We start from the raw sequence: 55739 nt of genomic DNA on the forward strand, positions 1-55739 counted from the left end.
TAAAGCCGTTTGTCTCCACCCGCGTAGCGGGTGGTTTAAAGCTGGCCGCTGCGCGGCCAGCAGACTAAAGTCTTGAATAAAAAGGGCGCCCTGGTTTCCCAGAGCGCCCTTCTTAGAACAAGATTGTTGCGTTGCAGCAAATGCTACTCGGCAGCAGCCTCAGTCTCGACCTCGGCGGTCTCGGCCTCGGCGACCTCAGCGGCCTCCTCGACCTCAGCCTCGGCAGCGAGCTCCTCGGCGGTAACGCCGACGAGAACGACAACCTCGGCCTTGATCTCGCGGTACAGCGAGATGGCAACGGTGTGGGCACCGGCAACCTTGATGGGCTTACCGAGCTCGACGCGCTTGCGGTCGATGTCCATACCGAGCTGAGCCTTGATGGCGTCAGCGATCATAGCGGCGGTAACGGAGCCAAAGAGGATGCCCTCGTCGCCGACCTTGACGTCAACGGTGACCGTCTTGCCCTCGAAGGCAGCCTTGGTCTCGTTGGCGGTAGCCAGACGGACGGCCTCGCGCTTGGCGATGTTGTTGCGACGCTCGTCAAGCTGCTTGAGGTTGCCCTTGGTGGCGGCAACAGCGAGCTTCTTGGGGAACAGGAAGTTCTCAGCGTAACCCTGAGCGACCTCTACGACGTCACCCTCGCCGCCCTTGCCCTTGATCTCATCGAGAAGAATAACCTTCATGATGCGTCTCCCTTCTTAGCCGCGGTCGCGGTTGCCACGAGAGGAAACCACGGGGACGGTGTACGGCAGGAGAGCCATCTCGCGGGCGCGCTTGATGGCGTTGGCGATGTCATGCTGATGCTGCGTGCAAGCGCCAGTGACGCGACGGGGCTTGATCTTGCCACGGTCGGTCATGTACTTACGGAGAAGCTGAGTGTCCTTATAGTCGATGAACTCAGTGTTCTCCTTGCAGAACTGGCAGTACTTACGACGCGGCTGACGTGCAGAAAAATCATTAGCCATGTCAAAATACCTTTCATTTGGCAACTTCGGCGAACCGAAGCCGCCTCTCACTCAAAAATAGGTGAACAACCCTTAGAACGGGATGTCCTCATCGTAGACGTCGACCGCGGGCGGCGTAGCCACCGGCGCGGCAGGACGTGCTGCGGGCGCGGAAGCTGCGGGGGCGTAACCGCCCTGGTCGTAGCCACCCTGGCCACCACGGGAGCTCATAAACTCGATCTCATCGACGATGACCTCAAGCTTGCTCCGGCGCTGGCCGTCGCGCTCCCAAGAGCTGTAGCGCAGCTTGCCCTCGATCGCGACCTTGTTTCCCTTTGCCAGGAAACGGCTCACGGCCTCGGCGCGGGTGCCGAACATGGTGCAGTCGACAAAGTTGGGATAGTCCTCCCACTCGCCAGTCTGCGCGTTGCGGCGACGATCGTTCACGGCGACGCCAAAGGACAGAACCTGGGTTCCGCCGGCGGTGGCGCGCAGCTCGGGATCGCGGGTGAGGTTACCGGTGATGTTCACTCGATTGATGCTCATAACTCACTACTTCCTCTTGGGGCACAAGCCCAGTCCAAAACGACAGTCTTACTCCTGGTCGTCGCGACGGACGATCATGTGGCGGACCACAGCGTCGGTGATGCGCAGGACGCGATCAAGCTCGGCGATCTGGGTAGGATCTGCGTGGAAGTTGATGAGGGTGTAGTCACCATCGGTGAGGTCGTTGATCTCGTAGGCGAGCTTGCGCTTGCCCCACTCGTCAACGGAGTCGACCTTGCCAGCGCCCTCAGCGATCGTGGTATCGATACGCTTCATAACAGCGAGACGAGTCTCGGGGTCGAGCGACGGGTCAACAAAGAACAGCAGTTCATAAGCCTTCATATTGTCACCTCCTCTGGGCAAATGTGGCTTCAGGTCGTGAAGGTGCGCCTGAAGCAGGAAAAGACTTGGTAATAATATCTTTCAACCTCCTAGGCTGCAAGAATATGCAGCTACAACCTCATGACCTCCACATATGCCCATACTCGCACGACGTTTCATGCGCATTCCAACCAAATGCTGACCAAAAGCTTGACGGATCTGTGGACAAGATACGGTGCCGTGAGGACAAGCTGAGCCAAGTCGCAGGTCAACGGGCGCATGGTTGTGGTCACAAAATGCATACCAGTGGCCCACAGCACCACCCAAAGATTTTTAAATTCATTGCCAAATCGCTTATAAATACCCCTTTTGAACAATTGAGTTGATCAACTACGCTGGTCGGAAGCCGTTTTTGGCATCTCAAACCCCGCTGCAACGCCAAACGCGGCCAAGCGTTTTAAAAAATGCCAACTTTTCTGTTTGCACTTTGCGATTCCTCGTGTATACTGACTTTCGCATTTAACGGAGAGTTGTCCGAGTGGCCGAAGGAGCACGATTGGAAATCGTGTAGGCGTCAAAAGCGTCTCCAGGGTTCAAATCCCTGACTCTCCGCCAGTTAATTCCAAAGCAGGCCTTCGAGCCTGCTTTGTTTTTACCCCACGCGGAGGGGTGGCAGAGTGGTTGAATGCGGCGGTCTCGAAAACCGTTTGGCCTGTATAAGGTCACGAGGGTTCGAATCCCTCCTCCTCCGCCATTTTGGTTGAGAAAGCTCCCGGGAATGGGAGCTTTTTTGTTTTGAGTCCCCAACAAGCAAACACGGCGGAGGAGGAGGGATTCGAACCCGCCAGGGCCCGGAGCGTAAAGAAAACGCGCCCGTGGCGCGTTTTTAGCGCAGCGCGGTCGGCGCAAGCCGACCGGATAAATTTTGAGCGGAGCTCAAAATTTGGACATCCCTCCTATTCGACCACGCCCCCATCGCGTTCAGCATCAACCCGGATCCCCAAACATGGAACCTATGACCGTACCCAGTCCCGACCGTTTGCCGAGCAATAGGGTCGCAATCGGCGCCGAACATGTACTATGTACGGGCATTGTCTAAACCCGTAACTCAAAGGACCCCATCTTGCCCGTTGCCGCCGCTATGATCGTTACCGCACACGCCTCGGATGCCATGGTTGCCATCCCGTTTTGGCTCGAGATGTTCGCCGTCGTCGCGGCATCGATCTCGGGCGTGTTGGTCGCACGCGAGCACAAACTCGACCTGGTGGGCGCCGTCGCGCTCGCCGTGGTCTGTGGACTGGGCGGCGGTCTTTTGCGCGATATGACGCTGCAGGTGGGCAACGTCTACATCCTCAACCAACCGATGGCGCTCCCGCTCTCCATCGCCACCGCGGCCATCATCTACATCTTCCCGGCAATCGTCGACAAGCCCGAAAAGCTCATTCCCCTGCTCGATATCATCTCGGTGGGTATTTATGCGGCAACCGGCGCAGACAAGGCGCTGGTCTACGGCTTTGCGCCGGCGGTGTGCATCATGATGGGCTTTTTTACCGCGGTGGGCGGCGGCATGCTGCGAGATGGTTTTATGGGTGTGGTGCCGGGTATCTTCCAGCGCACCAACTTCTATGCCATCGCGGCCATCGCCGGATCGGCAAGCTATGTTTGCCTTGTCATGAGCGGCTTGGTCAGCAATGTCGTCGCACTGGTCGTTTGCGTCGTGGTGACCATGGGACTACGCTGGCTGTCGCTGCGCTTTGATATCAAAAGCCCCACCGAGGATGACATCGCACGCTTTTTGCACCGCAAAAAGTAGGTGGCGCGGGCTCATCCTTCGAAATGCAACCGAGAGGTTCTTTTAGAGCGCCCACGCGTTGGGTACCCTGTTAGGTGCATGTCGAGCATCTGACGAAGGATTCACTATGCCCTGTAATCAATTCCCGTCGACCCAGCGCCGTAAAGCGTGGGGCCGCATCACGATCTTATTCGCGCTCATCGCTCTAGCGGTCACCGCGCTTCCCACGGCGTCGTTCGCCGGCACGGACACCGCAGGCAACGTACTTGCGACCGACAATGACGCCAATTCGTCCGGCGTCGAAGGTGACCTGTACTGGGCAGGTCAGGCCCTCAACTTGGACGATGCGTCCATCGGCCGCGACATAATTGCAGCAGGCGAGAGCCTCTCCATCCGCGACTGCACGGTGGGCGGCGCCGTCCGCTTGGCGGCACGCACTATCGATATCGCCAAGACCACGGTTGATGGCAGCGTCACGGTCGTCGGTCAGCACGTTGTGCTCAATTCCGACAGCACCGCCAACTGTTTTTACGCGATAGGCGAGACGGTTGCCCTGCGCGGCTCTACCAAGTCGGCAGCGCTTGCGGGCGACACGGTGACCATCGATGGCACCGTCGAGGGCGATGTCGAGGTTTGGGCCGACAAGCTCATCCTGGGCAAGAACGCCCACATCACCGGCACCGTGAACGCGCACGTCTCCGAGGACCCCGAGCGTGCCGCAGGAGCCGAGGTAGGCGCGCTCAAGATCGACCGCACCGAGAACGAGGATACTTCCACCGTTAACGATGTCATCGGCGGTATCGTCGCCGCGGCACTCTCGACCTGCTTTGTCGCTCTGCTGCTCGAGCTCGTCTTTCCGCGCGCGACCGCCAGCGCCGCCGGCATGCTCCACCAGCGCCCCATGCCCCTGTGGGTGAGCGGTCTTCTGGGCACGATTGCTATCGTCCCCGCCGTCCTACTGCTAATTATCTCTATCGCTGGTCTGTCGCTTGCCGGAGCCCTCTTGTGCGGCGTTATCGGCATCGCGTTGGTGTCGAGTGCCTTTGCGGGGTGCGCGATCTCCCGCATGGTCGGACACAACCAAAACCGCTACGCCATGGCAGCCGTGGGCGGCGTAATCGCAGGCGCCCTCACGGGGCTTCCCCTCGTAGGTGACTTCATCAGCGGCGTAGCCTTTGTCTTTATGCTCGGCTACGTTATCCAGATCATCTGGCGCAACGCCCACCTCAAGTCGCAGCAGCCGGCTAACATGCCAGGACTCCCCACCGCTTAGCCACCAACCACCACAAAGGTGCCAGGTTACTTTGCACCAACAAACGAAGCGGGGCACTCGGTCATGTCGACCGGGTGCCCCGCTTTTCTTGGAGGGTTCTCTAGTAACTTTTTCAAAACCAATGATCATCAGGTCGGTAGGCCTGTGCGTCACTCGCTACGGAGGCAGTACGCCATTGAGCAAGAAGGGCAATTATTTTTCACGGCGACCTCCTCCCCGCTTGATGACGAGCGCGACAACAATAGCCGCCACTCCGATGGCAGCCAAAACCGCCACCAGTACCAACGTTCTATCTCCCGTCGAGGGCATAAAGCCTCGACCTGCTTCTTTGCTTGGGGTGTTGAGCACCGACAGCTCAATCGAACCCGTCCTGGCATCGGCGGTATCAACCCGCAGAGGGTTTTCGGCCGATACGGTCACCTTGGGCTTCGCGGTCGCCACTTGTTTAACGTCCAGACCCTCAGCCGTAACCGTCACCGTACGCTTGCCCTCAAAGGCGGTGTAGCCCTTGGGTGCCGCGATTTCCTCGACGGTATAGACACCCGCGTCCACACCGCTCAATTCCACATGGCCATCCGCGTCCGTGGTGATGCACGCGTCGGCATCCGTCGACCACGAGCCGTCAGTCGTTAGGATGCGACCGCGGTCGTCGATGATGCGCAGTTTGGCGCCCGCGAGCGGTTTATCGTCCGAGCTTGAGCGCTTGATCAGACTGAGTCCCCAGGTGTAGGCGCACGCGTCATCGCTCGACGTGCGGGTGAATCCGGCGTCACCGGACTGGTCGGCGAGGGGAGAGCGCGGGTAGCGCAGGTAGACCTCGTTGGGGTTGCCCTTCGCGATGCCGTGGCTGCATGCGCTGTTGAGCGGCGCATTGTACACGGCGACCACGCGGGCGCCCGCGGTAAAGGCGTCGGCCCCGCCGAGCGCGGCGATGAGGTCGCCGGTGCGCACGGTGAAGGTCTTACCGTCGGCCGCTACCTTGGTTGCGCACTGGGCCGTGATGTCGGTCCAGCCCTTCGCGGGCTCGGAGCCGGCGCGCCCGTCCTTACCGGTCGAGACGGCGTCGAAACCGCCGTCCGCGCCCGCCGCCGCGTACACGCGCATGCTCGCGGCCACCTTGGAGGGGTCGAGCCCCGCGCCCATGGTGTCGACGAACCGCACCGTATAGGTGTCGTAGGCCGTTAGCCCTGCCGGAACCGTGGCCGAGAGGCGCCAGTACAGGTCGTCGGCGACCGTGGCGTCGGCGGCCTTCTGCCAGGCGGCGGTGCCGTCCTCCAGCACATGCTTGGCGACCTTGGGGGTCGCGGCCTTGGGCTTGACGGTGACGGCGCCGCCGCCCACCAGGGCCATGATCGGCACGGTGCCGGCCTCGCCCTGGTCGATGGCGTCGTCGTCGGCGACGATGAGCCAGTAGCCACAGGGCAGCTCGGCCGCCATACCCGCGTTGAGGGGAACAGAAGCGGCACCTGCATTGCAAATCGCACAGGCGAGCCTTGCCGCCAGAGCGGTCGACATATGTCCGTCGGCATTCAGCCACTCGGCAGCCTCTTGCGCCGTCGATGCCGAGCTATCAAACCCCGCATCATAAAGAACGGGAAGGACAGCCTGACGAGCTGCATCGCTCGCCCACGCCAAGTCCGTCGCGACCTTTTGATCGGAGCCGGCTTTATCGGTAACAGTTGCCGAAAAGAGCTGGTATGCATCGTATTGCGTCGCGACGTCGCCGCCAATCGTGATGGCTCCGGCATCGGCAGCACGGGCCGTCTCGGGCGACGCTGCAAAAGCGAGGATAGTCGTCATGGCCACCATCATGACGGTCAACAAGCGGCGGTGCAGTTTACTCACGGCGACCATCTCGATCAAGACCACGGTGGCGACGAGCATGCATCCACGTCGCGGCAAAACACAACAGCGAAGCGCCGGCAAGATATGTCATAGTCAAGTCAGCCCCGCCCGCCTCAGGTAGCGTAGTCGAGTACTTGTTGGTAAAGGTCGGCGGATTCTGAGAGCCATCGTTATAGGTAACTAGGGCGTCGAGCTGGTCCGTGCCATTAGTTACCTTAACCGTGACGTTGTACACGGTCCTGTCATAGGTGATGTGATCTTTAACATGGTCGACGGCGCCCTCGGGCTCGACCTCGGAGATGGTGTAGGTATAGGTTCCCGCCTTGTTGTACTTGACGTCAAAGGAGACATTTCCCTTGTCATTATTGGTCACCGTCTGGAGTACCTTGCCGTCGGCGTCCTTGAGCTCGAACGAGAACTGTCCCGCCTTGAAGGTGCCGCCTTCAAGCACTTTCTTAGCCTGGATTGTTGCGGATCCCTTTAGACGATTGTCATAGACCCAAATCTCGTCTTTTTTGTCATCGCCGATGATCTCCGCGCCGCCGACGATGGTCTTCGCCTGCTTAAGCGCAGTCTGGTAATGCTCGTTGTTCGCGTCGCCCTTGAGTAAGATCCAGACGGGCTGCTGCGCTACGACATAGCCATCAGGCGCCCCGGTCTCCACGAGCTGGTAGAGCACGCAACTGCTCATCGCGCTGCCGCTCGTGCCGAACGATATATTGCCGTTGGCGTCGGTCTTCTTAGCGGTACCGAACTCAGTCCTTGCCTTCTCGATACCCACCTTTGCGACCTGATCCATGTTCACACTATAGAGCGTGAACTCCGCGCCCTCGAGCGTCGCTCCGACCTGTTGGGCATCGTACTTGGTCATCGTGATGCTGTAGCCGTTGCCGCCCGCACTGGCGGACGCACTCTTGACGGTCCATGTTTGATCATCGGTTGCCGAACCATCCGTCACACCCGTAAGTTGCGCGGTATTGGAAAGAGGCACCCTATCATTGGGGTTTCCGGTCGGGATAACCTCGTACTCGACCTTGAGGTATTTCTCGTCGGGCACGGTGAGCGTCAACTTCGTACGCGAGCCAGCTTCATCCTTGACTTGCTCCATCTTCGACGAATAGTCCTTCTGGGACAACGCAACCCAGCCATCGTTCTCGCACTCATAGACCTTAAGCGTCGACGGCACCAGCGTGCACTTGGCATCCATGGTATCAACGAGCTCAAGGAAGTCGGTGCCATTTTTAAGGGCAACGGCAGACTCGTTAACAAGAATGGTGTACTTAATGCGGTTGCTACTACTGACCTGTTCGCCAGTCTTTTTGATAACGTTGTTCTTGATGGTGACGGTGCCACTGCCGGATTCGAACTTCTTGCTTCCCGACTCGGCGCTGGCCTTGTTGGTGAACTTCACCTCGTTTGTGGAGGTATCGAGCTCACCGCGCTTGACCGCCGTCTTGTACGTGAGCTTTGCGTAGCCGGCATAGCTTTCAAGCTCAGTCGTGGGGATGGAGAAGGTGACCGTATTGCCGTTGCGGCTGACGTTGTCGGCGGCGAGCGTCCGACCCGTAACGACCTCCTTGGCCTCGCCTCCGCGATGAAGCCCCGTATGTTTATCATAGGGGTTCTGCACGAGCGTATACTTTGCGGAATTCGCAACATAGCTCATACCATCCGGAAGGCTATCAACGATATTCAGCGGTTTCCCGCCCAGCTTTCCAGCTCCATAGTATTCGAACTCGCCATTTGCGCCCTTATTACCCTTTTGGCGGTTTGCATACACCGTCCAGTCGACGATCCAGGCGCCCTTCTCATCCGAGCCGTCAACGGTATGCCAATCGAAGTTCTCAACCCAAGACACCTTCGACTCCGTTTCCGGCTTCTCGACCGCGGGCGCCGTTTCTTGGTTGACAACGTACTTGACGGGTTCGGTGAACGGCCACTGTAGTCTCAGGCCCGGTGCTTCGACCGCTGCGAAGTTTGAGTACCAGCCCGACAGCGCTTCTGATGTGGTGTCGTAGGTGATAACGGCGTAGTCCTCGTTCTCGAGAGCGGCTTTCACGTTGTCGGTAACGATGATTTTGAGGTCGTAGTTTTCCTTTGTTTCATTACCCGGAAAGCTAGCCGTTGGATTCCAGTCGGTGCCCCGTTCCAGCACGGTATCGCCGATTTTAATGGTAATGGAGTTTTCGTCGACACCAAGTTTCTGCGACCATGCCGACTGAAACGTGTCCTTCACCGTCACCTCGCCTGGATGGACCGCATTGACGATCGCCTTCAGCGCGACGCGCGTCTCCCACGTCGCCCTGCCCGTCGTCGCCGCCTCATCGGATCTCACGAGCCTCTTGGTGATCGGCACAACACCCGTCAGCTGCGGCGTAAAACTGCCAGCATCGGTGCCAGATACGGAGCCTTCACGCTCGATGGTCGCACTGTTGCGCACGGTGTCGTACGAGCTCGTGTCGTTCATCTTTGTGTGATAAACGATGCAGTAGGTGGCGTACTTATCCTCAAGGTTATCCCGGAACTTATAGGAAAAGGAATTTTCCTTTGGGTCAAGGTTGCCTTTCCCAATCTCGACTCCGCTCGCCTCCGACTCGCCTTTGTAAACCGTAAAGTAGTTGCCCGTATACGTCTGTTTTCCGTCCAGATAATCGGTGAACACGTAGCCGCTCATGTCGACTTTGAGCTTGCCTTGGTTGAGTCTGACCGTCCACTTGATGTCCGACGGCGTGCCCGATCCGTTGGACTTGTCAATTATGTCGTAGCCGAATGTAACAGGCTCAGCCGTAGCTGTTTTGTTGTCGCCGTCGGTTGAGCCAGCCCAATTCCACGTTGCCGTATTGTCAGCTTTGATCAAATCGCCGTTGTTTGCCGAAACGCCGCTCTTCAGCACCGTTTCGTACGTGATCGTGTGATCGCCCCGGGAAAGATTGCCCAGGCTGTCGAGGGTCACGGTCTGGCCGTCGATCTTCGGCTGTGGATTGAGCTTCTCTCCGTCGAGCATAAAGCTGTCGTTCACAAATTCAAAGTTCTCGCCCAGCGCATCGGTTAACTTGACGTTCGTGGCATACGACTCGACAGTGAGTTTAACGGTCCAGGTCACCTTGGCCACACCGTCTGAACCCTGAGAGTAAACCCCCGTCTTCTCTCCCGTCACCTTGCCGTCCTTGGTGGGAATATCGATCGGGAATATCGATCGATCCCTTACCAGGAAACTCGACAGACACGTTGCTGCCGGATCCGGTATCCTTATTTGAAAGATGAAACGAGAAGTTTGCCGCAACATGGATGTCCGCAGGGCTATTCGCAAGCCACGCCTTGTCAAACGTAAAGAAGACCTTATTGTCCTTGATCTTCCACGTGCCAGCCCTGGCAGAGGTAGCCTCCGGACCTTCCATAAGGTCGCCACCGTCGTTATCGTCAACGGCGATGGTATCGGGAAACTTATAGACGGCGACGTTACTGCCAGTCGACGGCGCCTTACCAGTCCTGAAATACGCTGAGAAAGCTCCATAGAGCTTCGAAGTAGACGTTACGGCACCATTGAGCTCCTGAGTACGATACTCATCGGTATACAGCTTGACATCAACCGTCGCCGTATTCTCATCAATCACAATCGGCGTTGGTGTGCTCACATCCTCGGCGCGCACGGGGGCTGCGCCGTGAAACACTGCGGCGGTGAGGCTAATTAGAATGAAGATCAGGGCCGCCATACCCAGCGACCGTGAGCGGTGTGCGTCCATAGTTGTCCCTTAATTCCTACAACACAGTGTGGAATACGGCGAATCGTCGGATCGAACACAAGCCCCAACATCAACGAGAACCTACCTAGCGCATTGCAAGAACCCATTGGGGGAGCGTCTTCTAAGACGGTTCGTCTATGCCACATGCATAAAATATAATATAGATACCAATCATGTAAACCGCAGGTCAAGAAGTCTTTTAATTTAATACCAGTTGATATTTATCTGTTAACGGTTTTGCATTAAAGCAGTTATATTCTGTAGAGTTATGTATATGTTTAAACAACATAACTTTGACCAGAAAGCCGATCGGAGGGGATAACCTCCTTCACCGTGGTGCAAGCGAACCTGTCCCCTTGCACCAAAAAAGGGCGCCGACCATTGCGGTCGACGCCCTTTCTTATTGGCGGTTATAAGCCCCAGCGCTTATTTGTTGACCTGACCGGCGCGGACGGCGGCCTTCTTGCGGTCGGTGGCGTTGAGCAGACGCTTGCGCAGGCGAATGTTCTTGGGAGTGATCTCGACTAGCTCGTCGTCGGCGATGTACTCCAGCGCCTCCTCCAGCGAGAAGGTGCGCGGCGGCACCAGCTGGACGGAGATATCGGAGGTAGAGGAACGCTGGTTGCCCAGGTTCTTGGTACGGGCGATGTTGACGACCATGTCGCCAGCCTTGCTGCGCTCGCCCACGATCATGCCCTCGTAGCACTCGGTGCCCGGCTCAACAAACAGCTGGCCGCGCTCCTGCAGCGTACCCAGAGCGTAGGCAACGGCCTTCTCGGTGGTCATGGAGATCATGGCGCCGTTCTGACGGTTGCCGATCTCGCCGGCGTAGGGGCCGTACTCCAGGAAGGTGTGGTAGAACACGCCCTCGCCGTGAGTGACGTTCATGATGCGGTTCTTAAGACCCATGATGCCGCGGGTCGGGATCTTAAACTCGAGGTGCGTCACGATGCCCGAGGTATCCATGCTCGTCATGATGCCGCCGGAGGTACCGAAGACCTCAACGACCTTGCCCGAGTACTCGTCCGGGCACTCGACGACGGCCTGCTCGACGGGCTCCATCTTGTTGCCGTTCTCGTCCTTCTTAAACAGAACGCGGGGGCGGCCGACCTGGAACTCAAAGCCCTCGCGGCGCATGGACTCCATCAGAACGGACAGGTGCAGAATGCCGCGACCCGAGACCTCGACGCCGCTCTTGTCCTCGAGCTCCTCGATCTTCATGGTCACGTTGTTCTCGGCCTCGTTGAACAGGCGCTCCTTGAGCTGACGGGCGCCCACGATGTCGCCATCGCGACCGACGAGCGGGGAGGTCGAAGCCTCAAAGACGATGGACAGGGTCGGCGGGTCAATCTCGATGGGCTCGAGCTCGACGGGGTTCTCGGGATCGGTGTAGACATCGCCGATATCGGTGCGGTCGATGCCCACGACGGCGGCGATGTCACCGGCGCCGACTTCCTGGCACTCGGTGCGGCCCAGGTAGTCGAAGGTAAAGAGCTGCTTGACGGTAGCGGTGGCGCTGGAGCCGTCGTTCTTCACAACCAGAATCTGGTCGCCCTGATGGATGGCGCCGGAATACACGCGACCGATGCCGATACGGCCAACGAAGTTGGAATGGTCGATGGTCACGCACTGCATGGCCAGCGGGGCGTTCTCGTCGACCTCGGGCGCGGGCATGTCGTCGATGATCATATCGAGCAGCGGATACATGTCCATGTTGCCGTCGTTGGGGTCAAGGCGGGCAAAGCCATTCATGGCGCTAGCGTAGACCACATGCTCCATGGCGAACTCAAGCTGGTCGTCGGTGGCGCCCAGGTCGGCCATGAGGTCCAGGCAGTCGTTGTAGGCCTTCTCGGGGTTGGCGCCCGGACGATCGATCTTGTTGATGACGATCATGATCTTGAGGCCGGTGTCGATAGCGTGACGCAGGACGAAGCGGGTCTGGGGCATGGGGCCCTCAAAAGCGTCGACCAGCAGCAGGGCGCCGTCGGCCATACGCAGCACGCGCTCGACCTCGCCGCCAAAGTCGGCGTGGCCCGGGGTGTCGATGACGTTGATCTTAACGTCCTTGTACTCGATAGAGATGTTCTTGGCGAGAATCGTAATGCCGCGTTCGCGCTCCTGGTCGTTAGAGTCCAGGACGCGGTCCTCGACCTGCTGGTTGGCACGGAAAGCGTCCGTGGCACGCAGGAGCTTGTCGACCATCGTCGTCTTGCCGTGGTCGACGTGGGCGATGATGGCGATGTTCCTCAGATTGTCTACGCGCATGTAGTTCCCCTATCTTCTATCCATATACAAACGGCACGCGTATGCGGCCCGCCCAGCGATACAACGCTCAGCGGGAATATTGAGCCTTTTACCGAAAACTCGTTTATTTTAGCGATTTTAGATAAGAGGGGTTTCCTCACCTGCAGGTTCAGGGTCGCTCCACATAAAACCATCGCCGGCGCCCATGCCCTCATACAGCACATATGCCGAAAAACCACTCTCGAGCGTGGTTTCGAAGAAGCTCACGAGCAGAGCATCGTGATAGCCGCCGTCAATCTCGACGCAGCCAGTATAGCCGATGGCATAGCGGGCGATACGGCCCAGGCCCTCGTCCTTAAGACCCATCTTGTGCTCGGAGATAAAGTTGGTGGCCGCCTCGAGGCACGCCTCTTCGCCATCCTCGTCGAGCGCCGCCAGATAGCGGTTGGAAGCAGCGTCCTCGATCGCCACGACCACGCCCGGGTTCTCGCCCGCGGCCAGGTCGTCCAAGAAGGCGCCGATCAGATCGCACACCATGGCGTCGAGCTCGGCGGAGACGTTACCGGCGTCCTGCATATCCTGTGCCATCTTTAGACCTTCCCATCGAGTCTGGCGTCGTTACAGTTCTTGTGCCTCGGCGGCGATCTTGGCGGCAGCGTCGCGGGCGCGCATCATATCCATCGCGCGCTTATCGAGCACCTTGATCTGACTGGTCAGCATTACCGCATCGACCACGCCCCAGATCACGAGGCCCGTAGAGATCGAAAACCCAAGCGCACCAACTGTACCACGAAGGCGCGAACAGATTGCCGCGACAAGGGCGGAGATGACAACCATCTTGATAAACGAGCCGCGGCGCTCGCGAAGTGTGCGGGCCTGCGTCACATAGGCAATGCGAGCTGCCTCAGAAGTCTCCGAGCGCATCTGGGCCTCGCGCGCAATGGCAGCCGCCTCGGCAGAAACTCCGGCGTTCATCAGCGCATGCCCCGTCGCGTGTTTGTCGAGCATTTAGAAATCATCGGGTGAGAGCGCATGGACGAACTCATCGAACTTCTCGAACTCCTGCTCGTCGTCAACTTCCTCGGCATGGGCAGAAACGGTGCCCAGGCGATTCATGATGTCGTCCTCCACAAACATGGGGGCATTGCTGCGCACGGCGAGGGCAATGGCATCACTGGGACGGGCATCGATCTTGCGCTCGTCACCATCGGCCAGTACGACGATCGTCGCGTAGAACACCGGCGGCTCGGCGCGAACGATCTCGATGCGCTCGAGCTTGGCGCCCAGGGCGCCAACAGTATCGAGCAACAGGTCATGGGTAATCGGGCGCTCGGCGCGGCCGCTATCGATGCCACGGCTGATGGCCGCGGCCTCAAACGAACCAGTCTGAATGGAAAGGGAACGCAGCGGTGCGGGCGAGTCCGATTTGCTGCAGCGCTCGCGAAGCACGATAAGCGATGGCACGGGACCGGCGGCCATGACGATGGTCTCTATGTCGACACGAACCATGGAACACCTCCGGTACGTAGCGGTTAACACGCGGCAGGGTCGCCGCATTGAATAGCTATACTACCCAATCTTTCGCACAGCACACAAAACCAAAATGAGATTTATCGCAGACAAGAAAAAAGCCCCGAGGCAATGCCCCAGGGCTCTTCAAAGTTTTGATGGTGGACCTGACAAGATTCGAACTTGTGACCTCCCGGTTATCAGCCGGACGCTCTAACCAACTGAGCTACAGGTCCATCATGGTGGAGGTTAGGGGGATCGAACCCCTGACCTCAGGCTTGCAAAGCCCGCGCTCTCCCAGCTGAGCTAAACCCCCACGGAGACAGTAATAAACACCCCAGCGGCGACTCGGCTCTCGCTGGGGTGTTTATTGCGAAAGAAAGTGGTGGACCTGACAAGATTCGAACTTGTGACCTCCCGGTTATCAGCCGGACGCTCTAACCAACTGAGCTACAGGTCCATCGCGTAAGGGATATATTAGACGAGTCGTTACGCGCGCGTCAACAACTTTTTTGAAAATCTTTGGGAGGGGTTCGCCCCGGCCGCCCGGCGGCATATGAAGTCGCCTGCTCGGACAGTCCTGACTCGCACGAAGAGCACATTAAGTGCTCTCCGGCTCGTGCGGAACTCGCGATCGACTTCATATGCCGCCGGGCGGCCGGGGCGAACGCGGGTCCCAAGGTTTTCAAAAAAGCGGTCGGCGCGCAGGTGCGCCGACCGCCGATATATGGGGTCTGATGTTTTTGACCGGAGAGGACTACTTACTCGTCGAGGAGATCTTCTGGCATGTCGTTGCCGTCGCCTAGGTCGACTGGGGCCTCTTCGGTGTCGACTGCGGCCTCGGCGCCCTCGACTTCGGGTTTTTCCTTGGCTGCCGTCATGCGGGCTACGGCGCAGATGCGGTCGTTGTCGTCGACGGTCATCATCTTGACGCCCTGGGTGGCGCGGCCAGTCTGGCTGATCTCGTCGGTTTTGACGCGAATGACCGCCGCGCCCTCCGTCACGATGAACAGCTCGTGCTGCGGGCCTACCGTCTTCATGGCCGCGAGGTTACCCTTACGCTCGGTCATTTGGATGGTGTAGACGCCCTGGCCGCCGCGATTCTGCTCCGGGTAGTCCGCAACCGGCGTGCGCTTGCCGTAGCCGCGCTCGGTGATGACAAACAGATCACCGTTGCCGTTAGTGACTTCCATGCCCAGAACGCTCACGCCGTCCTTCATACCGATACCGCGAACGCCGCTGGTATCGCGGCCGGTGGCGCGCACCTGCTCCTCGGAGAACATGATCGCCTTGCCCGCGGTGGTGGCCAGGATAATCTTGTCGCCCTCGCGCACGCGGCGCACGTTCAACAGCGCGTCGTCGTCGCGCAGGTTGATAGCGATTAGGCCGTCGCGACGGCTGCGGTCATATGCGCTCATCACGGTCTTCTTGACCATACCGCTCTTGGTGGCAAACATCAGGTACTCGTCGGCCGGGAACTCGCGGCAGCTGATGACGCTCGCGATCTTCTCGCCCTCCTCGAAGGGGAGCAGGTTGACGATCGCGGTACCGCGCGCCTGGCGCGTACCCACCGGCAGCTCGTGCACCTTCAGGCGATAGACCTTGCCCTTGCTCGAGAAGAACAGCACGTACTCGTGCGTTGACGCGATGAACATCTCGTCGATGACATCGTCCTCTTTGAGGTTGACGCCCGACACGCCCTTGCCACCGCGCTTCTGGGCACGATAGGCGGCCACCGGAATGCGCTTGACATAGCCGGTGTGGGTGATGGTCACGACCATATCCTCGTCGGCGATGAGGTCCTCGACATCCAGGTCCTTCTCGACATGGCTGATCTCGGTGCGGCGCTTGTCGCCAAACTTCTTGGAGATCTCGCGCATCTCTTCCTTGATGACGCCCAGGATCTTCTCCTCGTGCGCCAGCAGGTCCTCGTAGTAGGCGATGGCGCGGCGCAGGCCGTCCAGCTCTTCCTGAATTTTGTCGCGCTCCAGGCCGGTCAGGCGGCGCAGCTTCATCTCGAGGATGGCCGTGGTCTGCTCGGGCGTAAAGCCAAAGCGCTCGATCAAGCGGCTGCTGGCCTCGGAGTCGGTCTGCGAGGAGCGGATGATGCTAATGACCTCGTCGATATGGTCGAGAGCCATCAGGTAGCCCTCGAGGATATGGGCACGCGCCTGGGCCTTCTTGAGGTCAAAGCGGGTGCGGCGGGTGACGACGTCGACCTGGTGGTCGATGTAGTGTTGCAGCATCTCGCGCAGGCTGAGGCATTTGGGCACGCCGTTGACAAGCGCCAGGTTGTTGGCACCAAAGGTCGTCTGCAGCGAGGTGTACTTGTACAGGTTGTTGAGCACGACCTGCGGAATGACGCCCTTCTTGAGCTCGATGACCAGACGGATGCCCTTCTGGTTGGACTCGTCGCGCATGTCCGAGATGCCCTCGATACGCTTGTCGTTCACGAGCTGGGCGATCTTCTCCTGCAGGGTGCCCTTGTTGACCATGTAGGGGATCTCGGTAAAGACCAGGCGGCTGCGACCGGTCTTGGTGGATTCCACGTGAGCCTTGGCGCGCACGGTGATGGAGCCGCGGCCGGTCTCGTAGCTCTGCTTAATGCCGGCACTGCCCATGATGATGGCGCCGGTGGGGAAGTCCGGACCGGGCATGATCTGCATGAGCTCGTCGACGGTGGCGTCGGGGTTGTCGATCAGGTAGCACGTGGCTTCGATCGCCTCGGTGAGGTTATGCGGGGCGATATTGGTGGCCATGCCGACGGCGATGCCCTGGCTGCCGTTGACCAGCAGGTTGGGGAAACGCGCGGGCAGCGCCTGGGGCTCGGCGAGCGACTCGTCGTAGTTGGGCTGCCAGTCAACGGTATCCTTTTGCAGGTCGCGTAGCAGTTCCATGGCGGGCTTTGCCAGGCGGCTCTCGGTGTAACGCATGGCGGCTGCGCCGTCGCCATCGATGTTGCCAAAGTTGCCGTGACCGTCGATGAGCGGCGTGCGCATGGAGAACCACTGTGCCAGGCGGACCATGGCCTCATAGACCGCGTAGTCGCCGTGCGGATGGTACTTACCGATAACTTCGCCGACCGTCCAGGCCGACTTCTTGTGCGGACGGTTGGGGTAGATGCCGCTCTCGTTCATTGCGTACAGGATGCGACGGTGCACCGGCTTTAAGCCATCGCGCACGTCCGGCAGGGCGCGCGCCGTGATGACCGACATCGAGTACTCGATGAACGACTGCTTCATCTCACGGCCGAACTCCGAAATCTGGAGCTGGCCACCGTTGATATCCTCTCCGGCCGAGGCACCACGGTCGACTTCGCCAAAGCTCTCCTCGAGCTCGCCGTCGTCGTCTTCTTCCTCATCATCATCGGCATCGGGGTTATAGGCGTCCGGGTCGCCGTCCTCGCCCTGCTCAGCACGGGCAAGTAGGCGCTTCAGATCGTCGGGCATGCCGGCATCGCCGGCCTCGTCCATACCCTCGTTATTGTTGATATCGTCTGCCACGTTACCTCCTCATGGTTTGCGTGGTCCATTAGTTCCCTACCACGGAGACGGATTACCGGGAATACCGGATAACCCTCCTAGGTTTTCCAGGTGCCCCAGGTTGCCCTGAAGGATGAGGGCGCACGCCTTGCGTGCGGCGCCCGAAATCCTGAAGGGCAAGATGGGGTGCCTGGGAAAGCTAGGCGTCCAAGAAGCGTGCGTCGTGGGCGTGCTTCTCAATGTACTCGCGGCGATAGCCGACCTCGGAACCCATGAGCTCGCGCACGGCGCGGTCCGCCACCACGGCGTCTTCGATCGACACGCGCTGAAGAATGCGGGTCTTGGGGTCCATCGTCGTCGAGGCAAGCTGCTTGGGGTCCATCTCGCCCAGGCCCTTATAGCGCTGGACGGTGTAGCCCTTGCGCTTCTTAGTGATCTTGCCGTCCTTGGCCTTGCCGTCCTCGTCGTTGTCGTCGGGGTTCAGTCCCAGGCTCTGGATGGTGTCGCGCAGGATCTCGTCTTCGGGCTGGCGGCCGTTGGGATACACGTAGTGAATCTTGTTGCGCACCTTGATGCCGAAGATGGGCGGGCACGCGACGTACACGTAGCCGGCGTCAATCAGCGGGCGCATGTACTTGTAGAAGAACGTCAGCAGCAGGATGCGGATGTGCGCGCCGTCGACGTCTGCATCGGTCATGATGATGATCTTGTGGTAGCGGGCCTTGGTGATATCGAAGTCACCGCCGTCGCCGGCGCTCGTCGTGACGCCGCAGCCGATCGCGGTGATGAGCGACTGGATGGTGTCGCTCGAGAACGCACGGTGGTCGCCCACGCGCTCGACGTTCAAAATCTTGCCGCGCAGGGGTAGGATCGCCTGGATGTCTCGGCGGCGGCCGTCCTTGGCCGAGCCGCCTGCCGAGTCGCCCTCTACGATAAAGAGCTCGGTCAACTCGGCGTCGCGCACCGAACAGTCGGCGAGCTTGCCGGGCAGCGACGCCGTCTCGAGCAGGCTCTTGCGGCGGGTCGCCTCGCGCGCCTTACGGGCGGCGTTGCGCGCCTTGCAGGCCTGCTGGGCTTTCTTGACGATCTCGCGAGCGGGCTTGGGATGCTCCTCGAGGTAATCGGCAAGCCCGTCGGTCACGATCTTGAGCGTCAGCGCGCGCATATAGGAGCTGCCGAGCTTGGCCTTGGTCTGGCCCTCAAACTGCGGATCGGGCAGTTTGACCGAGATAACGGCCGATAGGCCCTCGCGCACATCGTCGCCGGTCAGGTTGGCGTCTTTTTCCTTGAGCAGGTTCTGCTTGCGAGCGTAATCGTTAATCACGCGGGTGAGTGCGGTACGGAAGCCCTCGAGGTGCATGCCGCCCTCGGGGGTGTAGATGTCGTTGGCAAACGACATAACGTTCTCACCGTAGCCGCTATTCCACTGCAAGGACACCTCGACCTCGCCCATCTTGGTCACGGGCGCATCCGGATCCGATTTGCCCTCAATATAGATGGGCTCCTTAAAGGCCTCGGGGACATCCTTGCCCTCGTTGAGGAACTTGACGAAGTCGATGATGCCGCCGGCATAGCAAAACTCCTCCACATGGGGAGTCGCCTCGCGCTCGTCGGCCAGCACGATCTTGAGGTTCTTGTTGAGGAATGCCGTCTCCTGCAGACGGTTGTGCAGCGTGTCGAAATCGTAGATGCAGGTCTCGAAGATCTCGTCGTCGGGCCAGAAGCTGACAGTGGTGCCCGTCGTCTCCGAAGTGCCCACGACCTCCATCTTCTTGACAGTTTTGCCGCGCGAAAACTCCATCTCGTAGATGTTGCCATCGCGGCATACCTGTACGACCACACGCTTGGACAGGGCGTTGACGACGGAGATGCCCACGCCGTGCAGGCCGCCCGAGACCTTGTAGGCCGAGTTATCGAACTTACCGCCGGCGTGCAGGATCGTCATGACGACCTCAAGCGTCGGGATCTTTTTGATAGGATGCTCGTCGACGGGGATGCCGCGCCCGTTGTCGACGACCGTGATGGAGTTGTCGGCGTGGACCGTCACCTGAATCTCGGTGCAGAAACCGGCCATGGCCTCGTCGACGGAGTTGTCAACGATCTCCCACACCAGGTGATGAAGACCGCTGGCGCTCGTCGAGCCAATGTACATGCCCGGGCGCTTACGAACGGCCTCGAGACCTTCGAGAATCTTAATCTCGCCGCCATCGTAATCGTTTTCGTTTGCCACACGTCCTCCTTCAGTTAAGAAAATGTGTATAGCCTTACTAGTTTATCGTAAAAAAATACCCTCGGGAACGAGGGTATTTGGCTCTACAAGGCCACCAGATGCGATTTAAGGCTCTTTTTTGCTCTGCACGCCCTTGGCCCACTCGGCACTGGCTCTCATGGCGTTCTCGAGGGCCTCGCGCAGTTTTTGGTCCTCGATGGGTGCCACTTGGTGCTCGATCTCGGCACGCTCGGACTCGCTGAGGTCGGCATGCGGAGCCGACGGACGCTCGGCCACGGCCGGACGCAGGCGCTCTTTGGCAGCGGGCGGCGTGTGGCCGGGGGCGGTCGTCTTGAACACCAGGCCGTCGATGTGCGCGCCGGCGCGCTCCATGCGCGCGCGGATAATCTCGCGCAAAAGGGTCATCTCCTGCGTCCATGAGGGCGAATCGAGGTACACCAGCAGTTCGTTGGACTCGGGCAGGTAGCGCAGGCCCGTCACATGGCGTCCCTCGCGCGTGCCCGAGCACACCGCATTCCAGGCGCGATAGACCGCACGAGATTCCTCCGCAGCCTCCATCTGCGCACGGCGTTCAGGTGTCGCGGCCGCCAGGATGCGCTGGCGCTCTGCGTTCAAAAACCCACTGAAGGCGACCGTTTCGCTCTCGCGCTCGTAATTAGCACGTCTCACCCATGCTCACCACCTTGGCTCGATCAAGCAGATCATCGGTAAAGTACCCCAGGTTGGTCGTGGTTATGACCGTCTGGATATCATCGCCGATCAGCCGCAGGAAAGCGCCGCGGCGTTCGCCGTCGAGTTCGCTCATCACGTCGTCCAAAAGCAGCAATGGGGCGGTGCCCAGGACATCGCGAGCCACGGCCACCTCCGCCACCTTCCAGGCCAAAACCAACGTCCGCTGCTGACCTTGGCTGGCAAACGAACGAGCGGAACGACCCGCCACGGTGAACTCAATCTCATCGCGATGCGGTCCCACCAACGTCACGCCGCGGCGAATTTCCTCGTCGGCGTGCTCATCAAGGGCAGCCAGCATGCGCTCGTACGCCCAGCCCTTCAGCTCTTCGCGATCATCGACCTGGGGCAAATCCCCCAGCGTGGACGTATAGGTCACGTTGGCAGCCTCACCGGATGCCACTTGCCCGTAGGCAGTGTGCACATGGCCCGCCAGCCGGTCGAGCAGGGCCAACCGGTGCACGAGCAGGGCCGAGCCCGCGCGGGCAATCGAATCGTTCCACGCGCCGAGCATCTCGCGGCAGCACCAGGCCTCCTTGAGCAAGGCGTTACGCTGGGTCACGCAGCGCCCATAGGTGCTCGCAAGATCGGCATAGCGTGCGCTCAGTTGCATGCCAAAGTCATCGAGGGCAGCACGGCGCACACTGGCGCCTCGCTTAACCATGTCCAGATGGTCGGGGCAAAACAGCACGCTCGGCAGGACCCCGCGCACACCGGCGGCAGAGCATCTCTTGCCGTTGCGGCTAAACGAGCGCTTACCGTCCTCCGCGCTCAATCCCATATCAAGCACGCGGCCGTCGCCCTCGAGCCTCAGCTCGACCTTGCACGAGCCCACGCCGTCATGGACGAGCTCGGCGGCGGTCGAATGCCTAAACGAGGCGCCGCTCGTCAGCAGCTGCAGCGCCTCTATGAGATTGGTCTTTCCCGCCGCATTGGGTCCCGCAAGTATCGTCACGCCCTCGTCCAGGGCAAGGCGATAGCTATCGAAGCTGCGGTAGTGCGCGACGGAAAGATCGCGGGCGAACATGGTCATGGGGCGGTTGCTAGATGCGGACCGGCATGACCAGGTACAGGTAGTTGATCTTGTCGTAGGACTTGAAGATGCCCGCCTGCGAGTAGCTCTTGAGCTCCAGCGTGATCTCCTTCTCCTTGGACAGGGCATTGAGGCAGCCGAAGATGTAGTGGTAGTTGAAGGCGATGGTACCCGACTCGCCCTCGGCCTCGACATCGATCGTCTCCTGCGCAAGGTCCTGGTCATTGGAAATGGAGGACAGGCCCATCTGCCCGTTCTCGACATCGATCTCGAACTTGACGGCGGGGTTGGCGCTCGCGATAACGGCCACGCGCTTGAGGGCGGCGTTAAAGGCGGCGACGTCGATCTTGACGCTCGTCACGCACGAATCGGGGATGAGCTGCTTGTAGTTGGGGTACATGCCCTCGATACGGCGCGACACGTAGGTGGTGTTGCCGGCCTCGAAGACGACCTGGGTGTCGGTAGCCCCGATCATGATGGTCGCCTGGCTGGCCATGATGTTCAGCGCGTCGTTAAAGGCGTCGGCCGGAACGTTGAGCTCAAAGGAGCCCTCGAGGGTCGAGGTCTCGACCTGCGTATCGCACACGGCCAAGCGGAAGGAATCGGTCGCCACCAGGCGCACGGTGTTGTTCTCGACCTTCATGTGCACGCCGCCCAGGATGGGGCGGGCCTTGTCGGTCGAGGTGACGCGCCACACGCGGCCGACCATCTCGGACAAGATATCGGTCGGCAGCTCCACGGCACTCTCGATGGCATAGGCCGGAAACTCGGGGAAGTCATTGGCATCGAGCGTGTTCAGGCGGAAAGAGCTCTTCTCGCAACCAATCAGCACCTGGCGCTCGGACAGCTCAAAGGTGACCGGGGCATCGGGGAGGGTCTTGGTGATATTGGAGAGCATCTTACAGGGGATAACCATCTCGCCCTCTTCTTCGACATGCGCCGCGATGCGATGACGGATCGAGATGGTGTAGTTAGAGGTCTGGAATTCCAAGATGCCGTCTTGCGCCTTGACGAGCACGCCCGACAGGATGGGAAGGGTGGACGCCGAAGCGACACCCTTCATAACGACGCCGATGGCTTGTGTAAGCGAGCTCTGGCTGACGGTGAACTTCATCTTTAATACCTTTCTATAGATATAAATATCTTAATAATAGTAATAGCACTGACGAAACTGTTGATTACTCCCAAAGACGCAGGTCAGACCCAGAAAGAGAATCGACAGCAACCTGTGTGCAACAGGGGTGGTTTTCCACGTTCAAAACCTGCGCAAAACTTTTCATCACCGCGGATTGGGTTTTAGACACCTTATGCCCGTGGTTTCGACAAGTTTTCAACAGGTGTCTCTATTTCCCTACGAGCGCAGTGTAATTTTATCGCGCAGCGACTTGAGGTCTTCGGTGACGGTGCGGTCTTCCTGGATCATCTTCTGGACCTTTTTGTAACTCGTGCTGACGGTCGAGTGGTTGCGGTTGCCAAATTCGGCGCCTACCGCCGTGGTCGTCATCTCGCACATTTCGATGGCCAGGTAGATAGCGATATGGCGTGCTTTGGCGATATTGGCGTTGCGACGCGGGCCGATGAGCTCCTCGTGTGTCACGCCGTACTGCTCTTCGATGACGGACTGAACCGTTTGCACGTTGATCTTTTTGGCCGATGTGTCGAAGTACTGGCTGGCGATGGCGTCGATATCGTCAAAGGTGAGCTCCCCGCCCTCGCGCTCGCGGTCGCCCGCCTCGCCGGCGCAGCGCTCGCAGAAGCTCTCGAGTTCGCGGATGTTGGTGCCCGACACCTCTGCCATGTGCTTAAAGTGCTCATCGGTCAGGTGCCCGCCGTCGCCCCCGTAGGCCGCCAGCAGTGAGTCGTCGCCTGCCTCGGGAGCGGCGACGATGGTGTTCTCGTAATAGCGCTGCAAGATCTTGTATTTCATCTCGTAGCTGGGCTCTGCGACCAGGCAGAGCATGCCGGCGTTGAAGCGGCTGGTCAGACGCTCGTCCATGCTCAGGTCCTTGGGGGCGCGGTCTGCCGCGATGACGACCTTCTTGTTGTTGCGGATGAACTCGTCCATGAGCTGGAAAAAGTAGTCCACGCTCGCGCGCTTGCCGATGATGTTTTGGATGTCATCGATGATGAGCACGTCCACGCCGTGGTACGCCTGCATGATGGGGGCGTTGCTCTTCTTTTGGCGGTCGAACTCGGTCATCAGGTCGTCCAGATATGCCTGGGAGTTGGCATACTTGACCTTGATCTCGGGCGACTTCTCGGCGAGCTCGTTTTTGATGGCAAGTAGCAGGTGCGTCTTGCCCAGGCCCGATTTGCCGTAGATGAACAGTGATGTGCACGTGCCGCGCTCGTCCGCGAGGGCGGCAAACTTGAGTGCCGAGCGATAGGCATGGCTGTTCTCGGGGCCGTAGACAAAGTTCTCAAAGGTAAATTTTGAGTTCGCGGCGAGCGGGGCTCCATCCGTATTCTGCTCAGCCGGCACGGTCGGTGCTGGCATGGGTGAAGCGGGGGTCGCAGCTTGCGTGGATTTAGTCGGCGCTCCGCCCTTCATCTGGTTCATCATGCGACGAAAATCATCGGCCGAGAGCGTGTTCTTGATTGCAATACCCGAATCCGCGCCCGCCGCTGCGTCGTGAGCGATGGGCATGTGCGTGACGGGTACGTTCGTTGACGTCGCCGCCGCGGTCGGCAACGGTGCCATGGTTTCACGGGAAACATCACCGTGCTGGTGCTCGATTGTCGGCGCGTCGCCTGCGGAGGCCGGCACCGCCGGGGAAGCAGCGGGAGCCGTGGCGGGCGCCGTCGCGGCAGCGGATTCCGTCGCGGCGCCTTGCGGTGCCGCGATGTCGAGCGCAATCGGTGCAAAGGCGATTTCTTCCAGATAGGCCTCAATAGTCGGCTGATGCTTTTTGAGCTGCGCGATGGCAAAGCGCGAGGGCGCCTCGATCGTGAGCGTATCTTCGGTCAGGCTTATGGCGCGCGATTGCCCCAGCATGTTGATGAGGCGTGCATCTTGGCCGTCGCGCTGGCAAAAGGCGATGGCATCCCCCAGGATGATGCTTGCTTCCTCGTCCACTGTCTCTCCCGTTCTTTAGCTCTGAGCTCGCACGCGAGCGGCGCCGAGTTCGGTCAGATGGTATTTCTGGCCATGCTTGATGACCAAGCCGGCCTGCGCCAAGTCATTGAGCGTGCGTGACCAAGTGGGGGCCGAGTTTCCAAACGCCCTCGCCAGATCGGTTGCACCGCACGCTTGATTTTGCGCCAGATAACCCAACGCGGCGTTGCCGCGATCGCTTACGAACACGTCCGGTTGTGGCTGCGCATACTGATTTGCTGCATTAGGATACATCATTTGAGCTGCTGGTTGTTGAGAACTCTGCATCGACGGCATTTGCTGTTGAAAACTTTGAGGCCACTGTTGGTAAGGCTGCGGAGGCATCTGCTGGGCCCAGGGGTTGTACTGCTGCTGCGGCATCTGCTGGTACGGCTGCTGATATCCCTGCTGGTTCTGCTGCGGGAACTGCTGGCCATACCCCAGTGGCGGCATCTGCTGATATGGATATCCCTGTTGGTACGGCTGATAGCCCATTTGCTGGCCACCCGGTGCCCCCGTCGTCTGCTGCATTGCTGCTGCATCCTGATCCGTCAGCGGCATGGTCTCTGGCATGTTTGGCAGCATCGACATCGATGTCGTCTGGGGCTCTTGTGTAGGAAGCATTCCGGGCCGCTGCATCTGTCCCACGGGGGGCTGCATCTGCTGCGTTGCCATGGGCTGCTGCGCAAAAGCTCCCGGCAGGGGATATGTGGGGTGCTCCGTCTCGGGCCGCACGGCAGCACCGCGTCCGCCGGCACGCTCGATTTCCTGCACGCGTTTAGGGTTCAGGCTTACCGTAACCACGGTGCCGTTGCCCATGTTGTCCTCGATGGATACGGCACCGCCGGCGTTTTCCAAATACTCCTGCACCATGGGAAACCCTGCTCCGGTTCCACGGATATAACGCTTCATCTTGCTGTTTGCACTGGTAACGCCAAAGTCGAAAGCGCGCTCCTTGTCGTCGATGCCGGGTCCTTGATCGGCAAAGCGGATGGTGTCTCCGCCGTCCAGAATCGAGATGATGGGCTCGGCAAAGTGCGCGTGGATAAAGTTTTCGACAATCTCGCGGATGACCATGAGCGAGATATGGCCACCTTGTTCTTTCATGCACTGGTAGACGGTGTTGGTCGTCTCTTCCAAATATGTGCGGACATCTTGTGGATCAATGACGATCACACGCGGTGTCGACAGCATGTCGTCATAGACGGCGATGCGTGCGGCGTACATGGCTTTTGGCGCCTGCGTGGTCGTCTGCTCGCCTTCCTCACGCTCTTCGCGCACGCCGGTGATGTGCTCGTTGTCGGGTGCCGGGTCTCCGGAATCGACCATGGTGTAAAAGTCGTCAGACATGCCGCTCGCAATCTTCCAAAAGGTTTCGAACAAATAGTAGCTCACCGTGCAATGTTTCTCATCTTTCGACAACTTTTCAAAACCTGTTGAAAACTTTGGAAAACCGACGAAAAGTTCTCAACATTGCCAACATGACCTGTTGAAAACTCGATGAAATATCGTGAAAAGTTGCCATGCGCCGCTAAATCGAGCTTGGCTTATGGGGGAACCGTGTGAACTGCGCAACCTTTTACCTTTGATTTCTTGACATTTGAACATTGATTTCCCTACAATCTTCAAGCTCACGTGTCTATATCTGCGTCCGCGTCCCCGCGGACACTCGAAATGCAGCAGGAGGAACTTAAGATGAAGCGTACGTATCAGCCTAATAAGCGTAAGCGTGCCAAGACCCATGGCTTCCGTGCCCGTATGGCCACTAAGGGTGGTCGTGCCGTGCTCGCCCGTCGTCGCGCCAAGGGCCGCAAGCGTCTCACTGTCTAGCAGCGATACACACATCTCGCATGAAGACTATTAAGTCTCGGCAAGATTTCGAGCATGTGTTCAGTCAGGGGCGTCGTTTCAATCACCCTCTGATTCGAATGACCATATGTGAATCGGTTGGCGAAGGCGACTCCGGAAGGGTCGCCTTCGTTGGTGCTAAGCGACTCGGTTGTGCCGTCGTGCGCAACCGATCTAAGCGTGTGATGCGCGAGGCCGCCCGCAGCTGCGGATTTCCCGTTGCGGGTTATGACATCATCTTGTTTGGAACTCCCAAGACGAGGGTTTCCTCGCCGCAGGAGATGGACAAGGCGTTGCGTTCGCTTATGAAGCGCGCCGGCGTTGCCGGGGAGGAGCGATGAGCAATCACGTTTTGCGACGTGTTGCCATCGCTCCTATTCGCATATATCAACAGGTTATTTCGCCCTTATTGCCTGACGCCTGCATTTATTACCCAACGTGCTCGCAATACGCCATCCAGGCGATTGAGAAGCACGGTGTTTTGAGAGGCTGCTGGCTTGCCGTGAGGCGCATCGCTCGCTGCAATCCCCTGCACGTCGGCGGTTATGACCCTGTGCCCTAGCGGGCACTCGCTATCGGAGGAAAACTTACATGTGGGATTGGATCGTTAACATCCTTTTCGAGCTGCTCAAGCTCATCCAGACCTTTGCGGTCGACTGGGGCCTGTCCATCATCATCCTGGTGGTCATCATCCGTCTGCTGTTGACGCCGCTTATGCTTAAGTCGACCAAGTCGACGGCTCGCATGCAGGTGCTGCAGCCCAAGATGCTCGAGATTCAGGAGCGCTATGCCGACGATCCTCAGCGTCAGGCCGAGGAGATGCAGAAGTTCTACAGCGAGAACAAGTTCAATCCGCTGGCCGGCTGTCTGCCGCTTCTGATTCAGATGCCTATCCTGTTCGCCCTGTTTACGCTGCTGCGTAACCTGCCGCAGTACTTTAACGACGGCACGTTCTCGTTCTTCAACATCCTGCCTGACCTTACCACCACGCCGAGCGCTTCCTTTGCCGATGGCTTTATGGTTGCGCTGCCTGCGCTGGTTTGCCTGATTCTGTTTGCCGTTCTCACCTTGATTCCGCAGCTTTATATGTCGCGCAATCAAACTGGCCAGCAGGCCCAAAGCATGCGCATGATGGCCGTCGTCATGACCGTCATGATGCTTTGGATGGGTTGGAGCCTGCCCGTCGGCGTTCTGCTGTACTACGATGTGTCTTCTGCCTGGCAGGTTATCCAGCAGATTTTCGTGACGCAGAAGGTTATCGACAAGGCTAAGTCCGATGAGGAGGAGCGCCTCAAGAACGCTCCGCTGCAGGTTGAGGTCACTCGTCGCGAGAAGAAGCCGCGCCCGCACAAGAAGAAGTAGTGGGATATCAATCTTATTTAGGTACCTAACTTTTGGAGTACGTTATGTCTGAAGAGATCATCGAGGATATGCTTGAGGAGGTTGCCCCGCAGGTCGCGGGCGATTATCCCGAGATTGCACAGCGCTACAAGGCTGGTGAAGAGCTGACCGATGAGGAGCTCGACACCATTGCCGATGTTGCGATTTCCATCCTGCGTTCCATCCTTTCGCACTTCGATGCCGCCAACTCTCCTATCGATGAGTATGAGGGCGACGAGGGTGAGCTGATTTTGGATGTAACGGCTCCCGACCTTGCTGTTCTCATTGGCCGTCATGGTCGCACCCTTGATGCCCTTCAGGTTATGTTCTCTTTGCTGGTGAGCCGCAAACTTGGCTTTAGGTATCCGGTTGTAGTGGACGTCGAGGGATACAAGAGCCGCCGTCAGGACAAGGTTGCCTCCATGGCTCAGTCTGCTGCCGAGCGTGCCATCCGCACTCATAAGAGTGTTTCGCTTCCGCCCATGAATGCCTATGAGCGCCGACTGGTTCACATTGCACTTCGTGGCAATGATGCCGTCGATACTCATTCTGAGGGTTCTGACCCTGATCGCCATGTGGTGATTGTTGCTCGATAATCTACTCGAGCTTATGCTAAGGGGACGTGGTTTCCACGTCCCCTTTTTTTGTCAAAAGTTCTTGATACACTGATTTTTGTCAGAAAGGAGCTTTCGTTGTTAGTACTTACTGATCAGCAGGCTGACGAGATATTGAGTCGCCTAACTTCCTATTGCAAAGAGTATTCCTTGAGCGTAACTGATGTTGAGCTGAGGAAATGTATTAAGCATTTGGATTTGGTTTTGGAAACAAATAAGACAACCAATCTCACCCGTATTCTCAACGTAGAAGATGCTGCAGTACTTCATATCCTCGACTCACTTGTTTTACTCCCCTATATCAATAAGGCTCCTGAGGGAGCTTTGCTCGATATGGGTACAGGTGCGGGCTTCCCTGGTATTCCGTTAACCATAGCCACGCATCGTAAAGCTACTTATATTGACTCTGTTGGCAAGAAGGTTGATGCTGTCAATTCCTTTGTCCATGCTCTTGGATTGAAACATGCTCATGCGGTTCATGATCGTCTTGAAGAATATGCTCGAAGTCATAAGAAGCAGTTCTCTGTCGTAACCGCCCGCGCACTGGCCCCTCTACCGATTCTTGTTGAATATGCAGCTCCGTTCCTCAAGGACGGAGGGCTATTTGTTATCACCAAGGGCAATCCATCTGATGAGGAGCTTGCCTCTGGCATGTCAGCAGCTAAGATTTGCGGATTCTCTTCGCTTCTGAATAACGCAATCGATTTACCAGAGGGCCTGGGCCACAGGGAGTTCATTGTTCTTAAGAAGAGTCATCCAGCATCTGTTTCATTGCCTCGTGCAAATGGCATGGCAAAGAAGAATCCGCTTGCCTAGATGTTTCACGTGAAACATAATAGATATTAACAACATGCAGTGTTTCACGTGAAACATGGCGGTTGATATTGAATCGGAATGTTTCACGTGAAACATCCTCCGTTTGACAGCTTTAATACACACCAGGAGGGACCGTGGGATTTCGCGACGTTAAGCGTTCTAAGAGCGCAAAAGACACGCGTATCATTGCAATCATCAATCAAAAAGGCGGCGTCGGTAAGTCAACGACGGCTGTAAACCTAGCTGCAGCACTGGGCGAGCAGGGTCGTAAAACTCTGATTGTCGATTTTGATCCGCAGGGAAACAGCACCAGTGGATTTGGAATTGAAAAAGAAGACCTTGATCACTGCATCTATGATGCATTGCTGAATGATGTGTCGGCAGAATCGCTTGTTCTTGATACAAATTGCAAAAAGGTATTCGTAATTCCGGCTACAATTCAGCTTGCAGGCGCCGAAATTGAGCTCGTAAGCGCAATTGCTCGTGAAACCCGCCTCAAAGATTTGCTTGAGCCGATTCAGGACGAGTTCGATTTCATTTTCATTGACTGTCCTCCTTCGCTCGGCTTGCTTACCATCAACGCCTTGACAGCAGCAGACAGCGTTTTGATTCCAATCCAGTGCGAGTATTATGCACTCGAGGGCGTTACGAAGCTGCTTGAGTCAATGAAGATGGTCAAATCACGTCTGAATAAGGGCTTAGACACCTATGGCGTGCTTATGACTATGTATGACTCGCGTACTTCTCTGTCGAATCAGGTTGTTGAGGAGGTTCAATCGTACTTTGGTGCCAAGGCGTTTAAAACGCTGATCCCCCGTACGGTTAAAATCTCCGAAGCTCCGTCTTTTGGAGAACCGGTAATTACCTATGCACCTCAAAATAAGGGTGCAAAAGCGTATATGAACCTTGCAAAAGAGGTGATCAAGCGTGCCTAGTGCAAAGAAACGTGGCGGATTGGGACGTGGACTCAATGCTTTGGTCTCAGAGGCCGAGTATGAGACCGGTAGTTCGGCTACATCGGCTTCAAAGGCTGCATCTGAAACGAAACTACCCATTGAGGATATTGTTCCCAACCCTAACCAGCCGCGAATTCACTTTAACGAAACTGAACTTCGCGAGTTGAGCGAGTCAATCCAAGAACATGGCGTTTTGCAGCCGCTATTGGTTCGCAAGCATGGAAACGGCTATGAGATCATCGCTGGTGAGCGTCGTTACCAGGCGTCAAAGCTTGCTGGTCTTGAGGAGCTGCCTGTCATCATTAAAGATGTTAGTGATGAAGAGATGCTTGCTCTTGCTCTTATCGAAAACCTTCAGCGTTCTGATTTGAATCCCGTCGAAGAGGCTAAAGGCTATCGCCAGCTTATCGATGCCAGCGGTATGACCCAGGAAGCATTGTCGAGGGCAGTCAGCAAGTCACGCTCTGCAATTACAAACTCGCTACGCCTTCTCGATCTCCCCGAAGTTGTTCAGCAGATGATTTTTGAGGGCAAACTTACTGCTGGTCATGCACGTGCGATTCTTGCAGTTCCCTATGAGGATGCACGAATTCGACTAGCAGAGAAAGTTGTTGCGGAGGGCCTTTCCGTAAGAGCGACAGAAAATCTTGCTCCGTTGTTTTCTGCCAGAGAGACACCTAAAACGCCTAGACCTGCAACGCCTCAGTCTTTTAAAAAGGCTGCCCGTGTGCTTCGTCAGGTATTTAATACCAACGTGCGTGTGAAGAGCTCGCGAGGAAAGAATAAGATTGAGATTGAGTTTAAAGACGAGGAAGAGCTCTCTCGTATTCTTGGCGAAATGATTCAGTTTGATCAAGGAGGCCAAGATGAGGAATAAGATTTTAACAGCGATTGCATTGGCTACGACTGTCGCGGCTGGTGCCTTTGCTGGCTATAAGATCGCGACAGACGATGAACTGCGAGGTCGTTTGCTTCGTGGCGCGCAAGATATCGTCGATACTTCCAAAAAGAAAATGGATGTCATGACCGAAGATGTTGCCATGCGTACTGCTCAGGTAACGAAGAATCCCAAGATTAATCAAGGTTGGGTTAGCAACCAATGGGAAAATGTAGGCTATTAGGTACCTAACAATTATTCAGTATATTCTAAGGGGTCCTTGTCTGATTCATGAGACAAGGACCCCTTATTTTGGCCGTAAAAAAATGGGACAGGTAGCAGCTGATTCAAAATTAAGGTGAATAAATGAAACGACCCCGGTTGCATATTCTGCAACCGGGGTCGTTCGATGTTTCACATGAAACGTTTTGGGGTGCGACTCCCCTATGCGTTCTTCTGAACTTTGAAGCGCTGCTTCAGTTGTCCGCAAGCGGCGTCAATATCGTTACCACGGGAGTTACGAATCGTGGTCTCGATGCCACGGGACTCAAGACGACGCTGAAGATCCTCAACCTTATGAATCGGCGACGGCTTGAGTGGGCTGCCCTCGATGTCGTTAAGCTGAATGAGGTTAACGTGGCACAGCGTTCCCTCGCAGAAGTCGCAGAGCGCCTGCATCTCGGGATTCGTATCGTTGACGCCTTCGATCATGGCATACTCATAGGTCGGGCGGCGGCCAGTCTTCTCGGTGTAGAGCTGAAGCGCTTCGTGAAGGCGAAGCAGCGTGTACTTCTTAACACCGGGCATGAGCTTATTGCGCGTCGACTGGATGGCGGAATGCAGTGAAACAGCAAGCGTGAACTGCTCGGGGATGTCGGCAAATTTGCGAATACCGGGAATAACTCCACTGGTAGAGACGGTGAGGTGACGAGCACCGATACCGATGCCATCGGGGTCGTTGAGGATTCGCAACGCCTTGAGAACCTCGTCGTAGTTGGCAAACGGCTCGCCCTGGCCCATGAAGACGACGCTCGTGGCGCGCTCGCCAAAGTCGTTGGATACATGAAGTACCTGGTCGACGATCTCTTGAGCGGTCAGAGAGCGCTTGAGGCCGTTGAGACCGGTAGCGCAAAAGGCGCAGCCCATGCCACAGCCTGCCTGGGTGGAAACGCAGACGGAAAGCTTGTTGCGACGGGGCATGCCGACAGTCTCGACGGAAACGCCGTCGTGGTATTCGAGCAGATACTTGCGCGAGCCATCTTTGGAAACTTGCTTGGTGAGTTCAGTCGGCGTGTCAAAGGCAAAAGCCTCTTTAAGCTGCTCGCGGAAAGCCTTGGGAAGGTTGGTCATATCGTCAAACGAACAAACGTTCTTCTCAAAGACCCATTCAATTAGCTGCTTCGCGCGGAAGGCGGGCTGGCCAAGTTCGGCCACGAGCTCGCGAATATCGTTTTGGCTCAAGTCGCGAATGTCCTGAGATTTAGTCCTGGGATTCATGGAAGCCTTTCGATTTTGGGGAAACGTAGAGGGTATCGCTACAATATGGTATCAGCTGCAGAAATTATAGAGGAGGAGTCTGCCCATGCCGGGTAAAAGCCTAGAGAACATGCACGTAGCGGTCTTGGCGGGCGGTCATTCCGCTGAGCGCGAGATCTCGCTCAATTCGGGAAAGAACGTCGTGGTGGCACTGAAGGAAGCCGGCTACACCTCGGTGGAGCTGCTCGACACGGCCGCTGATGACTTTATGGTAACCATGGCGACCGGCGGCTTTGACGTGGCGTTTATCGCCATGCACGGTGCCGGCGGCGAGGATGGTGCCATGCAGGGCGCCATGGAGACCCTGGGTATCCCCTACACGGCCTCGGGCGTGCTTGCCAGCGCCTGCGGTGCCGACAAGGAGGTCTCTAAGCTCCTGTACGCCAAGGCGGGCATTCCCATTGCCCCCGGCCTTGCGCTCGAGGTGGGCGATGAAGTCGATATCGATCATATCGTCGAGGTTTGTGGCGAGCGCTGCTTTGTGAAGCCGGCCGTCAACGGTTCCAGCTATGGCATTTCCCTGGTCCATGAGCCCTCCGAGCTGCCCGCGGCAATCGCCAAGGCGTTTGAGTACGGCGACAAAGTGCTGGTCGAGAAGTGCATCGAGGGTACCGAGATCACCGTTGGCGTATACGGTGAAGATGACGTGCGCGCCCTGCCGATTGTCGAGATCCGTAAGCCCGAGGACTGCGAGTTCTACGATCTGGACGTGAAATATGTCGACCCTACGGACATCCATCGCATTCCGGCGCAGATTTCACCCGAGAACTATGCTCGTGCCCAGGAGCTTGCCTGTGCCGCTCACAAGGCCCTCGGTTGCCTGGGCATCTCGCGCAGCGATTTTATCGTGAGCGAGGACGGCCCCGTTATCCTCGAGACCAATACCATTCCCGGCATGACCGATACGTCGCTGTATCCGGATGAGATCCGCCACACCGACGACATGACGTTCCCGCAGGTCTGTGACAGCCTAATCCGTATGGGTCTTCGTCGAGCGGGCATTGCATGCTAATCGAGGACGCGGTTTCGTCAGGAACGCCGCAGTTTGTCACCGACTCCTATGCCACGCTTGCCGAGCGCGCCAAAACGCAGTCCTTCGGCCTTATCGAGGAAGATGTGATCGTCCTCGATACCGAGACCACGGGTCTTTCGGTGCAGGACAATGAGCTGATCGAGATCTCGGCGGCCCGCCTTTCGGGCCGCGAGGTCGTCGACCGCTTCGATACCTTCGTGCATCCCAAGCAACTGATTCCCGCCGAGATTACCGAGCTCACGAGCATTACAAATGCCGATGTGGTGGATGCCCCATCGGCCGTCGATGCCGTGGCTGCTCTCGCCGATTTTGTCGGCGGCTGCCCGGTGATTGCGCATAACGCCACCTTCGACCGTTCGTTTATCGAGTCGGTCAAGGGCGGTGTCAACGTCAGCGACATCTGGATTGATTCGCTGGCACTGTCGCGCATCGCACTTCCGCGCCTGGCCTCGCACAAGCTGTCTTTTATGGCCGACCTGTTTGGCTGCGACTCGGTGTCGCACCGCGCCAACGCCGATGTCGACGCCCTGTGTGGCGTATGGCGCGTGTTGCTCGTGGCGCTCACCGACTTGCCCCAGGGCTTAATGGCGCGCTTGGCCGACATGCACCCCGACGTACCCTGGTCCTACCGTCCCATCTTCTCGTTCTTGGCGGGACAGAATCCCGGTTCCATCTTCTCTCTCAGCGCCGCCCGCGCCGACGTACTCAAGGCCGATCGGGCCGATGATCGCGTTGATGCGGACGAGCTGCCGGTCCTTAAGATGCCGAGCCGCGAGGAAATCGAGGCGGACTATGCCCCGGGCGGCCTGGTCAATCGCATGTATCCCACGTATGAGCCGCGCGATGAGCAGATCGCGATGGCGCTCGAGGTCCGCGATGCGCTGGTCACGGGCACACATCGCGTAATTGAGGCGGGCACGGGCGTCGGCAAATCGATGGCCTATCTGGTGCCTTTTGCCGAGGCAGCACGCCGTAACAACATCACGGTTGGTATTGCGACCAAATCGAACAATCTTGCCGACCAGCTCATGTACCATGAGCTGCCAAAACTTGCCGAGCAACTGGACGGTGGCCTGTCATTTTGCGCTCTCAAGGGCTATGACCACTATCCGTGCCTGCGCAAGCTTGAGCGCATGAGCCGCAGCCAGGTCGAGATTACCACCAAGCGCGATCCGGCGGACACGCTCACGGCGGTCGCGGTCATTATGGCGTACGTCTGCCAATCAGCCGATGGCGACCTCGACTCGCTCGGCATTCGGTGGCGCAGCGTCAACCGCCCCGACTTTACGACGGCCTCGCGCGAGTGTGCTCGTCGCCTCTGCCCGTTTTTCCCTGATAAATGTTTGGTCCACGGCGCTCGCCGTCGTGCGGCGCATGCCGATGTGGTGGTCACCAACCATTCCCTGCTGTTCCGCAATGTCGCGGCCGAGGGCAGGATTTTACCTCCGATTCGTCATTGGGTAATCGACGAGGCCCATTCCATCGAGCGCGAGGCGCGCCGTCAGTGGGCGCGCGTGGTGTCGGCGGACGAATCACGCGTTCTGTTTGAGCGCCTGGGTGGCTCGAGCACCGGCGCGCTAAGCCAGGTTTCCCGTGATTTGGCAACCTCCGAGGGCTCTACGCTCTATCTGGGCCTTACTGCCAAGGCAACGTCGACGGTTGCGCGCGCGAGCATGACAATCGCCGACGTGTTCGATGGCGTTCGCGAGCTCGGTCGCCGTGCCCGTGGGGGTTATGACAATGCCAATCTATGGATTGGCCCCGAGTTGCGCGAATCTGACGACTGGCATGATTTCTTGCAGTCGGCCTACACTGCCATCGACGCATTGGAACAGGCTGACAAGAGCGTCGACGCGCTGGTGCAAGCCGTCGCCGCCGACAAGCCCGAGGTTGTTGTCGACCTGGGTGATATTTCGCGCCGCCTGCACGAGCTGGCCGAGAACCTCAAACTCATCATTGATGGCACCGATGAACACTACGTGTATTCGCTGCAGGTCAATCGCAGACTGCGTGCCGGCGGAGAGTCAATGACCGCAGAGCGCATCGACATTGGCGAGGCCTTGGCAACCGAGTGGCTGCCCGAGGTTCACACGGCTATCTTTGCCTCGGCGACCATGACGGTGTCCAAAAGCTTCGAACACTTTAACCACGCGGTCGGCCTCGATCGCATCGGTGCTTCAACATCCTCATCGCTGCACTTGGACTCGAGCTACGACTTCGATTCGAACATGGCTGTAGTCGTTGCGGGCGATATCCCCGATCCGCGCGATCGCGAGAGCTATCTTACGGCGCTCGAGCGCGTGCTGGTCGACGCCCATCTTGCCATGGGCGGATCGGTGCTCACACTGTTCACCAATCGGCGCGACATGGAAGACCTGTACGCCCGCGTTGAGCCCAAGATGGCCCGTGCGGGTCTGGAGCTCAACTGCCAGCAGCGCAACTCATCTCCTCGTCGCCTGCGCGATCGGTTTATCAACGAGCCGACCTCGTCGCTTTTTGCGCTTAAGGCCTTCTGGGAGGGGTTCGACGCCAGCGGCGAGACGCTGCGCTGCGTCATCATTCCCAAGCTGCCGTTCTCGAGTCCCACGGACCCGCTCTCGTGCGAGCGCAACCTGCGCGAAGACCGCGCTTGGGCGCGCTATTCGCTGCCCGAGGCAGTGCTCGAGGTCAAGCAGGCGGCCGGCCGCCTTATCCGCTCGTCGACCGATTGCGGCGTGCTGATTCTGGCCGACCCGCGCCTGGTGACGAAGGGCTACGGAAAGAAGTTCTTAACGTCGCTGCCCACGAGCTCCTACCAGCGCATCGAATCGGCGCAGATCGGTCACTATCTGCAACTGTGGCGCGCACGCCACGAGCGGCGGCGCTAAAGCGGACAGACGAGGGTTTTTGCCATATCGCACAGGCGCTTTGACAGGGCGGGGTCATCCAAGATGTGGATGGCTCCGCCCGCTGCGATTATCTGGCTCAGCAGCCAACGCTCGGAGCCGTAATGCACGGTTACCGTTGCCATGTCTGCCCCGCCGCGCTCGATTAGGGTGATGCCGGCCCAGTCCAGATGCTCCGCCATATCGAATGGCATCAAGAGCTTTGCGCTGCGCTGCGTCCGGGCAAGGGAATCGCGGAGGGATGCGACGTCCGGTGTGTGAGGCACGACGGAGTCTTCCGTCAAGGCGAGTTCCTCGATTTTATCCATGCGATAGGTGCGCTGCTCATCGACTGTGATGTCCCAGGCAATCAGGTATGTTTGGTCGCCGTTTACCGTAATGCGCAAAGGGTCGACCAGACGCTCGCGTGGCCGCGCATCGTCCATCGAGCGATACGAGATGCGGCAACGAACACCGTCCTGAATGGCGCAGCTCAGCTGCTGCCAGTGCGACCCGTGGTTGACGGTGTCAAAGACGCGCTGGTTATAGCCGAGCTCTTCGGGTAGAAGGGCATGTCGAATCCGAGCTGCCGTTTGCGGCTCGATCCCCAACGATTCAAGTTCATGGTTGAGCACAGCGCCCTCGGCGGTACTCAGGCGCAACGGTAGCACACGCCCGGCGTCACCAGTGAGGGCCACACGCTCGCCGCGGCATTCGCAGATGATGCGCGCGCCCGATTCTCGGTCTGCGAGCGTCGAGACAATCTCGAGAATCTCGTCGAGCGACACCCCCGTGATGTCAAAGCGGCTGCAAATCTCGGTTCGTGTCATGCCGTTCTCGCCGGCGGCGTAGAGGGCCTCCATGATGTCGATGGCGCGCGAGAGTCTCTGCTCGCTGGTGAGTTTACGCACGGGCATGCTCGTGCACCGTCCTTTCAATGAGGTGGTTCCACGCCTGCTTGAGCGATTCGGGGGCCATGGGCCTCATGCCGTCCATGGCGTGGGCCATGCAAAATGAGGCGGCGGCTTCAAGATCGCGCACGCCAACGGTCCAGGTCCATCCCGCATCGGTGTGTGCGAGCTCACCTCGCCCGCGCGTGAGGCCGTTGATCATATCGATCTGCGTCTGAGGGGCGAACGAGAACGTGGCTGCAACGGGCGGCCGGTCGGCAAAATCGAATTCAAAGAACAGATAGTCGTTGAGATTGAAGTCCGCAGGGATGGCGTAGGCCTTCGAAGGACGCCAAGCGCGAACGATACGGTCGCAGCGGAATGTCCTGATGCCGTCGGTAACATTGTCGAGGCCGCAGAAATACGCCACGCCCTCGCGCTCGAACATGCCGTAGATACAGACGGTACGTTCTTTCTGCTCGCCGCGTCCGTTCTGATATAAAAATCGCAGCGCGCATCGCTCGGCAAAGGCGCTCCAAACCGCATCGACGGTGGGAGAGCGGCGGATCGGTACTTCGTCCACCGCCGTCCTACTGGTGAGATAGGCAATCTTGGAGCGAATATCGGCAAGCGGCGCGGCAAAGGCGGAAGAGCCGGCCGCTAGCGTCTGGTCGATGGCGTTGAGCAGGATGTCGGCGTCGTCTGCGGTGATGAGGCCGCCTGCAGCAAACGTGTGCTCGCGGTCGATTGTCCACGAGCTTTCCTCGGTCTCCTGCGCACCGGCGGGGCGAACCTCCTTGATTAAGATGCCACGCTCGAGCAGTTTGTCACGATCGCGCCGAAACTTGCGCTTATCCGAGTCTATGTTGCCCGAGCCATATCCCAGGTCAGAATCCAAGACGATCTGCTCGGTCGTCAGCGGTTCGGGGGAGCTGTTGAGCACAAAGAAAAGATTGAGGATGCGCTGAGCCGTTTTATCGAAACCGGGCTCCGAATTTCCCTTTTTAATTGTCGCGGTCGCGTCGCTTGCCGTCATAGAGTCCTCGCATGAGAAGGTGGTTTGCTGCCATGATTTTAGTCCGATATGGAGATTAGGCTATATCCTTGTCCGCTCGGGGCGTTAAGATGGCCCGAATTCGGTCGTTTGCGCTCGCTCGGGGTATACTTTCGACTATATACGGTTCTAATGTGCATGCATTGGGCCTATTTGTCGGATTATGGATGTGGAGCGCACATGGCGAACACCCAGAACTATATTAACCACCTGCTGCAGAACACCGGCATTACGCCGGCATGCAGCGAAGAAGAGCGCTTGGCTGCCGAGGATATCGCTCAGATCTTCCGCAACCACGGCTTTGATCCCGAGGTTCAGGAGTTCAATGCCCCGGCGCCCAGTAGGCTGGCATTTGCCGTTACCGGTATTCTTGCGTTTGCCGGCGCCCTGCTGATGGGCATCGGCGGCGGTATCGGCTTGGTCGGCACCTTGCTGGCTATTGTCGGCGCCGTTCTTTACGTGCTCGAGCGCACGGGTCACCCCGTGGTTTCGCGTCTGGGCAAGACGGGCGTGAGCCAAAATGTCATCGCCTACCACAAGGCCTCGGGTCCGCTCGCGTCTCCGCGCAACCGCCCAGTGGTCGTTGTCGCACACTACGACTCTCCCCGTGCTGAGCTGCTCGCCCGCGAGCCCTATGCTTCGTATCGTGCGCTCATCGCCAAGCTGTTGCCCGTTGCCACGGTTGCCCCTGCTGCCGTTGCCATCCTGCGTATCCTGCCGCTCCCCGGCGCGCTAAAGGTTCTGCTGTGGATTGTCGCGATCCTCGCTTCCCTCGTTGCACTTGTCAACGCGGCAAACATCATCTCTAACCGCCACATTCTTCCCTATACGTCCGGCGCGGTGTGCAACAAGTCTTCTGTCGCCGCTATGCTCGGCGTTATGGACAACGTCGCTCCCTTCCAGGGCGAAAACGAGTTTCCCGACGATGTTCCGTTCGATACCTATTTCGGGGAGCAGAAACGTCGTGCCGAGGAAATGGCGCGCGCAGCGGCGGAGTATGCCGCGGCCCAGCAGCAAAACGACTACGGCAACACCATCGAGTATGAAGAGCCTACCTACGCCGAGGACGAGTTCGGTCAGCCGATTGCTCCCGACGCTCAAACCGAGCCCGAACAGGGCGAGGCTTTCGACGAGCAGATCGAGGGCTTTGAGGGTGCGTCTGCCGACGAGACGCTGATTGGCGCCATCGTGCCCGAGGACCAGAATCAGGCTGTCCAGGCCGAAGAGCCCAATGACGAGGTTCCCGCTGCCGAGCCGGCGGAGGAGCCTGCCGCGGCCGAGCCCAAGCTCTATCGCAATGCCGCCGGCAACATCCGCTTTGGTTCGGATGCCATCCGTGCGCTCGGAATGCTTCCCGAGTCCTGCACGCTCGATTACGAGGAGGGCGAGGAGCCGACGTTTGAGCCCGAGTCTGCCCCCGTCGTCACCGTGGATGATGAGTCTGCCGCGGTTACCGCTGCCGTTGCCGAGCCCGAGGCGGTGTCCGCGATCGATCCCGCGGCAGGACTGGACATTTTGGCTCCCGCCGCGCCGGCGCAAGACGTTGCGGACGAGTCTGACGACGATTACGTTGAACAGCCGAGGCGCGTGTCTTACGAGAGCGATACTGATTTCTCGGCCGAGATTCCCGCGGCAACGCCCCATGCCGACATTGCATCGGCGTTCTCGTCGATTGGCGCCAGCGCTTCCAACTTCTTTAAGGGTGCGCTTGCAAAGGGCAAGAAATTTGTCGACGATTTCGAGGAGAAACGCGCTGCCGCACGCGAGGCTGCCGAGCAGGAGGCTATCGCTCAGCAGCAGGCAGCCGAGGCGGCACGCGAGCTCGCAGCGCAAGAGTTCGAGCAGAACGAGGCTATGCAGTCCGTGCCCGTCGACGCCGCCGAAGCTACAACGTCCTTTGAGTCCCAGCAACCGACGTCCGCGGATGTTGTTGAGGCGACGACGTCTTTCGAGGCCCAGCAGCACGTCGATAGCACCATGTCGTTTGATGCCGCGCAGTTCGATTCCACGATAACGTTTGAAAAGCAAGGCACCGCGATTGCCGAGCCCCTTCCTGCTTCCGATGAGCAGGACGACGCGGCAGACGATGACGAGCCCATTGATGCTGCCGAAATTCAGGATGCTGCCGAGGACGAGCCCGTCGAGGCCAACTCTGACGAAGAGCAGTACGCGGCAGCCGAGCAAGATGATTCGACCGAGGTCGAGCAGGAGGAAGTGCCTGCGGTTTCCGAGACTCCCGAGACGGATGAGTCGAGGCCTTACTCCACGCAGATTTTCACCATGCCGACCCCGAGTGGTTCCGGTGCCACGGTTGCCGATGTTGCTCCCACCCAGGACGAAACAGTCGATTCCCTTATGGCCCAGATTTCCTCCCAGGCATCGCCGCGTCCGCAGGTGAATGTTCCCGATCCGGCGTCGGCACCGTCGCCTGCACCTTCCTCGTCTCCGCTGGCTTCGGTCCCCGATCCGTCGCTGCCGTCTATGAAGCAGGCAAACGTTGCGTCTCGCACGTCGCTGTTCGACCTTCCCGACCCCTCCGCACAGGTCAACGACCCCTTTGCTACCGCCCAGGGTCCCGAACCCACATCGGCACCCGTTGTGCCTCCCATGCCCGTTGCGTCGGGCGCGCAGCCGATCGAGACCATTTCGGCTCCCGCCCCGGCGGCACCCAAGTCTCGCAAACGCGGCCTGGGTGGCCTGTTCGGTCGTAAAAGGAAAAACGAGCAGGACAGCATGAGTGATTGGCTGGGCGTCGAAGACGATTACGATGCCAAGAAGTCCGGTCGCGGTATCGGTTCGTGGGATAACTTCGAGGACGATAACGATGGCTGGAAGGGCGGCGCTACGTCTTCCGATGGCGCTTCTTCCGAAGATATGCTCTCGGCTGTCGCCTCTATGGGCGATGATGAGCTGCTCGGTCACGATATCTGGTTTGTGGCAACGGGCGCCTCGGATTGTGATGGCGCCGGCATGAAGGCCTTCTTGGCTTCGCATCGCGATAAACTCCGCGGCGTATTCTTCATCAATCTTGAATCCGTCGGCGCCGGTAGGCTTTCGGTGGTGACGGTCGAGGGCGAACAGCAGCTGCTCAAGGGCGATCGCCGCATCATGAACCTGGTCAGCAAGGTGTGCAAGTCGTTCCATGTCGATTGTGGCGCGCTCGAGATGCCCTATGCCAAGACCGATGCCTATGCCGCGCTCGAGGCGAGCCGCCGAGCCCTCACCATCGCCGGCGTGGACGGCACGCGTCTGGCTTGCGCTCGTACCGAGGACGACCTGCCCCACAATGTCAACCCGACGAACATTGCCACGGTATCCGAGGTCGTGACCGAGGTTATCCGCCGTTCGTAGACGGAGCTCTAAGGAGTCAACGTGTTTTCGTATATTAAGCGCCATTGGCCTGTCTACGTGATTTTGACCTTGATTGCCATTGCGTTAGGATTTGGGGCTGCCTACATCGTGGGTGCAAAGGGCTCGACCCCCGCCTCCGCAATCAGCGAAGAGGTGGAGCAAGAACAGAGTACGGGTGCCGATGGGATTCCTGAGTCCGAGCAGGCAATCGTTGATGGTGGATCTTCGTCTGCAGAGTAGATACGGCGATTTACATGATTGAAAGCGGGCGAGCCAGGGGGACTGGCTCGCCCGCTTTTTCATCGCGCTAGCGCTTCTTTGGGGTCGACCTAAGGCGAGCGAACCATAGGGCTGCGGCACCCGAGGTCAGGAGCGCGGTGATGCAAGCGGCGATGGGAACTGATCCTGTTGCCGGTAGGTCCTGCGGTAGGGTACAGCGTTGAATGACACGGTCCTCGTCATGTGACTCAAGTTTATCGCCGCCGCCGTTGCGGCAAAGATCGACGCGTGCGCTGTTGGTGAGTGCGGTTTGGGGCGTATAAGCCGACGTCGCCTGCATGTGCACGATTGCGCCCCGAGCGTCTGTGCCAAGGATTGCTTTGGCATCGTCAAGGTCGTCGTGCTCATCTTTGAGATCATCGCGGGTCCAAGAATCCGCATCGCTTCGAGTCGTAAAGCCGGCGGCTACCGCACCGTATTCAATGCGAATGCCCGTTACGACGGTATTGGACGCAAGGTCGAGTTCTTTCGCCTCGAGTGTGGTGGATTCCGTGGTCGAGACATCCGCCTTCCAGAGGTGCCAGCCGTCGTAATCGACGAGGCGGCAATCCTCACCCAGACTTTCCCTTACTTCGTCGGACTCAAGCCAAGGATTTTCGTGCCCATCGTCAAGTGTCGCGTTTGCCGGCTCATCGACGTCTGTCGAGTCCAACGGCGTCGTGCGATACCACACGTTGCACAGACCATTGAGGTCGCCGATGGCGACGGGGGTTTCGATTGAGACGAATCTCGCCGTATCGTCCTCGGCACACTCAAGATCATCGGTAATTGTAAACTCATCAACCCAGGTAGTTGAATCGTTTCGAGCGTCGATGGTATAGGAGAAAAGCCCATCCGTATTGGTTTGCATCGCGGCACGGTTTTTACCATCGCCGTTAGCCAACAGGCCCTTTTCGATAGGTTGGACAAGTTCCTGACGCTTGTCGACCTGCCCCTTGATCTCGATGGGCGCATCCTTCATCGCGACGGATTGGACTTCTCCCGTATCCTTTATTTCAAACGTTATCTCCTCGGCAAGGTCATAGGTCCGCGGAGACATCATTTCGCGCAACGAGTAGGTGCCGGGTGCAAGATGTTCGACGCGGTGTGGCTTGTCGGATGAGGTCCAGGAGTCTATTTCGGTTTTATCGGGACCATATAAGGTGAGCCGTGCGCCTTCTACTTCCTGCTCACCGCTTGCATCGACCTTGGAGATATCAACCTTGGTGTAATCGTCGGATACGTTAAGCCGTGCTTCTACAACGGGTGTTTTCTGGTCGGCATAAGTAAGGTCGACAATATGGGTTGTCTGATCGAGCAAGAAGCCTGCCGGCGCTTGAGTCTCGACAACCTCGTAGCGTGCGGTGCCAGATCCCAGTGGGAGGTTGTCCGCGCGTGCTTCTCCAGTTTCATCCGTCGTGACGGTAGCGACAGTCTCACCGTCGAGTGCGGCAATGCTACCGTCGGGGCGCACGATATCACCCGAGGCACGGATCTCAAAGATGGCGCCCGCGAGGCTGCTGCCGTCTACGGCATCGGTTTTAACGATCCTGATATTTCCGGTCGCGGCGCGGTCATAATACGAGGCGATTGCAACGGGCGTTAGGTTCATGTCGGCGGGTATGTTTACCTCGATTTCTTCGCTGACAAGATAGGGCTCTTTGGCCGAGGTTTCGCGTACATAATAGGTGCCCGGCACGAGCGATTCGGGCAGTGTGACGGTCCCGGTCGCGTCAGTCGTAAAGGTGTCCATTACGTTATGTGCTGGATACCAGCAAGTTTGTGAGACAGGTTCGTGATTGCTGTCGAGGAGTTGGAAGGTGAATCCGGCTAGGGGAACAGAAGCGCCTGTTTGGGCATCGCGTTTTACAATCTGGAGATGCGTCGACAGAGCGTGGTTGTCCACGATATATTGAAGCTCGGCGCCGTCGGAAATCTGATTTGCCCCGACGGTCCATTCCCCTGCACGTTTAAAACCCTCGGGGACGGTTTCCGGAACCTCGCGAACCGTGTAGCCGGCACGGTCGTATGGGACGGCTCCGTGGACACCGGCGAGTCGCTTGCCTGTGCCGAACCATGCTTCGGGCTGATCTTCGGTGGAGGCAAAGCCATAGATGTTTGTGGTCAGTGTGCCAACAACCTGCTGAGAGCTGTTGCTGACAACCTCAAAGACAACACCACCCGCCGGCTGCTCCAGGCCGGATTGGTCGCTATTGCCGTAATCCTTGAATTTGGAAATCTCAAGGTTAAACGCAATGGGGATATCGGAAACGCGAGATTCGATCTCGACCACGCCTGAATCGCCGAGCTGGTCGGCTCCAACGGTATAGGTCCAGCTGTCGTTGGATGGCAGGTAGCCCTCGGGGGCTTTTGATTCGTAGATGGAAAAGGTTCCTAAGGGGACATCGGCGAGGGTGGCCCGACCGCTTTCGTCGGTCGTGAGGATTTGTGCCCATCCAGGGGTTGATTGCGACACACACGTGAACTCTGCTCCTGCGAGCGAAGCTCCCACCTGGGGGCCGGCATTCGTCGCGGCATCGAGTTTTACGATACGCAGGTTGATGGTGCCGGGCTGTTCATCAATGGCGACCCGCCCGCCGTCATTCCCCGTGGTAAAGGCAATACGATCGTGGCGGGGGACATAGCCGGCCGGCGCCTTCGTTTCAACTAGGTAGTATGCCGTGTTGGGCAGAAGTGTTGCTTGCGCTCGACCGTTGCTGTCCATCTTGATGGTGCCGACACGCGCGCCGCTGGCGCTCTCAAAAATATCGAATGTTGCCCCGGTAAACTGATAGGTATTGTTTCCGCTGGTAATAACGGTGTTAGCAGACTGCTTTTGGAAGGAAACAGACACCGCCGGCAGTACATAGAGCATGTCTTGACGTTTGCTGCCGCCCGATACGGCCCCTAGATAGCGTCGCGCGCGGTGCGGAGCGGCTTTGATGCTTCCTGATTTTGCGCTGTCGTGGAGCCACCGCGCAGCCGCCACGACTTCATTGTCGGCGGTAAAGTGTCCGCTCTTGGTTTTACCCTGAGCGGTCGTGTAGGAGTAGGTGCCGTCGACATGGGTAGTGCCGTTGAGCATCCATACGGCAAGCTGGGTGGCGGCGCGGGCGCGATCGGGTGAAAGATGGTAACCGCCAAACGACGTGGTGGTGGGATATCCGTGACAAACGATTGCCGCGAACTCGTCGTCGAGCCACACCCAGCCTTGATCAAAGTTGAGCCATGGGCCGCCCGGTTTGGTGGGGCCGGGGCGCTCCTGGTTCATGCAGTAGGCAATCGAGGTGTCTTGAGCTTCATACTTGCCGATGAAGAAGGGCCCACAATCATCGCTAATAGTGCGGAAGCCGAGCTGGTCGTAGCCATCGACGGCAAATGCGGCTCCTGGTGCCAGGTAGCCGAAAAGCAGGAAGAGGAGCAGGAGCAGCGGACCTGTTGCGATTGCGCTGTGGACAGAGTGCGTGGGTGCGTTGGACATGGCTGCTCCTTATCCCTCGTGCGCCGCATGGGGAGGTTGCGACGCGTAGGATGAGGCTACCCCCGAGGTTCATGCGGGTAAGTACCGGAGCCTGACCAAAAGCTTGCCCGATTTCTGACAAATCGAGCTCAAATACAACAATCAGATAAAAGTGCAGGTAGAAGATGGTAAGAAAAGAAAGACAAAGGTCCTCATCTCCACAATTGGCGCGATTTTCAAACGATTCTCCACAGCTAAAACAAGCATCGACACCCTTGTATCGAACAAGACAACCGCGTTATACTAGCCAACACACAAGCGGGCATCGCCAAGTGGTAAGGCATCAGCTTCCCAAGCTGACACTCGCGGGTTCGAGTCCCGTTGCCCGCTCCAGTTAAGAGCACAAGCACGGCACCATCACGGTGCCGTGCTTTTTTCAATAAAGTGCCGGGACTCGAACCCGACAGGGTGCGAGCGTTAAGCAAACGCGAAGCGTTTGTAGCGAGCAGGCGCAGGCGCCGACAGGCGCCTGAAGCCGGTGCGGATTTGCGAAGCAAATACGCGGACGTCCCGTTGCCCGCTCCATGGAGCAAGGAAGATTTCGGGAATGGTAGATTCGGCCTGCTTTGCCCCCGCACTTCCCCGGGTCTCGGTATGCCACCGCAGCCGGTGCGGATTTGCGAAGCAAATACGCGGGCGTCCCGTTGCCCGCTCCAATCCCAAAATGTTAGGTTAATGCCTGCTGCCCATACTTGCACCTGCGCACGGTACAATGGTTGGGTTACGACCAACGTGCCAATAACCAAAAAGGAGCCGCTATGATCGATCGCTATACCCGCCCGGAGATGGGACACATTTTCTCCCTCGAGAACAAGTACGCCATTTGGCAGGAAATCGAGGTTCTGGCCTGCGAGGCCCAGGCGGAGCTCGGCAAGATCGGTATTTCCAAAGACGAGGCCCAGTGGATCCGCGACCATGCCAACTTTGAGAAGGCGAAGGTCGATGAGATCGAGGAAGTCACGCGCCACGACGTCATTGCCTTCCTGACCAACATGAAGGAATACATCGATGCCGATGTTCCCGAGGGCGACCCCAAGCCCAGCCGCTGGGTTCACTATGGCATGACCAGCTCCGATCTGGGCGACACGGCCCTGTGCTACCAGCTCACCCAGGCCTGCGACCTGATCATCGAGGACGTCAAGAAACTCGGCGAGATCTGCAAGCGTCGTGCCTTCGAGGAGCGCAACACGCTCTGCGCCGGCCGTACTCATGGCATCCATGCCGAGCCGATGACCTTTGGCATGAAGTTTGGCTCTTGGGCCTGGGAGCTCAAGCGCGATCTGGACCGTCTTGAGGACGCCCGCAAGAATGTTGCCTTCGGTGCTATCTCGGGCGCTGTCGGCACGTACAGCTCCATCGAGCCGTTTGTCGAGGAATATGTCTGCGAGCACCTGGGCCTGGTTCACGACCCGCTGTCCACGCAGGTTATTAGCCGCGATCATCACGCCTACCTCGCCGGCGTTCTCGCCACCACCGCGGCCACCTGTGAGCGCATCGCTACCGAGGTTCGCAATCTGCAGAAGACCGATACACTCGAGGCCGAGGAACCGTTCCGTAAGGGTCAAAAGGGCAGCTCCGCCATGCCGCACAAGCGCAACCCCATCACCATGGAGAAGGTCTGCGGCCTGTCGCGCGTCGTGAAGGCCAACGCGCAGGTTGCCTTCGACAACGTCGCCCTGTGGCACGAGCGTGACATTTCGCACTCCTCTGCCGAGCGCGTCGCCCAGGCCGACAGCTTCATCGCCCTCGACCACATGTTCCAGTGCCTCATTCGCGTTATCGACGGCCTGCAGCTGTACCCTGCCCGCATGATGGCCAACCTCAATAAGACCCGCGGCCTCATCTTCTCCTCCAAGGTGCTGCTCGCCCTCGTCGATACGGGCATCACCCGCGAGGACGCGTACGCCATTGTGCAGGAGAACGCCATGGCAACCTGGCACGAGGTACAGGATTGTGTCTCCGGCCCCACCTTTAAGGAGCGTCTCGAGGCCGACCCGCGCTGCACCGTCAGCCAGGAGAAGCTCGACGAGATCTTTGATCCATGGGACTTCCTCACCCGTATCGACACGGTCTTTGATCGTCTGGAGCAGCTGAGCTTCGAGTAGGTTCGGGCATAACGTTAGCTTTTTAGGGCGCTTTGCTGGTAATGTGTGTTGCCGGCAAAGCGCCTCGTTGCATTTAGGGAAAGACGGGGATAATAGTCGTCTCGAATAACATTCTGAGAGGGGATCGCATGATTTCGTTTGATTACAAGCCTCAGGGCGTGTGTGCTCGCAATATTCACCTTGACCTTTCCGATGACGGCAACAAGGTGATAGGCGTTGAGTTTACCGGTGGCTGCGACGGCAATCTCAAGGCAATCTCCAAGCTGGTCGAGGGCGCTCCTGCCGATCGCGTAATCGAGGTTCTCGCCGGTAATACCTGCGGTATGAAAAAGACCTCCTGCGCCGACCAGCTTACGCGCGCCATCGAGGCCGCTCGCGCCGAGATCGCCTAATGGGTATCGCCGATCACATCAAGAACGGAATATCGCGTCGCGGCTTTGTACTCGGTGGGGCTGCCGCGGGCGCTGCCACGGTGCTTGCCGGATGCTCGAAAAAAACGGGCACCAGCGATGATGCCGCCGGCGAGCCGCAGGTTATCAAGGATGATTCCAAAATCATCTCGATTACGGATGAGTACGAGGCAGTCGACATCGATCTTGAGCCGGCGGCGTCATGGACGCTGCCTCTGGGTACGCTGCTGTACTACTGCGACGGCGATTACGCCGCGGCGATGATGGCGCCCGCATCGGCACTGCACGCCAACACACTCGGTGTGCTCAACCTGGGCGATGGCTCGCTAACCACATTAATCGAGGATCCTATCGAGGGCACGGGATACGCATTCTACGATGTCCGTGCCGGCGACGGCGTATTCGCGTGGGTTGAGATGAACTTTGCCAATTCATCGTGGAAGCTCTACGCTCAAAATCTGTCGGGCGCTTCGCTCTCTGGCGATGTGGTTGAGCTCGATCGAGGTGGCAAGGACTATGATCCGCCCCTGTTTACGGCGTTCGGGTCATCGGTTATCTGGTATAAAATGCCTTCGGCAGGCGGCAATAAAACGAGTAGTGATTCGTTTTGCTATCGTCGCTCGCTTGATGAATCCAAGGCCGAGATAATTTGGAAATCGACGGGTCGCTTTGCATCGGCCCCGCGCGCGAGCGACGGCATTTTGACCATCTCGCCGCGTGTCCGCAACGACGAGGGCGTCTACTACGGCATAACGGCAATCGATCTGACCGACGGCAACAACACCAAACGTGCCCAGCTAGTTCTTCCCTCGTCAGTCTCGCCTTTCGAGGCCGTATATATGGGCGATACCTTCGTGTTTTCTATCGAGGCGGCCTATAGTGGCGTGGGCAGCCTGGGCAACATGGGCACGTATATCGGTAATGAGGGAGGGCCGTATCTCTTCCTGTCCCGCGAGCCGCTTGCATGTGCGGCTGGCAAGAAGAATAAATACCTTGTTAAGGTACAGGCGTCGCATTTCCTGATCGACACCTCTGCCAAGACCTATGGCTCGCTGCTGTCGCCCGACCGCGCTTTGGAGTATGGCGATTATCCAGCTACGGCGGGAAAGTCGGACTCATTCCTTACGTACGCCACGGTGCGCAACAGCCAGGGTATACCAGAGACAGTCACTGCACGCCTATTCTCTCTTTAAGCTTAGAGGGGTTAAAAAGGCGCCAACAGGGGAATAAACGCGTTGTAATTGTGAGTACCGCCCGCCGAGCTGCCGCGTCATAGCGGCATCTGGCGGGCTCAGGTGCGTTAAAATGGGCTTGTTCTTAGCTAATTGAGACAGGGGGGCCGTGTTATGGCTTCAGATGCAAAAAAGATTCTGCTGGTCGAGGATGAGAAGGCAATCCGTGACGCCGTCGCTGCCTATCTCGAGCGCGAAGGCTACTGGGTTGTGGGCGTCGGCGACGGCCAGTCCGCGATCGAGGAGTTCGAGAAGCATCAGTTCGACCTGGTCGTGCTCGACCTTATGCTCCCCAAGATCCCCGGCGAGCGCGTTTGCCGCACCATTCGCGATACCTCGGATGTCCCCATCATCATGCTGACGGCTAAGGGCGAGATCGAGGACCGTATTATCGGTCTTGAGCTCGGCGCCGACGACTATCTGATTAAGCCGTTCTCGCCGCGCGAGCTCGTCGCCCGCGTTCGCGCTCTGTTCCGCCGTGCCCATCAGGCCGACGAGCCCGCCGTCGAGGTACTCGACTTCGGCGATCTGGTCATCGATATCTCGGGCCACAAGATCTTGGTCGAGGGCAAGGAAGTCGATCTGACGGCTTCCGAGTTCAAGCTGCTCACCACGCTTGCCCGCCATCCCGGCCGTGTGTATAACCGCATGGAGCTGGTCGAGAAAGTGCTCGGGTATGACTTTGAGGGCTATGAGCGCACCATCGATAGCCACGTGAAGAATCTTCGCGCCAAGCTGGGCGATGATCCCAAGAAGCCCAAGTGGCTCTACACCGTCCATGGTGTCGGCTATCGCTTCGAGGCTCCGGCCAAGACCGATAAGTCGGACGAGAAATAGGGAAATCACATATGACACCTGCGCGCTTTGAAATCGGACAAAAGCACAAGCAGGAGAGCGAGGCGGGTTCCAAGGCTAGTTGGAACACGCCTCGTTCCGATTCACGGCCAACGATGAGCTATCCCTCGCGCATGGCACTTGCTTTTGCTCTGACATCGCTCATGACAGTATTGGTGCTGGTGGGCGTTGTCTCTGTTGTGTGGGGCACAGTCTTTTCGGATTACACACGCTCCAATATCGTCGAAATCGCAAATTCCGCTGCCGAGAAGTTGGCGACCTCATATGAGGAAAACGGCTCTTGGACCGCGGGAGAACTGCGCACGGTCGCAACGTCGAGTTTGGTTTCCGACGATCTGGGCATGCAGGTCGTCAATAAAAAGGGCGTGATCGTTTATGACGATTCCTGGCCCTCGGCAAGCGCCACCGCCGATGTACGCGAAAACCAGGCTACGACCGACGACACGAGCGGCAAGAGGGCATCGCATAGCCCGGTCTCGTCTGCTCCAACCGACTCCGATAGCGTTGCTAACGTCGAGATTGTAACGTCTTCCGGCGAGCATGTCGGACAGGTAAAGCTGTGGGCCATCGGCTCCGACGCTCTGCTCACCAAGGCGGACTCTGCGTTTAGGGAGAAGACCTTTAACGCCATGGCCCTCGCCGCGGTTGTTGCAATCTGCATTTCGGTCGTTATCGGATCGCTCGTGTCGCGCATGCTCACCAAGCCGATTCATCGCATCACCAGTACCGCAAAGCAAATCCGTGACGGCGACCTGTCGGCTCGCACGGGACTGCGCGGTGATGACGAGATCGATCAGCTGGGTGAGACCTTCGATGAGATGGCCACTTCGCTCGAGAAGGATATGAAACACGAGAAGCGCCTGACCTCAGACGTTGCACATGAGCTTCGCACGCCGCTTATGGCCATGCTCGCAACGGTCGAGGCCATGCAGGATGGCGTGTATCCCACCGACGATGAGCATTTGGAGACCGTTGCTTCCGAGACGCGCCGCCTGGCTCGTCTGGTGCAGCAGATGCTCGACCTGTCGCGCATGGAAAACAGCACGGCTCCGCTCAACCTTGAGCCGGTGGACATGGTTCCTTTCGTGCGTTCCATCGTCAATGCCCAGGAGCGCCTGTTTGTCGACCGCGATCTGCGCCTGCGTTTTGCGGACGAGACCCAGGGTCACGACGATGTCGTCGAGGCCGATCCCGACATGATCACGCAATGTGTTATCAACCTCATGAGCAACGCCATGCGCTACACCCCCGAGGGCGGTTGGGTCGTGGTGTCGGTGCTCAGTGACCGCAAGCACGTCAGCATTGCCGTTTCTGATACCGGCATCGGTATTGCCAAGGACGATTTGTCGCGCATCTTCGGGCGGTTTTGGCGCGCCGATGCCAGCCGCGCCCGCGAAGCTGGCGGCCTGGGCGTTGGCCTCGCCGTGACCAAGCAGATCGTCGAGCGTCACCATGGCTACATATCCGTGGAGTCGGAGCTTGGAAAGGGTACGACTTTTACAATTCATCTGCCCCGCGAGCACACGGCAGACGCGGCATCTACTACAATGGAGCACTAGCTTTTCGCTATTCGGTGAAGGAGGGGCCGCGTCCCTGCCGCTCCGAGTTTGCGAAAACATGCGGGAAAGAACCCGCATTTCTGTCGTATTTAGGTAAGGAGTGACTCACGTGACAACGATGGAGCGTCGTCCGGATTCCCGTGGCAAGGTTCGTGATATTTACGATGCCGGTGACAACCTGCTGATGGTCGCCACCGACCGCATTTCTGCGTTCGACTTCATTCTTCCCGACGAGATTCCGTTTAAGGGAGAGGTACTCAATCGCATCTCGGCATTCTGGTTCGATAAGTTTGCCGACATCGTCCCCAACCATCTCGTTTCCATCGACCCGGCGGAGTTCCCCGAGGAGTTTGCTGAGTATCGTGACTACCTCGCTGGCCGCGCCATGCTGGTTAAGAAGGCCCAGACGATTCCTATCGAGTGCATCGTCCGCGGCTATCTGACCGGTTCGGGCAAGAAGACCTACGACGAGAACGGCACCGTCTGCGGCATCCAGCTGCCTGAGGGCCTGACCGAGGCTTCCAAGCTTCCTGAGCCGCTGTTCACGCCGTCCACGAAGGCCGAGATCGGTGACCACGACGAGAACATCTCGTTCGAGCGTTGCTGCGAGATCGTGGGCGAGGACATCGCCACGCAGATTCGTGACCTTTCCCTCAAGATCTACAAGGCTGCCGCCGAGTACGCCGCGACCCGTGGCATCATCATTGCCGACACCAAGTTCGAGTTTGGTGTTATTGATGGCAAGGTCACGCTGATCGACGAGTGTCTCACGCCCGACTCCAGCCGTTTCTGGCCTGCTGCCAGCTACGAGGAGGGCAAGATCCAGCCTAGCTACGACAAGCAATTCGTCCGCAATTGGCTCAAGGCCAACTGGGATATGACGGGGGAGACCCCGCACCTGCCCGCCGAGGTCATCGATGGCACGTCCGAGCGCTATCGCGAGGCCTTCCAGATCATCACGGGCTCCCAGTTCACAAGCATGAAGGAGAACGCATAAGTGAGTACCCGTAGCGCCACGAACAAGCGCACGCAATCCCACGAAGTTACCGGGGTTGCGCGCAAGTCTGCCGCATCTGCTAAGCCCGCCCGCCAAGCAGCGAGCTCCGTTCGCGTCGTGCCGGCTTCGTCTAAGGCACGCCGCAAAGAGCTCGAGAAGGGCGAGAACCTCGAGGGCCTCTCTAAAGAGGAGAAGCGCGCCCGCAAGGCTAAGCAGCGCGCCAAGGAGGACCGCATCTATACGGTGTCGAATATCCTCCTCAAGCAGGACGAGGACTACACCAAGCGCCGTCGCATCTGGTGGATTGTGCTCGCCATTGGCATGGTGCTCGTCGTGGCAATTTGGGCCTCGCTGTACTTCGCTCCCGCTGGCATGGTGTCCAGCCCTGTCCAGATGGTCGGCATTGTTTTGTCCTACGTCATCATTTTGGGCGACTTTATCTATGACTTCGCTCGTATTCGTCCCTTGCGCAACATGTACCGCGCGCAGGCCGAGGGCATGTCCGAGAACAAGCTCAACGCTCTTATTGAGCGCGCGGCTGCCGAGGAGGACAAGAAGGACTCCAAGAAGAAGTAGCGTTTGCATACATACTTATCGCTAAGATATAAGGCGCGTCGTTTTTGCGGCGCGCCTTTTTACTGTTCTATAGATAGATGGAGTGGCACATGATTCGAGCTGCCCTGACGGTCGAAGAGGCTCTGGAGGGCATGAAGGCCCTGGAGCCCAAGATTAAAAACTACGCGCGCCTGGTCGTCCGCAAGGGCGTAAACGTCAAGCCCGGCCAGGAGGTCGTCGTTCAGTCTCCGGTCGAGTGCGCGCCGTTTGCGCGCGTGGTGGTCGCGGAGGCCTATGCTGCCGGCGCCGGCCACGTGACGGTCATTTGGGCCGATGATGCCGTGACGAGGCTCACGTACGAGCATGTCGAGAAAAGCTATTTTGAGCAGACGCCCGAGTGGAAGCGCATGCAGCTGGATTCCTTGGCCCAGGATGGTGCCTGCTTTGTCTTTATCGAGGGTGCGGATCCTGCGGCCCTCAAGGGCATCGATCCAGCCAAGCCGGCCGCGGCATCAAAGGCGAGGAATACGCAGTGCAAAGTTTTCCGCCGTGGACTGGATTACAACATCAATCCGTGGTGCATCGCCGGCGCTCCGGTCGTGGCTTGGGCGCACGAGGTGTTCCCGGGAGACGCCGATGAGGTTGCAATCTATAAGCTGTGGAATGCGATTCTGCACACCGCGCGCGCCGATGGCCAGGACCCAGAGAGCGACTGGGAACTCCATGACGCCGCATTCGAAAAGAACCTGCGTTTCCTGAACGACAATCGTTTCGACTACCTGCATTACACCGCGGCAAATGGAACCGATCTGACGATTGGCATGACGAAAGGTCACGAGTGGGCCGGCGGCAAGGGCAAGACGCCCGATGGGCACCCCTTCTTCCCCAACATTCCCACCGAGGAAGTCTTCACCTCGCCCGATCGCATGCGTGCCGACGGTATCGTGTACTCGGCCATGCCGCTCATCCATCACGGCAATAAGGTCGAAGATTTTTGGATTAAGTTCGAGGGCGGCCGCGTGGTGGACTACGACGCCCGCGTGGGCAAGGCAACGCTCGCAAGTATCATCGATACTGACGAGGGCGCTGCTCACCTGGGAGAGGTCGCGCTCATTTCCAAGAACACGCCGATCCGCGAAAGTGGTGTTCTGTTCTACGATACGCTCTATGACGAGAACGCTAGCTGCCATCTCGCGCTAGGTGTCGGTTTCCCCGAATGCATCGAGGGTGGGTATGACATGTCCAAGGAGGAGCTTCTGGAGCATGGCGTTAACGTCTCGAGCACGCACGTCGATTTTATGATCGGCACGGACGACATCGATATTGTGGGCATTACGCCTGATGGACGTGAAGTTGTGATTTTCCAGAACGGCCAATGGAGTTGGGAATAGTCCCAGACCGTGGTACAATGCCACCCGCGGGCCGTTAGCTCAGCTGGCAGAGCAGGGGACTTTTAATCCCAAGGTCCAGGGTTCGAACCCCTGACGGCCCACCCAAAGATTGTTGAGACGGTCAACTTCGGTTGGCCGTCTTTTTTGTCGCCCTTTCATGGGTTCGAACCCGTCGGGGCGCGGAGCTGAGTAAACGCGTGAGCGTTTGCCAGCGCAGCGCGCAAGGCGCGAAAGCGCCGCAGCGGCCGCCTGCGAAGCAGGCTGAACCCCTGACGGCCCACCCAAAGATTGTTGAGACGGTCAACTTCGGTTGGCCGTCTTTTTTGTCGCCCTTTCATGGGTTCGAACCCGTCGGGGCGCGGAGCTGAGTAAACGCGTGAGCGTTTGCCAGCGCAGCGCGCAAGGCGCGAAAGCGCCGCAGCGGCCGCCTGCGAAGCAGGCTGAACCCCTGACGGCCCACCCAAAGATTGTTGAGACGGTCAACTCCGGTTGATCGCTTTTTTGTTGCCGGTGCATGGGTTCGAACCCGAACTTCTCTATATATAAGAACGCTTGGCGAACAAAACCAGCCTTTTACCGATGGGAAACAAATAGCTGATGCCTTTGGAGTAAAGTAGCGCTCCAGAGATGACCGATGTCTCAATACTCATAAAACAGCTGGTCATCGCCAATATCAGAAGCCAATGCTTCAGTTTTAACCCCAGTGATGCGACTGAGGGACCTATTCATTTGTGAACAAAATATGGAGTGCGCGATTCCCGCCCACGGGGCCCCTCCGGTCTGGCAATATATCTCCTTGCCGCGCGGCCCGGTCGGACCGGATCAGCCGCGGGGCGTGCACCTTGAGAACCGG

Annotated in this window: 45 protein-coding genes and 7 tRNA genes; 27 read left to right on the forward strand and 25 right to left on the reverse strand. The window is 58.4% G+C overall.

Features of this window, described 5'->3' with window-relative positions:
• Positions 1 to 143 precede the first annotated feature (143 nt).
• The 4 genes from rplI to rpsF all read right to left on the reverse strand — a co-directional run bounded on the left by rplI (position 144) and on the right by rpsF (position 1832).
• Complete coding sequence (rplI, locus tag FGQ67_RS07335) at positions 144 to 683, reverse strand: 50S ribosomal protein L9 (protein WP_022094073.1); 540 nt, start codon at positions 681 to 683, stop codon at positions 144 to 146.
• Between the two features lie 15 nt (positions 684 to 698).
• Entirely contained in the window at positions 699 to 965 is a 267-nt protein-coding gene (rpsR, locus tag FGQ67_RS07340; RefSeq protein WP_006235829.1) for a 30S ribosomal protein S18, read from the reverse strand.
• A 72-nt stretch (positions 966 to 1037) separates the two neighbouring features.
• Positions 1038 to 1490, reverse strand: coding sequence for a single-stranded DNA-binding protein (locus FGQ67_RS07345; RefSeq protein WP_138341029.1), 453 nt, complete (start codon positions 1488 to 1490; stop codon positions 1038 to 1040).
• A 48-nt stretch (positions 1491 to 1538) separates the two neighbouring features.
• Positions 1539 to 1832 carry a 30S ribosomal protein S6 gene (gene rpsF, locus FGQ67_RS07350; protein ID WP_006235831.1) on the reverse strand — a complete coding sequence of 98 codons (294 nt, stop codon included), beginning with the start codon at positions 1830 to 1832 and terminating at the stop codon, positions 1539 to 1541.
• Positions 1833 to 2335: 503 nt separating this feature from the next.
• On the opposite strand from rpsF, the gene FGQ67_RS07355 reads away from it, so the two are divergent.
• The 4 genes from FGQ67_RS07355 to FGQ67_RS07370 all read left to right on the forward strand — a co-directional run bounded on the left by FGQ67_RS07355 (position 2336) and on the right by FGQ67_RS07370 (position 4876).
• Positions 2336 to 2426 (forward strand) — tRNA-Ser (locus FGQ67_RS07355).
• Between the two features lie 48 nt (positions 2427 to 2474).
• Positions 2475 to 2565 (forward strand) — tRNA-Ser (locus tag FGQ67_RS07360).
• Between the two features lie 369 nt (positions 2566 to 2934).
• Positions 2935 to 3624: a trimeric intracellular cation channel family protein gene (locus FGQ67_RS07365; RefSeq protein WP_229065363.1), complete on the forward strand. Its 690-nt coding sequence runs from the start codon at positions 2935 to 2937 to the stop codon at positions 3622 to 3624.
• A gap of 106 nt (positions 3625 to 3730) precedes the next feature.
• Positions 3731 to 4876: a DUF8173 domain-containing protein gene (locus tag FGQ67_RS07370; protein WP_138341031.1), complete on the forward strand. Its 1146-nt coding sequence runs from the start codon at positions 3731 to 3733 to the stop codon at positions 4874 to 4876.
• A gap of 192 nt (positions 4877 to 5068) precedes the next feature.
• Here FGQ67_RS07370 and FGQ67_RS07375 read toward each other — a convergent pair whose 3' ends face one another.
• The 17 genes from FGQ67_RS07375 to FGQ67_RS07450 all read right to left on the reverse strand — a co-directional run bounded on the left by FGQ67_RS07375 (position 5069) and on the right by FGQ67_RS07450 (position 26135).
• Entirely contained in the window at positions 5069 to 6760 is a 1692-nt protein-coding gene (locus FGQ67_RS07375; RefSeq protein WP_138341033.1) for a SpaA isopeptide-forming pilin-related protein, read from the reverse strand.
• Entirely contained in the window at positions 6714 to 9833 is a 3120-nt protein-coding gene (locus FGQ67_RS07380) for a Spy0128 family protein (RefSeq protein ID WP_171025248.1), read from the reverse strand. Before FGQ67_RS07380 ends, FGQ67_RS07375 begins: the two co-directional genes overlap by 47 nt.
• A complete protein-coding gene (locus FGQ67_RS10110; RefSeq protein WP_171025249.1) occupies positions 9808 to 10464 on the reverse strand; it encodes a hypothetical protein in 657 nt (218 codons plus the stop codon). The genes FGQ67_RS07380 and FGQ67_RS10110 overlap by 26 nt, the downstream gene beginning before the upstream one ends.
• Positions 10465 to 10890: 426 nt before the next feature.
• Complete coding sequence (gene typA, locus FGQ67_RS07385; protein ID WP_055287536.1) at positions 10891 to 12729, reverse strand: translational GTPase TypA; 1839 nt, start codon at positions 12727 to 12729, stop codon at positions 10891 to 10893.
• A gap of 117 nt (positions 12730 to 12846) precedes the next feature.
• Positions 12847 to 13296, reverse strand: coding sequence for a hypothetical protein (locus FGQ67_RS07390; protein ID WP_089572580.1), 450 nt, complete (start codon positions 13294 to 13296; stop codon positions 12847 to 12849).
• Positions 13297 to 13326: 30 nt separating this feature from the next.
• Positions 13327 to 13716, reverse strand: coding sequence for a hypothetical protein (locus FGQ67_RS07395; RefSeq protein WP_138341037.1), 390 nt, complete (start codon positions 13714 to 13716; stop codon positions 13327 to 13329).
• Positions 13717 to 14217 (reverse strand): bifunctional nuclease family protein, encoded by a 501-nt coding sequence (locus FGQ67_RS07400; protein WP_138341039.1) that lies wholly within the window; start codon positions 14215 to 14217, stop codon positions 13717 to 13719. It lies immediately after the preceding gene.
• Positions 14218 to 14376: 159 nt separating this feature from the next.
• Positions 14377 to 14453, reverse strand: a tRNA-Ile gene (locus FGQ67_RS07405).
• A 4-nt stretch (positions 14454 to 14457) separates the two neighbouring features.
• Positions 14458 to 14533: transfer RNA gene (locus FGQ67_RS07410), tRNA-Ala, on the reverse strand.
• 67 nt (positions 14534 to 14600) lie between these two features.
• A tRNA-Ile gene (locus FGQ67_RS07415) sits at positions 14601 to 14677 on the reverse strand.
• A gap of 301 nt (positions 14678 to 14978) precedes the next feature.
• Positions 14979 to 17690, reverse strand: a complete 2712-nt coding sequence (gene gyrA, locus FGQ67_RS07420) for a DNA gyrase subunit A (protein ID WP_138341074.1) — start codon at positions 17688 to 17690, stop codon at positions 14979 to 14981.
• A 208-nt stretch (positions 17691 to 17898) separates the two neighbouring features.
• Entirely contained in the window at positions 17899 to 19929 is a 2031-nt protein-coding gene (gyrB, locus tag FGQ67_RS07425; protein WP_138341041.1) for a DNA topoisomerase (ATP-hydrolyzing) subunit B, read from the reverse strand.
• Between the two features lie 105 nt (positions 19930 to 20034).
• Positions 20035 to 20598: a DciA family protein gene (locus FGQ67_RS07430; protein ID WP_138341043.1), complete on the reverse strand. Its 564-nt coding sequence runs from the start codon at positions 20596 to 20598 to the stop codon at positions 20035 to 20037.
• Positions 20585 to 21691 (reverse strand): DNA replication/repair protein RecF, encoded by a 1107-nt coding sequence (recF, locus tag FGQ67_RS07435; protein ID WP_138341045.1) that lies wholly within the window; start codon positions 21689 to 21691, stop codon positions 20585 to 20587. The genes FGQ67_RS07430 and recF overlap by 14 nt, the downstream gene beginning before the upstream one ends.
• Before the next feature lie 10 nt (positions 21692 to 21701).
• Positions 21702 to 22805, reverse strand: coding sequence for a DNA polymerase III subunit beta (gene dnaN, locus FGQ67_RS07440; RefSeq protein WP_138341047.1), 1104 nt, complete (start codon positions 22803 to 22805; stop codon positions 21702 to 21704).
• Between the two features lie 237 nt (positions 22806 to 23042).
• Positions 23043 to 24767 carry a DnaA ATPase domain-containing protein gene (locus FGQ67_RS07445; RefSeq protein WP_138341049.1) on the reverse strand — a complete coding sequence of 575 codons (1725 nt, stop codon included), beginning with the start codon at positions 24765 to 24767 and terminating at the stop codon, positions 23043 to 23045.
• A 15-nt stretch (positions 24768 to 24782) separates the two neighbouring features.
• On the reverse strand, positions 24783 to 26135 hold the full coding sequence (locus tag FGQ67_RS07450) for an ATP-binding protein (RefSeq protein ID WP_138341051.1): 1353 nt from the start codon (positions 26133 to 26135) through the stop codon (positions 24783 to 24785).
• Positions 26136 to 26480: 345 nt separating this feature from the next.
• Here FGQ67_RS07450 and rpmH point away from each other — a divergent pair, with 345 nt between their 5' ends.
• The 9 genes from rpmH to FGQ67_RS07495 all read left to right on the forward strand — a co-directional run bounded on the left by rpmH (position 26481) and on the right by FGQ67_RS07495 (position 31520).
• A complete protein-coding gene (gene rpmH / locus FGQ67_RS07455; protein WP_019127408.1) occupies positions 26481 to 26615 on the forward strand; it encodes a 50S ribosomal protein L34 in 135 nt (44 codons plus the stop codon).
• A gap of 20 nt (positions 26616 to 26635) precedes the next feature.
• Positions 26636 to 26974, forward strand: a complete 339-nt coding sequence (rnpA, locus tag FGQ67_RS07460) for a ribonuclease P protein component (RefSeq protein ID WP_138341053.1) — start codon at positions 26636 to 26638, stop codon at positions 26972 to 26974.
• Positions 26971 to 27195 carry a membrane protein insertion efficiency factor YidD gene (gene yidD / locus FGQ67_RS07465; RefSeq protein ID WP_082222962.1) on the forward strand — a complete coding sequence of 75 codons (225 nt, stop codon included), beginning with the start codon at positions 26971 to 26973 and terminating at the stop codon, positions 27193 to 27195. Before rnpA ends, yidD begins: the two co-directional genes overlap by 4 nt.
• Before the next feature lie 29 nt (positions 27196 to 27224).
• A complete protein-coding gene (locus FGQ67_RS07470; RefSeq protein ID WP_138341055.1) occupies positions 27225 to 27995 on the forward strand; it encodes a YidC/Oxa1 family membrane protein insertase in 771 nt (256 codons plus the stop codon).
• A gap of 44 nt (positions 27996 to 28039) precedes the next feature.
• Positions 28040 to 28609, forward strand: coding sequence for a Jag family protein (locus FGQ67_RS07475; RefSeq protein WP_022093802.1), 570 nt, complete (start codon positions 28040 to 28042; stop codon positions 28607 to 28609).
• Positions 28610 to 28777: 168 nt separating this feature from the next.
• Positions 28778 to 29443: a 16S rRNA (guanine(527)-N(7))-methyltransferase RsmG gene (gene rsmG, locus FGQ67_RS07480; protein ID WP_249934423.1), complete on the forward strand. Its 666-nt coding sequence runs from the start codon at positions 28778 to 28780 to the stop codon at positions 29441 to 29443.
• 134 nt (positions 29444 to 29577) lie between these two features.
• Positions 29578 to 30378 carry a ParA family protein gene (locus FGQ67_RS07485; RefSeq protein WP_138341059.1) on the forward strand — a complete coding sequence of 267 codons (801 nt, stop codon included), beginning with the start codon at positions 29578 to 29580 and terminating at the stop codon, positions 30376 to 30378.
• Entirely contained in the window at positions 30371 to 31276 is a 906-nt protein-coding gene (locus FGQ67_RS07490) for a ParB/RepB/Spo0J family partition protein (RefSeq protein ID WP_171025250.1), read from the forward strand. Before FGQ67_RS07485 ends, FGQ67_RS07490 begins: the two co-directional genes overlap by 8 nt.
• Positions 31266 to 31520: a hypothetical protein gene (locus tag FGQ67_RS07495; protein ID WP_022093798.1), complete on the forward strand. Its 255-nt coding sequence runs from the start codon at positions 31266 to 31268 to the stop codon at positions 31518 to 31520. Before FGQ67_RS07490 ends, FGQ67_RS07495 begins: the two co-directional genes overlap by 11 nt.
• A 200-nt stretch (positions 31521 to 31720) precedes the next feature.
• On the opposite strand, the gene rlmN is transcribed toward FGQ67_RS07495, so the two are convergent.
• The gene (rlmN, locus tag FGQ67_RS07500) at positions 31721 to 32773 is read right to left on the reverse strand and encodes a dual-specificity RNA methyltransferase RlmN (protein ID WP_055287295.1); all 1053 of its coding nucleotides are present in this window, start codon (positions 32771 to 32773) and stop codon (positions 31721 to 31723) included.
• An 85-nt stretch (positions 32774 to 32858) separates the two neighbouring features.
• Here rlmN and FGQ67_RS07505 point away from each other — a divergent pair, with 85 nt between their 5' ends.
• Both FGQ67_RS07505 and FGQ67_RS07510 read left to right on the forward strand, forming a co-directional pair.
• On the forward strand, positions 32859 to 33824 hold the full coding sequence (locus tag FGQ67_RS07505) for a D-alanine--D-alanine ligase family protein (protein ID WP_035136496.1): 966 nt from the start codon (positions 32859 to 32861) through the stop codon (positions 33822 to 33824).
• Complete coding sequence (locus FGQ67_RS07510) at positions 33818 to 36712, forward strand: helicase C-terminal domain-containing protein (RefSeq protein ID WP_138341061.1); 2895 nt, start codon at positions 33818 to 33820, stop codon at positions 36710 to 36712. Before FGQ67_RS07505 ends, FGQ67_RS07510 begins: the two co-directional genes overlap by 7 nt.
• Here FGQ67_RS07510 and FGQ67_RS07515 read toward each other — a convergent pair.
• Together FGQ67_RS07515 and FGQ67_RS07520 are read right to left on the reverse strand one after the other, a co-directional pair.
• Entirely contained in the window at positions 36709 to 37626 is a 918-nt protein-coding gene (locus tag FGQ67_RS07515) for a helix-turn-helix transcriptional regulator (RefSeq protein WP_138341063.1), read from the reverse strand. The genes FGQ67_RS07510 and FGQ67_RS07515 overlap by 4 nt on opposite strands.
• Positions 37613 to 38635 carry a helix-turn-helix transcriptional regulator gene (locus FGQ67_RS07520; RefSeq protein ID WP_138341065.1) on the reverse strand — a complete coding sequence of 341 codons (1023 nt, stop codon included), beginning with the start codon at positions 38633 to 38635 and terminating at the stop codon, positions 37613 to 37615. Before FGQ67_RS07520 ends, FGQ67_RS07515 begins: the two co-directional genes overlap by 14 nt.
• A 198-nt stretch (positions 38636 to 38833) precedes the next feature.
• Between FGQ67_RS07520 and FGQ67_RS07525 the strand changes: the two genes are divergently transcribed.
• Both FGQ67_RS07525 and FGQ67_RS07530 read left to right on the forward strand, forming a co-directional pair.
• On the forward strand, positions 38834 to 42004 hold the full coding sequence (locus tag FGQ67_RS07525) for a hypothetical protein (protein ID WP_138341067.1): 3171 nt from the start codon (positions 38834 to 38836) through the stop codon (positions 42002 to 42004).
• Between the two features lie 21 nt (positions 42005 to 42025).
• A complete protein-coding gene (locus tag FGQ67_RS07530; RefSeq protein WP_022094153.1) occupies positions 42026 to 42244 on the forward strand; it encodes a hypothetical protein in 219 nt (72 codons plus the stop codon).
• 67 nt (positions 42245 to 42311) lie between these two features.
• Here FGQ67_RS07530 and FGQ67_RS07535 read toward each other — a convergent pair whose 3' ends face one another.
• Entirely contained in the window at positions 42312 to 45743 is a 3432-nt protein-coding gene (locus FGQ67_RS07535) for a SpaA isopeptide-forming pilin-related protein (protein WP_138341069.1), read from the reverse strand.
• A 297-nt stretch (positions 45744 to 46040) separates the two neighbouring features.
• Here FGQ67_RS07535 and FGQ67_RS07540 point away from each other — a divergent pair.
• From FGQ67_RS07540 to FGQ67_RS07585, 10 genes are all read left to right on the forward strand, one after another.
• Positions 46041 to 46115: transfer RNA gene (locus tag FGQ67_RS07540), tRNA-Gly, on the forward strand.
• A 425-nt stretch (positions 46116 to 46540) separates the two neighbouring features.
• Positions 46541 to 47887, forward strand: coding sequence for an adenylosuccinate lyase (gene purB / locus FGQ67_RS07545; protein ID WP_022093797.1), 1347 nt, complete (start codon positions 46541 to 46543; stop codon positions 47885 to 47887).
• A gap of 128 nt (positions 47888 to 48015) precedes the next feature.
• Positions 48016 to 48279, forward strand: a complete 264-nt coding sequence (locus tag FGQ67_RS07550) for a TIGR03905 family TSCPD domain-containing protein (RefSeq protein WP_022093796.1) — start codon at positions 48016 to 48018, stop codon at positions 48277 to 48279.
• On the forward strand, positions 48279 to 49490 hold the full coding sequence (locus tag FGQ67_RS07555) for a twin-arginine translocation signal domain-containing protein (RefSeq protein ID WP_138341070.1): 1212 nt from the start codon (positions 48279 to 48281) through the stop codon (positions 49488 to 49490). Before FGQ67_RS07550 ends, FGQ67_RS07555 begins: the two co-directional genes overlap by 1 nt.
• A gap of 153 nt (positions 49491 to 49643) precedes the next feature.
• Complete coding sequence (locus FGQ67_RS07560) at positions 49644 to 50366, forward strand: response regulator transcription factor (protein ID WP_006236208.1); 723 nt, start codon at positions 49644 to 49646, stop codon at positions 50364 to 50366.
• An 11-nt stretch (positions 50367 to 50377) separates the two neighbouring features.
• Positions 50378 to 51943 (forward strand): sensor histidine kinase, encoded by a 1566-nt coding sequence (locus tag FGQ67_RS07565; RefSeq protein WP_040360026.1) that lies wholly within the window; start codon positions 50378 to 50380, stop codon positions 51941 to 51943.
• A gap of 118 nt (positions 51944 to 52061) precedes the next feature.
• Positions 52062 to 52940 carry a phosphoribosylaminoimidazolesuccinocarboxamide synthase gene (locus tag FGQ67_RS07570; protein ID WP_138341079.1) on the forward strand — a complete coding sequence of 293 codons (879 nt, stop codon included), beginning with the start codon at positions 52062 to 52064 and terminating at the stop codon, positions 52938 to 52940.
• Positions 52941 to 53516, forward strand: a complete 576-nt coding sequence (locus FGQ67_RS07575) for an ABC-2 transporter permease (RefSeq protein WP_022093792.1) — start codon at positions 52941 to 52943, stop codon at positions 53514 to 53516.
• Positions 53517 to 53605: 89 nt separating this feature from the next.
• Positions 53606 to 54886 carry an aminopeptidase gene (locus tag FGQ67_RS07580; protein ID WP_138341072.1) on the forward strand — a complete coding sequence of 427 codons (1281 nt, stop codon included), beginning with the start codon at positions 53606 to 53608 and terminating at the stop codon, positions 54884 to 54886.
• A 28-nt stretch (positions 54887 to 54914) separates the two neighbouring features.
• Positions 54915 to 54987: transfer RNA gene (locus FGQ67_RS07585), tRNA-Lys, on the forward strand.
• The last annotated feature ends 752 nt before the right edge of the window (positions 54988 to 55739 follow it).

The organism is Collinsella aerofaciens, assembly GCF_005845035.1.
In the GTDB taxonomy this organism is placed as follows: domain Bacteria; phylum Actinomycetota; class Coriobacteriia; order Coriobacteriales; family Coriobacteriaceae; genus Collinsella; species Collinsella aerofaciens_I.

Bases quoted from the DNA above. Each gene is read 5' to 3' on its own strand.
- rplI (WP_022094073.1), bottom strand. From the start codon at position 683: ATGAAGGTTATTCTTCTCGATGAGATCAAGGGCAAGGGCGGCGAGGGT.
- rpsR (WP_006235829.1), bottom strand. From the start codon at position 965: ATGGCTAATGATTTTTCTGCACGTCAGCCGCGTCGTAAGTACTGCCAG.
- FGQ67_RS07345 (WP_138341029.1), bottom strand. From the start codon at position 1,490: ATGAGCATCAATCGAGTGAACATCACCGGTAACCTCACCCGCGATCCC.
- rpsF (WP_006235831.1), bottom strand. From the start codon at position 1,832: ATGAAGGCTTATGAACTGCTGTTCTTTGTTGACCCGTCGCTCGACCCC.
- FGQ67_RS07370 (WP_138341031.1), top strand. From the start codon at position 3,731: ATGCCCTGTAATCAATTCCCGTCGACCCAGCGCCGTAAAGCGTGGGGC.
- FGQ67_RS07375 (WP_138341033.1), bottom strand. From the start codon at position 6,760: ATGCTCGTCGCCACCGTGGTCTTGATCGAGATGGTCGCCGTGAGTAAA.
- FGQ67_RS10110 (WP_171025249.1), bottom strand. From the start codon at position 10,464: ATGGACGCACACCGCTCACGGTCGCTGGGTATGGCGGCCCTGATCTTC.
- typA (WP_055287536.1), bottom strand. From the start codon at position 12,729: ATGCGCGTAGACAATCTGAGGAACATCGCCATCATCGCCCACGTCGAC.
- FGQ67_RS07390 (WP_089572580.1), bottom strand. From the start codon at position 13,296: ATGGCACAGGATATGCAGGACGCCGGTAACGTCTCCGCCGAGCTCGAC.
- FGQ67_RS07395 (WP_138341037.1), bottom strand. From the start codon at position 13,716: ATGCTCGACAAACACGCGACGGGGCATGCGCTGATGAACGCCGGAGTT.
- FGQ67_RS07400 (WP_138341039.1), bottom strand. From the start codon at position 14,217: ATGGTTCGTGTCGACATAGAGACCATCGTCATGGCCGCCGGTCCCGTG.
- gyrA (WP_138341074.1), bottom strand. From the start codon at position 17,690: ATGGACGAGGCCGGCGATGCCGGCATGCCCGACGATCTGAAGCGCCTA.
- recF (WP_138341045.1), bottom strand. From the start codon at position 21,691: ATGACCATGTTCGCCCGCGATCTTTCCGTCGCGCACTACCGCAGCTTC.
- dnaN (WP_138341047.1), bottom strand. From the start codon at position 22,805: ATGAAGTTCACCGTCAGCCAGAGCTCGCTTACACAAGCCATCGGCGTC.
- FGQ67_RS07450 (WP_138341051.1), bottom strand. From the start codon at position 26,135: ATGTCTGACGACTTTTACACCATGGTCGATTCCGGAGACCCGGCACCC.
- rpmH (WP_019127408.1), top strand. From the start codon at position 26,481: ATGAAGCGTACGTATCAGCCTAATAAGCGTAAGCGTGCCAAGACCCAT.
- rnpA (WP_138341053.1), top strand. From the start codon at position 26,636: ATGAAGACTATTAAGTCTCGGCAAGATTTCGAGCATGTGTTCAGTCAG.
- yidD (WP_082222962.1), top strand. From the start codon at position 26,971: ATGAGCAATCACGTTTTGCGACGTGTTGCCATCGCTCCTATTCGCATA.
- FGQ67_RS07470 (WP_138341055.1), top strand. From the start codon at position 27,225: ATGTGGGATTGGATCGTTAACATCCTTTTCGAGCTGCTCAAGCTCATC.
- FGQ67_RS07475 (WP_022093802.1), top strand. From the start codon at position 28,040: ATGTCTGAAGAGATCATCGAGGATATGCTTGAGGAGGTTGCCCCGCAG.
- FGQ67_RS07495 (WP_022093798.1), top strand. From the start codon at position 31,266: ATGAGGAATAAGATTTTAACAGCGATTGCATTGGCTACGACTGTCGCG.
- rlmN (WP_055287295.1), bottom strand. From the start codon at position 32,773: ATGAATCCCAGGACTAAATCTCAGGACATTCGCGACTTGAGCCAAAAC.
- FGQ67_RS07505 (WP_035136496.1), top strand. From the start codon at position 32,859: ATGCCGGGTAAAAGCCTAGAGAACATGCACGTAGCGGTCTTGGCGGGC.
- FGQ67_RS07510 (WP_138341061.1), top strand. From the start codon at position 33,818: ATGCTAATCGAGGACGCGGTTTCGTCAGGAACGCCGCAGTTTGTCACC.
- FGQ67_RS07515 (WP_138341063.1), bottom strand. From the start codon at position 37,626: ATGCCCGTGCGTAAACTCACCAGCGAGCAGAGACTCTCGCGCGCCATC.
- FGQ67_RS07520 (WP_138341065.1), bottom strand. From the start codon at position 38,635: ATGACGGCAAGCGACGCGACCGCGACAATTAAAAAGGGAAATTCGGAG.
- FGQ67_RS07525 (WP_138341067.1), top strand. From the start codon at position 38,834: ATGGCGAACACCCAGAACTATATTAACCACCTGCTGCAGAACACCGGC.
- FGQ67_RS07535 (WP_138341069.1), bottom strand. From the start codon at position 45,743: ATGTCCAACGCACCCACGCACTCTGTCCACAGCGCAATCGCAACAGGT.
- purB (WP_022093797.1), top strand. From the start codon at position 46,541: ATGATCGATCGCTATACCCGCCCGGAGATGGGACACATTTTCTCCCTC.
- FGQ67_RS07550 (WP_022093796.1), top strand. From the start codon at position 48,016: ATGATTTCGTTTGATTACAAGCCTCAGGGCGTGTGTGCTCGCAATATT.
- FGQ67_RS07555 (WP_138341070.1), top strand. From the start codon at position 48,279: ATGGGTATCGCCGATCACATCAAGAACGGAATATCGCGTCGCGGCTTT.
- FGQ67_RS07560 (WP_006236208.1), top strand. From the start codon at position 49,644: ATGGCTTCAGATGCAAAAAAGATTCTGCTGGTCGAGGATGAGAAGGCA.
- FGQ67_RS07565 (WP_040360026.1), top strand. From the start codon at position 50,378: ATGACACCTGCGCGCTTTGAAATCGGACAAAAGCACAAGCAGGAGAGC.
- FGQ67_RS07570 (WP_138341079.1), top strand. From the start codon at position 52,062: ATGGAGCGTCGTCCGGATTCCCGTGGCAAGGTTCGTGATATTTACGAT.
- FGQ67_RS07580 (WP_138341072.1), top strand. From the start codon at position 53,606: ATGATTCGAGCTGCCCTGACGGTCGAAGAGGCTCTGGAGGGCATGAAG.